We start from the raw sequence: 57,671 nt of genomic DNA on the forward strand, positions 1-57,671 counted from the left end.
GGGGGCGGTTCTGTGGGGCGGTTCTGTGGGGCGGTTCTGTGGGGCGGTTCTGTGGGGCGGTTCTGTGGGGCGGTTCTGTGGGGCGGTTCTGTGGGGCGGTTCTGTGGGGGTGGGGTGGGTCGCCGCCGGTCTTGCGGGGTGCGGGCGGGTGGTGCCCTTTCGGGGCAACAGGGGGCCGCGGGGCGGAGGCTCTTGGGGTGGGGTTCGGGATGGTGGGGTGTTTGGGCTGGTGGTGGGGGGTGTTTACGTGTTTATCGGACTAAGTTCCGACAAATCGTGTCTCTACGCGCTAGGGTCTCTGGAGATTCATCTCAGCCGTCACAGGAGTCACTCCCCTCATGCCGCACGTCGAACCGTTGCGCGAGGGCGATCCGGCGGTGGTGGGACCCTACCGCCTGGTCGGGCGGCTCGGCGCCGGCAGTCAGGGCGTGGTCTATCTGGGCCAGGCCAGGAACGGCGTGCCGGTCGCGGTCAAGGTGCTGCGCGAAGGCCGGACAGGGGACGACCGCCTCGCCGAGCGGATCGCCGCCGCCCGCCGCGTGGAACCACTCGGCGTGGCACAGGTGCTGGACGCCTCGTTCGCCGGCCGGCCGTACATCGTGAGTGAGTATGTGGACGGGCCGCCCCTGCGGCGGGCGGGACGGCACACCGGCGCCGAGCTGCAGCGGCTGGCCAACGCGACCGCGACCGCGCTGGCGGCGATCCATCAGGCGGGCGTGGTTCATCGGGACTTCAAGCCGGCCAACGTGCTGCTGGGTCCTGGCGGGCCGAGGGTGGTCGACTTCGGGCTGGCCGGTGACGACCACACGCCGAGCGCGGGCGGTGTCGTGGGGACGCCTGCCTACATGGCGCCGGAGCAGTTGTCGGGGCAGAGCGCCGGGGCCGCCGCCGATGTGTTCTCGTGGGCGGGGACGGTGGTGTTCGCCGCGACGGGCAAGCCGCCGTTCGGCGACGGCACGCTGCCCGAGGTGATCAACCGGATCCTGCACGAGGAGCCCGAGCTGGGCGACCTGCCTCAGCCGCTGCGCGCGATCGTGCAGGGCTGCCTGGCCAAGGATCCCGGGCTCCGCCCCGCCATGCGGCAGGTCGTCCTGCAACTGCTGGGTGGTGAGCAGCCGCTCCCGGCCGCGAAGGCGGGCCGCTCACCCGCCCGCCGAGGGGTACGGCGGGCGCTGATCGCCGGCGTGTCCGGGGTGATGGTGCTGGCCCTGTCCGGGGCGATCGTCTGGCTCACCTCCGACCCCCGCCGCGACGCCGGCCCCGTGGTCACGACGGTGACGCCGGCCTCCGCGTCCTCCTCAAGCCCGAAGCCGGCCAAGACCCGCGTCCGCCACCCGCGCGCGACCGGCACGCCCTCCCCCGGCACCTCCAGCCTGCCCTCCCCCAGTGCCTCCTCCACGCGGGACGCCGGCACGATCCGGGTCCTGTACGTACGCGCCCAAGGCGTCAGAACCGCCCAGACCCGCGACTGCCAGGTGGGCGACACCGTGATCAGCGGCCTCGTCGAGGGAACCCGCTGGCCGGTGCGCTTCCGCTACGCCTGGATCGTGGACGGGCAGGTGGCGCGGCGCGGCACGGCGTACATCACCGAGGCGCGCACCCGCGCCGTCGTCCCGCCGCCCGCCATCACGCTCCCCGGACGGCACACCGTGACCCTGCGCGTCACCTCGCCGGTGACGGCCCGCGAGTCGATCGCGGTCGAGGTGTGCCCGGTGGGGACGGAGTAGATGGGCACGCTCGCGCCACTCGGTCCCGACGACCCCGCCGCCGTCGGTCCCTACCGACTGGTCGGCAGGCTAGGCGAGGGCGGCCAGGGCGTCGTGTACCTGGGGCAGGCCGACAACGGCCCCCCGGTCGCGGTGAAGGTGCTGCGCGACGGGCTGGGCGGCGACGACCGCTTCGCGAAGGAGATCGCGGCCGCGCGCCGCGTGGAACCGTTCTGCATCGCCCAGGTCCTCGACGCCTCTCTCGGCGACGCTCCGGGCCCCGGCCGGCGGCACCGTCCCGGGCAGGGCGTCCCCGGCCGGGGGTACGGCAGGCCGTACATCGTGACCGAGTATGTGGAAGGCCCGTCGCTGCACGAGGCGGGGCGGCACGGCGGCGCGGACCTGCAGCGGCTCGCGGTCGCGACGGCCACCGCGCTGGCGGCGATCCACGAGGCCGGTGTGGTGCACCGCGACTTCAAGCCCGCCAACGTGCTGCTCGGGCCGGGCGGGCCGCGGGTCATCGACTTCGGCATCGCCCGCGCGATCGACGCGGCGGCCACCGCGACCAGCGGGATCGTGGGCACGCCCGCCTACATGGCCCCCGAGCAGCTGGCCGGGCACGACGTGGGGCCGGCGGCGGATGTGTTCGCGTGGGCGTCGGTGATCGTGTTCGCCGCGACCGGGACGCCGCCGTTCGGCAGCGACACACTGCCCGCGATCATCAACCGCATCCTGCACAACGAACCCCAGCTCGGCGAGCTGCCCCGGCAGTTGCGCGGCGTCGTGTACGACTGCCTCGCCAAGGACCCCGCCGCGCGCCCGCCGATGCGCGCGGTCCTGTTACGCCTGCTCGGCGGCGACCAGCGCCCCAGCCCTGAAGTCCAGGGCCCGGCGCGGGGACACGAGGGCCCGGCGTGGGAGCGTGCCCAAGCCGGCCCGCTTACCGATCCCGGCGCGCGTCGCGATCAGGCCACCGACCGGGTACGGCTCCGCAAGCCGGTCAGGGCCGCGCTCGTGGTGCCGCTGGCCGCGGCCGGGTCCGTCGTGGTGGCCGGCGGCCTGGTGTCGGGGCTGACCTGGCTCGGCGGCGGCTCGGGGCTGTGGGCGGCCGCCGCGCCGTACACCTCGACACCCAGCGCGAACGGCGGCAAGACCCCGCGCCCCGCCAAGACCACCCGCAGGCCCACCCCCAGGAAGACCCCGAAGCAGACCCCCAGGCCGAAGCCGTCGACCGAGCGCACCACCCAGAGCCCCACGCCCGAACGCACCACCCCCACCCCCGTGCGGACCACGAAGAAGCCCGCGCCGGCCGCCGCCAGGGTCCGGGTGCTCGGCATCGACCTGCACGGCGGCCCCGGCCAGGACCATACGGCGAGCTGCTACATGCCGCCGGTCGGGTTCTCGGGCTCGCTGGAGTCGAGCAGGTCGGAGGTGTGGATCAGCTACGCGTGGGTGGTCGACGGGCAGGTCAAGCACCGCAACCGCACCTGGGTGCCGAAGGGTGAGTTCACCGCTCCGGCCCTGGCGCACCAGTACATGCTCGACACCGGCGGGCACAACGTCACCCTCAAGGTCACCGCGCCGGGCAGCGCGGCCAGGTCGATGCCGTTCAGCGTCTGCTCGATGGAGGACTAGTGACACCGCCGGGCGTGGGGCCGTACCGCATCGTCAGGAAGCTCGGCGAGGGCGGGCAGGGCGTGGTGTATCTGGGCGTGGCGCCGGACGGTACCCCGGTCGCGGTCAAGGTGCTGCGCGAGGGCGGCTTCGAGCGGGAGATCGCGGCGGCGCGGCGGGTGGAGCCGTTCTGCATCGCGCAGGTGCTGGACGCGTCGGCGAGCGGCACGCCGTACATCGTGACCGAGTTCGTGGACGGGCCTTCGCTGGCGGAGGCCGGCCGCCACGGCGGCGCCGACCTCGACCGCCTGGCCGTCGCCACCGCCACCGCGCTCGCGGCCATCCATCGCGCGGGCGTGGTGCACCGCGACTTCAAGCCCGGCAACGTCCTGCTCGGCCGCGACGGCCCCCGCGTGATCGACTTCGGCATCGCCCGCGCGGGCACCTCCCTGACCGTCACCAGCAGCGTCGTCGGCACCCCCGCCTACATGGCCCCCGAGCAACTGGCCGGCGCGGGCGTCGGGCCCGCCGCCGACGTGTTCGCGTGGGCGTCGGTGATCGTGTTCGCCGCGACCGGGACACCGCCGTTCGGCAGCGACACACTGCCCGCGATCATCAACCGCATCCTGCACAACGAACCCCAGTTCGGCGACCTGCCCGAGCATCTGCGCGCGGTGGTCTACGCGTGCCTCGCCAAGGACCCGGCCGCCCGCCCGTCCATGGAGGCGGTCCTGCTCCGTCTGCTCGGCGGCCCATCCGGCAGAGGTACGGCAGGCAGCCCCGCGACCGCCCAGGCGGCCGCGAGCCGGAAACGGCGGGCCGGCGGCGGGCCCCGGCGGATCCGGGTGCCGGTGCTGGGGGCGGCGGTGGCCACCGCGCTGGTGCTGACCGCGGGGACCGCCGTCGTGTGGAAGGTCACCCTGGCCGGACAGCCCACCACGCTGGCACTCCAGCCCGGCTCGGGAGAGGTGTCGAAGAGCGGCAAGGGCAAGACCCGGAAACCAGCCGACGGCCCGGCCACCGGCAGACCGGGTGACAGCCGCGGCGGCAAGACCCGGAAGCCAGGCGACGGCCCGGCCCGCGCGAGCGCACCGGCTACCAAGACCGCCCGGCCGACGCCCACCCGCACCCCGGTACGCCCCACCGCCACCCGCACCCCGGTACGCCCGAGCCCCACCAGGGCCACCCCCACCCGAACCCCCACCAAGCGCCCCACACCCACCAAGGCCGCCCGGTTCACCGTGGCCTACGTACGCTCCCAGGGCGCGTCCAAGATCAAGGACGAGGGCACCTGCTACGTGGGCTCCATGAACTTCGGCGCCGGGATCGACTCCACCGTCCCCGGCTCCCGCTACTCCTTCCAGTGGATCGTGGACGGCGAGGTCATCGAGACCGGCTCCGGCAAGCTCCCGGACGGCAGCCGCAGCGACTACGTCTTCTCCCAACGTCGGCTCTCCCTGTCCGACGGCCCCCACACCGCCGCGTACAGGGTCGTCGGCGGCGGCTCCGCGTCCGTGTCGTTCACGATGTGCGCGACGTCGTAGATGCGGCCGCTCCGTCCCGACGACCCACGGGCCATCGGCGCCTACCGGCTGACCGGCCGCCTCGGCGAGGGCGGCCAGGGCGTGGTCTACCTGGGACAGGCGCCGGACGGCGCCAAGGTCGCGGTCAAGGTGCTGCGCGAGGGCGGGGACGGCCTGGCCAGGGAGGTGGCGGCGCTGCGGCGGGTGGAGCCGTTCTGCGTGGCGCAGGTGCTGGACGCCTCGACCGGCGGCCGGCCGTACATCGTGACCGAGTACGTGGAGGGGCCGTCCCTGGCGGAGGCCGGGCGGCACGGCGGGGCGGGACTGCAACGCCTGGCCGTGGCCACCGCCACGGCGCTCGCGGCCATCCACCGAGCGGGCGTGGTGCACCGCGACTTCAAGCCCGGCAACGTCCTGCTCGGCCGTGACGGTCCCCGCGTGATCGACTTCGGCATCGCCCGGTCCGGCGCCTCCCTGACGATGACCAGCAGCATCGTCGGCACCCCGTCCTACATGGCCCCCGAGCAGCTGGCCGGCACGGGGGTCGGCCCCGCGACCGACGTGTTCGCGTGGGCCGGCGTCATGGTGTACGCCGCCACGGGCAGGCCGCCGTTCGGCAACGACTCCCTGCCCGCGGTCATCACCAGGATCCAGCACGCCGACCCGGACCTCGGCGACCTCCCGGGCCCCCTGCGCCCGATCGTCACCCGCTGCCTGGCCAAGAACCCCGCCGACCGCCCGGCGATGCAGGAGGTCCTGCTCCAGCTCATCGGCGCGCCCTCTGAAGCGGGGCCGCGAGCGGACTCCCCGGCGCCGCGCACCTCCGGCGGGGATGGCAGGAGGCGGGCGCTGCTGGTGGCCGGGGCGGCGGCGGGAGCGGTCGTGGTGACCTCCGGGCTGGTGACGGCGCTGGTCACCGGCATCTCCTGGCCGGTCGCCCAGACACCGCTCGGGCTGCCGTCCGGGAGCACGCCTCCGCCGAGCAGTTCGGGCCTGCCCAAGCCGACGGCCAAGAAGTCAGGCAAGCCGTCCCGGACGCCGAAGCCGGCGGCGAGCCGTACCCGGGAGGCCCCGAGAGCCAAGCCCACCACAGACGAGCCCGCCACGGTCGAGCCCACGCAGAAGCCCACCACGTCCGCACCGGCCGCGCCCGGCGGGCGGGTGGGGTCGGTGAGCTTGCGGTCGGAGGGACTGCTGACCGGCGACTGCTACCGGCAGTCGAACATCGCCGCCACCGTGAGCGCCGGCAAGAAGACGCCGTTCACCTATCGGTGGATCCTCGACGGCCGCGACATGGGCAAGGCCGCGGCGACGGCGCCGACGAAGCTGGTGCTCGGGTACGCGCACATCCGGTCGGACGGGCCGCACACGGTGCGGTTCCGGGTGCTGTCCCCCAACGCCATGACGCGGACGTTCACCTTCAGCACCTGCGACGGCGCCCCCTGGCCCGAGGAGTAGTGGTCGGGCGGTAAGGGCCGCGAGTGGCCATGCCCCACCTGCGGTTTCGTCCGTAGATTGCGGTGCATGGTCACTGTGGAGAAGTTGCTGCCCTCGGATCGCGACGTCTGGGAGGAACTGTTCCGCGGCTACATCGCCTTCTACCGGCGCACCGAGCCGCAGAGCATGTACGACAGGGCATGGCAGGAGTTCCAGTCCGGCACCCGGCTGCACGCGCTCGGCGCCCGGCTCGGCGGACGGCTGGTGGGCATCACCCACTTCCTCGTCCACGGCAGCACCTCGGCTCCCGACACCGACCTCTGCTACCTGCAGGACCTCTTCACCGCCCCGGACGTACGCGGCAAGGGCGCGGGGCGGGCCCTGATCGCCGCGGTCACCGACTGGGCGCGGGCCAACGGCTGCGCCCGCGTCTACTGGCACACCCAGGAGGGCAACACCACGGCCCGCCGCCTGTACGACAAGGTCGCCGTCAACCCGGGCTTCGTCAAGTACCAGATCGACCTTCCCGGAGGCACCCGCCCTCCGGGAAGGTGAGACGGACGATCTGTCGCTATCGGGAGCCTCTGCCCCAGCCGACACCGTACGCCGCCGGAGCCTCGGACTGATCGTGCAACGGCATGGACACCACACGTCCTTCCAGTCAGAGCTGTCAGACCGGATTCAACTGCGGCTCGCATGCGTGACACTTGCGCCTCACTTGTCCAGGGGGCCATCCCGTCAGTGCCCGAGCCGCGCGGTCAGGTCCTTCAGGAGGCCGAGGGCGGCGTCGGCGATGACCGTGCCCGGCGGGAAGATCGCGCTGGCGCCCGCCGCCCGCAGTTCGGCGAAGTCGCCGGGCGGGATCACCCCGCCCACCACGATCATGGTGTCCTCCGCGTCGAGGGCGGCGAGGGCCTCGCGCAGCGCGGGCACCAGCGTGAGGTGCCCGGCGGCCAGCGAGGACACGCCGACGATGTGCACGTCGGCCTCGACGGCCTGGCGCGCCACCTCCTCCGGCGTCTGGAACAGCGGGCCGACGTCCACGTCGAAGCCCAGGTCGGCGAAGGCCGTCGCGATCACCTTCTGGCCCCGGTCGTGACCGTCCTGGCCCATCTTGGCGACCAGGATGCGCGGCCGGCGGCCCTCCGCGCGCTCGAAGTCGGCGCACGCCTCGCGCACGCGCTCGATGTTGGCGGCGGGGCCGGCCTCGTCTCGGTACACGCCGGAGATGGTACGCACCTGGCCGGCGTGCCTGCCGTACACCTTCTCCAGCGCGTCGGAGATCTCGCCGACGGTGGCCTTGGCGCGGGCGGCGTCGACGCAGAGTTTCAGGAGGTTCTCGTCGAGGCCGGCGCCGCGGGTGCCGTTCTGGGCGGCGTCCGCGGCCTTGGTGAGGGTTTCGAGGGCCTGCCGTACCTCGTCGCCGGAACGTTCGGCGCGCAGGCGGCGCAGCTTGTCGATCTGCTGGGCGCGCACGGCGCTGTTGTCGACCTTGAGCACGTCGATGGGCTCGTCGGCGGCGGGCCGGTACTTGTTGACGCCGATCACCGGCTGACGGCCGGAGTCGATGCGGGCCTGGGCGCGGGCGGCGGCCTCCTCGATGCGCAGCTTGGGCAGCCCGGCGTCGATGGCCTTGGCCATGCCCCCGGCCTCCTCGACCTCGCTGATGTGGGCCCAGGCGCGTTCGGCGAGGTCGTGGGTGAGGCGCTCGACGTAGTAGGAGCCGCCCCAGGGGTCGATCACGCGGGTGGTGCCGGACTCCTGCTGGAGCAGGAGCTGGGTGTTGCGGGCGATGCGGGCGGAGAAGTCGCCGGGCAGGGCGAGCGCCTCGTCGAGGGCGTTGGTGTGCAGCGACTGCGTGTGGCCCTGGGTGGCGGCCATGGCCTCCACGCAGGTGCGCACGACGTTGTTGTAGACGTCCTGGGCGGTCAGCGACCAGCCGGACGTCTGCGAGTGGGTCCGCAAGGACAGAGATTTCGGATTTTTCGCGTTAAATCCGGAAACGAGGCGCGACCACAACAGGCGCGCGGCCCTTAGCTTGGCGACCTCCATGAAGAAGTTCATGCCGATGCACCAGAAGAACGACAGCCGGGGCGCGAACACGTCGATGTCCAGCCCCGCGCCCACCCCCGCCCGCAGGTACTCGGCCCCGTCGGCCAGCGTGTAGGCCAGCTCCAGGTCGCAGGTGGCCCCGGCCTCCTGGATGTGATAGCCCGAAATGCTGATGGAGTTGAATTTCGGCATCTTCTCGCTCGTATAAGAGAAAATATCCGAAATAATCCGCATGGAGGGTGCCGGGGGATAAATGTAGGTGTTGCGGACCATGAACTCTTTGAGGATGTCGTTCTGGATGGTCCCGGCCAGCTGCTCGGGCGCCACGCCCTGCTCCTCGGCCGCCACGATGTAGAGCGCCAGGATCGGCAGCACCGCGCCGTTCATCGTCATCGACACCGACATACGATCCAGCGGGATGCCGTCGAACAACTGCCGCATGTCATAGATCGAGTCGATCGCCACCCCGGCCATCCCGACGTCCCCGGCCACCCGCGGATGGTCGGAGTCGTACCCCCGGTGCGTCGCCAGGTCGAAGGCCACCGAGAGCCCCTTCTGCCCGGCCGCCAGGTTGCGCCGGTAGAAGGCGTTGGAGTCTTCGGCCGTCGAGAAGCCCGCGTACTGCCGGACCGTCCACGGCTGGTTGACGTACATCGTGGGATAGGGCCCTCTGAGGTACGGCGCCGCCCCCGGATAGGTCCGGAGGAAGTCCAGCCCGTCGAGGTCGGCCGCCGTGTAGAGCGGCTTGACCCCGATGCCTTCCGGCGTCTCCCACACCTCGCCCGCCACCTCGGGCACGTCTTCCGGCGCGCCGCCCGCGAGCGGGACGGAGGTGAAGTCGGGGATGCTCATCGTGCCACCTCCAGGTCGTCGAAGGTCGTCCTGAGCACCGCCAGCGCGTCGCACCCGGCGAAGACACGGCCGTCCACGTGCTCGTACTCCCCCTTCCCCGCCAGCCAGACGCGTCTCGCGCCGGCCCGTTTCAGCGCCGCGGCGACCGCCTCGGCGTGCTCGGGGTACAGCTTGTCGCTGGAGCACAGGCACGCCACCCGCGCGCCGCTGACGGCGAAGGCGGTGGCGATCCGCTCGGCGTCCACACCGGGCCCGGCGCTCTCGGTGGCCAGCCCGCCCGCCTGGAACAGGTTGGCGGCGAACGCGGCCCGCGCGGTGTGCGCCGCGACCGGGCCGATCGTGGCCAGGAACACCGTGGGCCGCTCCGGCTGCGCGTCGGCCAGGTCCCGCAGCTCCTCGTACGGCTCGGAGTAGCGCCCGCTCCCCCTCGGCGCGCCGCCCGGCAGGGGCTTCTCCTCCAGGTCCGGGAACTCGCTCACGCCGGTGATCGGCAGGCGCCGGTGCGCGATGTCGGTCTCACGCCGGGTCCGTACCCGCGCGATGCGCGCGGCCACCAGTTCCCCGGCCCCGTCCGGCAGCCCTCCGGCCGCCTCGATCTCCTGGAACCACGCCCAGGCCGCCTCGGCCAGCTCCGCCGTACGCCGTTCCACGTACCAGGAGCCGCCCGCCGGATCGGCCACCCGGGCGGCGCCGGACTCCTCCATCAGCAGCGCGTGGGTGTTGCGGGCGATCCGCCGCCCGAACGCGTCCGGCTCCCTCACCGCGGCGTCGAACGGCCGCACGGTCACCGCGTCCGCCCCGCCCACCCCGGCGCCGAAGCAGGCCAGCGTGGTGCGCAGCATGTTCACCCACGGGTCGCGCGCGGTCATCATGGCCGCGCTGGTCACCGCGTGCTGCGCCTGCCGCGCGGGCCCGCCGCACACCTCGGCCACCCGCGCCCACACCACCCGCGCCGCCCGCAGCTTGGCGATCGTGGCGAACTGGTCGGCGCTCGCCGCGTACCGGAACTCCAGCTGCCCGAACGCCTCCTCCACGCTCAGCCCGGCGCCGGTGAGCGTCCTGAGGTGCGCGACACCGAGCGCCAGCGAGCAGCCGAGCTCCTGCGCGTCGCTTCCCCCCCTGTCGTGGTACGGCGTCGCGTCCACGACCACCGCCCGCAGCTCCGGGTACCCCTGCGCGCACCGCCTGGCCAGGGCGGCCACCACCCGCGGCGGCACCGAGGCGAGCGAGGCCCCCAGATTCCCGCGTACCGGCCCCTGACGTCCGGCGGCCAGCCCCAGCAGGACCTCGGCGGCCTGCTCGGCCAGCGGCCCGGCGTCGAGCACGACGGGCGCGAGGTCCAGGTAGACGTCCTTGAGCACGCGCGGCAGGTCGGCGACCGGGATCGTGTCCGGGCCGACGGCCAGCCACAGTGAGGTGACGCCGTTCTCCAGGTCGGCCAGGACCGCCTCGGGGTCGGCCGCGGAATGCCGCTGGCGCACGTCCCAGCCGCGCGCGCCGAGCGGCGGCCGGGGCGTGCCGGGCAGGTCGGCGGCGTCGTAGAGCGGCTGGAGCGTGAGCCCGTCGTAGGTACGGCTGGTCAGCGCCTCGAAGTCGAGGCCGGACTTGCCCAGCACGGCGAGCGCCATCGCATGCCAGTCGTCACGGGTGACGGGGGGATACCCGGCTGCCAGTTCCATGTCTCGGATATTAGGCGGAACCGCTACAGAACAATGCTCCGGGGTCGCCTAGGGAAGCGGCGCCTCCCACGCCAGCCGCCACGTGAGCTGCCCCACGATCCCGTCGTCGGCGATGCCCTGGTTGCGCTGGAACCTGCGGCACACGTCACGTGAGGCGGGCCCGTACGCGCCGTCGGCGTCGATCTCCCAGCCGCGCTTCTTCATCTGCGTCTGCCAGGTCCGCACGTCCTGCCCGGACATGACCGGCGGGTACTTCAGCAGCCGCCCGGGAAAGGGCGGCGCGGACGGCGGATCGGGGTCCGGCGGGCTCGCGCCGGGACGCGGCGCGCCCTTGCGCACCCACGCGTAGAGCGCCTCACCCGGGCAGTCGGTGGCGAAGCCGTCGCGGTGCCCCTTGATCTCCCGCCCGGCGGCGCCCTTAGCCCGCAGGTGCTCGACGGCGTCGATGATGCCGTGCAGCATCGTGTCGGGCGGCTGCACCAGCCCGGCGTTGCCGACGAGCCCTAGCACTGCGTAGTGACCGGCGTTGAGCCCGGCCCCGTTGGCGGCGGGCAGATGGTGCGGCCCCCGCCCCTCGAACACCTTCCGATGCGGACAGACGGCATACGTGTTACCGGTGAAGTAGACACTGCCGCGCCGACGAGCCAGCCAGCTCTGGTTGTCGGTTCTCGGGCACCATATCTCGCCGTCATAGAACTCCCGCCGGACCTCGAAGGTGCCGGTGGCCCGTTTCGCCGCGCTCATCGGCGCGAGGTATCCCTGCCGCCGGATGGTGACCTTCCACATGTCGGTCTTGCAACTCGAGTCCGGCGGGCGCCGGTGAAGGGACGCGCCCTTCCCGGCCAGCACCACCGCGAACATGAAGGCCTCTGCCATCGCGCGGTCCTTCTGCGCGAGCTGGCCCTCGCCCGCGTTGTCCGCGGCCAGGGAGGTCTCGATGAACAGGCCAAGCTGGGCCTTGGTGAGCGTCAGCAGGAAGTCGTGCGACGGGACACGGCCCGGTGCGGTCTCCAGCAGCCGCCGTCCGGCGTCGGCGGACAGATGGAACTCCACCAGATGCCGGTTACTCGCCTCTCGCCAGCGGGGCACCCCGTCCGTACCGCGCCCCACGCGTGGGAAGGAGTCCACCGGCGGGCCGAAGACCTCGGTCAGTGCTCCGCGGATTCTGGCGACATTGGCGGCGTTGGCCGCCGACTGGTAGATCGCCACGCCGGTGGACTTACCACCGCCGCGCAGCGACATGATGTGACCTTCGGTCCAGAACCAGGCCACCACTTCGACGAAGGCGTCCGACCACTTGGCCTCGACCGGCAGGTCGGCGCACGGGGCCGCCAAAGGGATGCGGTCCCAGTAGCCGAGCGTCTCCGAGGTCGCCCAGAGCCGTTCGTACTCGACGACGGTGCGCTTGGCCTTGCCGGTGGCCAGCCACTGACCGTCGGGCCCCTTCTGGCGCGTCGTGCCGGTGCGGCGGCGATAGCGCTCGACCGGCCAGCGGTGCTGGGGTGTGGTGAGGGAGGAGTGTGAGTAGCCCTCCATCCGGATCATCTCCCGGCGCGCGGCGGGAAAGACGCAGACTTCGAGCACGGGCTGCCACTGCGAGAGCCCCGCCTCGTGATTGAGCGTGAGCGCGAGGTCGCCCTGCCGCAGTTCTCGATAAGACTTCCACCCTTTCTGCGTGAGGATCTCCGTTTCCTCGTCGACGCAGTAGCCGATGTCGATCCAGCCGTTGCCGTCCATGTGGTGGTTCTGGATGGATTGGACAAGAGCGACGCATTTGGCGTGGTCACGCGTGAGACCGGGGTCGACACGGCCTCCTGTGTAGTGGACCTTCACGCCGCGTGTGGCGTCGAGCTGCGTGTAGTCGCCGCGCGGCGGCCGAGCATTCCATGCGCGCCGAAGAATGAGGTCGATGGCCACGGTCTGCTCCCGGGGGATCACGTTGAGGTGACAACTGAGCGTAACGCGGGAGACGCGGGCCGGTCCGGGAGTTGCCCTTATTCGTCTGGGCCGCCTGGGGTCGTCCGGAGCCCGCTAGGGCCGGATCACCCGCCTCTCCGTGACGATCGCCGTGACGAGGTCGTGGGGTGTCACGTCGAACGCCGGGTTCACCGCCTCCGTGCCCTTGGGCGCCAGCCGTACACCTCGGATGGCCGTGACCTCCTCCGGGCCTCGGTCCTCGATGGCGATCTGCTCGCCCGACGGGGTGCCCTCGTCGATGGTGGACTCGGGGGCCACGACGATGAAGGGAACTCCGGCCCGCTCGGCGCCGAGCGCCAGCGCGTACGAGCCGATCTTGTTGGCGACGTCGCCGTTGGCGGCGATGCGGTCGGCGCCGATGAGCACCGCGTCGATGCCACCCCTGGCCAGCAGGTACGGCCCGGCCGAGTCGGTCACCAGCCGGTGCGGCGCGCCCATGCGGGCCAGCTCCCAGGTGGTGAGGCGGGCGCCCTGCAGCAGGGGCCGGGTCTCCAGCGCCAGGACCTCGCCGAGCCGGCCCCGCTCGTGCAGGGTCTGGACGACTCCCAGCGCGGTGCCCCGTTCCACGGCGGCCAGGCCGCCGGTGTTGCAGACGGTCATGACCCGCAGCCGGTCGCCTTCGAGCAGGTCGGCGCCGCGCGCGCCCATGGCGTGGCAGGCGGCGATGTCCTCGTCCCTGATGCGCAGGGCGGCCTTCAGCGCCTTCTCCGGCGGGAGCGCGGCGACCTGGTCGACGGCCCAGGCCAGGTTGACGGCGGTGGGGCGAGCGGCGCGCAGCCGGGCGATCTGGGCGGCGTCGCCCGCCGCCAGGACGACGCCGAGGGCGCCGGCCACGCCGAGCGCGGGCGCGCCGCGCACCGACAGCCGCCGGATGGCCCCGATCAGGGTGTCGACGTCGGTGATCCGCAGGGTGATGAGCTCGTCGGGCAGCTTCGTCTGGTCGACGAGCTCGATGGCGCCGTCCACCCAGTCAATGGTCCTCACAGGGTCATTGTGGGGCCTCAGCGCTCCGACAGGACGATGACCGAGTCATGCGGGCCGAACGACACGCGCCGGGACCGGTCCGGGTTGAGGACGATCCCGTAGTGCGGGGGATTGTTGCGCGCGTACGCCGTCCGGTAGCCGATGGCGGTCTCCCCGCGCCGGCGAGCCGCCTCGACCACGGTGGAGAAGCCGACCTCGACCCCGGTCCTGACGTAGGCGGAGGCGGGGCGCGGGTAGATCTCCGAGCCGTGGGAGTCGAAGAGGTAGCCGAAGACGTCGGCCAGGTGCTGGTTCTCGGCGAGCTGGGCCAGCAGCAGGCCGATGACGGTGTCGCTGATGACGATGTCGTCGGCCTCGGTGACCTCGGCCAGCGAGCGGTTGCTCTCGTCGTGCATCTCGCTGACGATCGAGTAGTGCTCGCCCAGCTTGGTCTGCATGTCGCGCAGCTGCAGCAGCGTCATGAGCGTGCGGGTGTCGGCGTGGTCCGGTTTGAAGCGGTCGTCGGACAGCACGATGACGTGCTGGAACAGGCCGAGGCCGAGCGCTTCGAGGGCGAAGCGGTCGGTCGTGTCGCAGTCCTTGAGGTTCACGGTGAGGTTGCGCAGGCCGGTGAGGTCGGCCCCGGCCTTCGGGTGGTCGGCGGCGACCTCCAGCACGGAGCCGGGGGCGACGTAGCCGTCGAGGTAGCGCACGATCTGCTCGGCGCGGCCGTTCCAGTTGAGCAGCAGGGTGCGCTCCGCGGCGTGCTTGGCACGTTCCGAGACGGCCACGGCGGTCTCGTCGATCTTCGGGGCGCCGGCGGCCGGCCAGATCGAGGAATCGTCGTGGGCGATGACGATGACCTCGTCCTTGGGACCGATCTCGGTGTCCATGGGCGGGTTCAGCGCGACGCCGGCGCTCGTGCGCAGGCCGATGACGGTGGCGGAGTGGTAGCCGTGCAGCGCCTCGCCGTACGTCTTGCCCTCCAGCAGTTCGGCGGGGCGCAGGTAGATCTCGCCGCCGTCGAAGTTGAGCAGGTCCATGCAGACGACCGACATGCCCGACTGGCGTGAGGACTGGACGATGAGCCGGGAGGCGGTGTCGTCGGAGTCGACCAGGTGCACGAGCGGGCCGCCGGCCAGGCGGGCGGCGGCCATGTTGCGGCCGGAGGTGAGCGCGGCCACGACCGGCGGATGGATGCCGGAGCGCTTGGCGAGCGCGAGGAGGATCTTGATGACGTGCGCGTCGGGGTCCTCGCCCTCCGGGGAGAGAACGACGACCGAGCGGGCGGCGGCCAGGTTCATGAGGCTGAGGTCGCGGGGCTCGGTGGGGCGTCCCGTGCGGCAGACGATGCGGGTTCTGCCGAGGTCGCCGGCGCGCTCGCGGATCTCCTCCTCCATGGCGAGCTTGTCGCCTTCGGCGAGGACCGCGATGACCGAGCCGCGCTGGCTGGCGTGCGCCTTGGCCAGTTCGCCCACGATCGTGAACACCTGGTCCGACCAGCCCAGCACCACGGTGTGCCCGGACTCGGCGATGCGGGAGCGGCCCCGGCGCAGCCGGTCGACGCGCTGCTTGAGCCCGTTGGACAGCAGGCCGACGAGCATGCTGACGATGAAGATGCCGCCGAGCGAGCCGGCGAACATCACCGTCATGTACCAGACGCTGCCCTTGTCGCTGGCGACCTTGCTGGGGGTCAGGGCGTGCATGAGCGAGATCCAGAGCACGTGGCCCGGTCCGCCGACGCCTTCCGGCTCCTCGGGCGCCAGCCAGAGCGTGAGCCCGGTGACCACGAGGATGAGCGCGACCGAGACGACGGCGAGCCAGCCGATCAGCGACGGGGTGCCTTTGGACATGGTGTTGTCGAACCAGTACCGAGCACGCTCGCGGAACGTCACCCTGGACACCCCGATACCTCCACATAGAGGGAAATTTTGACCAACGACACAAGGTACCGGGCGAACTGCCGAAACGCATGCCGACCGGTAACGTATCGGCCATGGTGACCCCCCTGACACCAGGCGATCCGGAGGCTTTGGGCGATTACGTCCTCGACGCCCGACTCGGCGAGGGTGGCCAGGGGATCGTGTACCTCGCCCGCACCCGCTCCGGCGCCCAGGTCGCCGTGAAACTCCTCAGCGCCGGGGACCCGGTCACCCGCGCCCGCCTGGCCCGCGAACTCCAGGCGATGGAGGGCATCGCCTCCTTCTGCACCGCCCGGGTGCTCGACGTCTCGGTGTCGGGCTCGCGGCCGTACGTGGTGAGCGAGTTCGTGGACGGGCCCTCCCTCGCCGACCGCGTGCGCTCGCTCGGCCCGCTGCGCGACGGCGACCTCGAGCGCCTGGTCGTCGGTACGGCCACCGCCCTGACCGCCATCCACGCGGCCGGCATCGTGCACCGCGACTTCAAGCCCGCCAACGTGCTGCTGGGGCCGGACGGGCCGCGGGTGGTCGACTTCGGCATCGCCCGCGCCGAGGGGGCGGCCACGATGACCTCCGGCCTGATCGGGACCCCCGCGTACCTGTCGCCCGAGCAGATCCACGGCACGCCCGCCTCGCCCGCCTCCGACGTGTTCGCCTGGGGGGCGACGATGGTGTTCGCGGCGACCGGGATCAGCCCGTTCGGCGCGGAGACGGTGCCCGCGGCGATGCAGCGCGTCCTGTTCGCCGAGCCCGACCTGTCCCTTCTTCCCGAACGGCTGCGCGGCCCGGTCGCCGCCGCCCTCTCCAAGGACCCGGCGGGCCGCCCGAGGGCCAGGGACCTGATGGTCGCCCTGGTGGATCCGAAGGCCGCCCCGGCCTTTCCCCTTCACCACGCCCCCGCTCCGGGCGGTCCTGGTTCGGGGGGCCGGGGGTCTGATGTTTCCGGCGTGCCGTACACGGGAGCCGTTTCCGGAACGCGGGGCGCGGCCCACCTGACGGGCCCGCAGTCACCGGCGCTGACCACGCAGAGCTCGCCCCGCGACCGCGGGCGCGGCGTGCTCGTGGGCGGGATCGCCGCCGTGGTCGCGCTGGCCGCGGGCGGTGCCGCCGTCTTCCTGCTGAACCAGGGCCCGGACGGCCTGTGGTCGGCTCGTTCCAGCACTCCCCCGCCGTCCTCCACGGCCGCGGTCTCGTCGCCGGCCACCCCGCGGCCGTCGGAGGAGGAGCCCGCGAGCGAGCCGCCCATCCCGGTCAAGTCCGGAAATATCAAGATTCCCAAGGCTTTCGCGGGCTCCTGGGCCGGTCACACCCAGTCGACCAACTTCCTGGACACCGACGGCTCCATCAACACGGTCACGCTCAAGGCCGGCGCGGCCACGGCGTCCTGGACCGAGAAGGACTCGCAGTCCGAATGCGCCGCGACCATCCCGCTGACCAAGGTCGAGGGCAGCGCGCTGACCTTCACCCTGGGGCCCTCCGCGGGCGGGTGCATTCCCGGCACGATCTGGCTCACGCTCAAGGGCGACGTCCTGGCCTACAAGTGGCGCGACGTGCCGGGCAACGACATGGTCACCCAGACCGGCGACCTACGGCGGCGCTGATCACACCAGGCGCCCCTCGCGGGCGACGACCCGGCCGGACTTGACGACCAGGGACCGGGCCGGGCGTACGCAGACCGCCTCGGCCGGGGTGCGGGCGTTCACCGCCACGAAGTCGCCCGGGTCCCCCACCGCGAACCCGGCGCGCCGGCCGGTGACGCGGGCGCCGCCCAGGGTGGCGGCCTCCAGGGCGATCTCGATCTCCTCGTCGCGGACGAACCGGCTGCGCTGGGCCAGGAACAGTGCCCGCTCCAGCATGTCGCCGTTGCCGTAGGGGCTCCACAGGTCGCGTACCCCGTCATTGCCCGCGCCGACCGCGACCCCCGCCTCGCGCAGGGCCGTGAGGGGCAGCGGCGGCGCGCTCGCGGGCGCGACTGTGGCGAGCGAGACGCCCGCCTCGGCCAGCCGGGCGATCACGCGGGCCTGGACGTCGGCGGGCACCTCGCCCAGCGCGTAGCCGTGGGAGATGGTGACCTTGCCGCGCATGCCGAGCGCCAGGGTGCGCTCGATGATCAGGTCGTGCTGCCACACGCCCAGCGGGCCGCCGTCGTGCAGGTGGATGTCGACTCCGGCGCCGTGCTTCTCGGCCAGGCCGAAGATCACGTCGAGGTGCTCGACGGGGGCGTTCTCCAGCCCCGCGGGGTCGATGCCGCCGACGAGCCCGACCCCGGCGGCGAGTGCCTGGTCCATGAGGTCGGCGGTGCCGGGGGCGGTGAGCAGGCCGGCCTGCGGGAACGCGACCAGGTCCACGGTGATGCGGCCTTCGAGGCGGGCCACGGCCTCGCGTACCGCCTCGACCCCGGCCAGGCCCATGGCGGTGTCGACGTCCACGTGCGAACGGGCGTGGGTGGTGCCGGAGACGACCATCTGCTGCAGGAGCGCGGTGATGTAGTCGGCGCTGGGCAGGCCGAGCGCGGGGCGGGCCTCGACGCCGTTGCGGATCTTGCCCATGAGGCCGGGACCGGCGTCGTGCGGAACCCAGGGGCCGCCCCACATGGTCTTGTCGACGTGCGCGTGCGCGTCCACGAACCCGGGCAGCAGCAGCCGGCCGCCGAGCCCCTCCACGGGCACGCCGCCGGCGGCCAGGTCCGTGCCGACGGCGGCGACGGCGCCGTCGCGAATGAGCAGGTCGGTGAGCGCGTCGGAGCCCCAGATCCGGGCATCGCGCAGGAGCAGGTCGGTCATCCCCCGAAGATAGTGGTATACCGTTATTTCACGCAAAATCCTTCGACACCGGATGGCGCTGACCTGGATCATTGAGCCCATGTCATCCGGCCTGCCCATGAACCTGTGGCTCGACGACGCCGATTCGGCCATCGACGTCATCGACGCTCTCGCCCTGTCCCCGTTCGCCACCGGCACCCAGCCGTGGTCACGGCAGGCCGAGCTGGAGCGCGTACGCCCCGACGCCGCCCTGCAGCCCGCCACCGGCAAGGTGGTGCGCACCGCGAAGGTCGAGGAGGGCACCGAGTCACGCCTGGTCACCGGTGAAGGCTGGACGCTGCGCGTCGTACGCCATCGCAACCGCACCGCCACCGTCTCCGTCACCGCCGTCAGCGAGGACCTGGCCCGCTCGGTGCTGCGGGAGTGCACCGACGGCGCCGAGGAGCCCGAGCCGACCGACGACCACAGCCGCATGGGCTTCTGGTGGCGCGGCCCGCACGGCGGCCACCGCTCCGAGAAGCCCATCACCACGCAGGCCTGGTCGGAGATCTCCGGCAACTACTCCGGCGCCGCCCGTACCTCCATAGACGCCCTGATGGCCGTCACCCCCGCGGAGGTGACGGGCCGCCTGGTCCTGCTCCACGGCCCGCCCGGCACCGGCAAGACGACGCTCCTGCGCACCCTCGCCGGCCAGTGGCGCGATTGGTGCCAGGTCGACTGCGTCCTGGACCCGGAGCACCTGTTCGCCGAGCCCGGCTACCTCATGGAGGTCGCCGTCGGCTACGACCAGGAAGACGACGAGGGCAGCTCCCGCTGGCGCCTGCTGGTGCTGGAGGACTGCGACGAGCTCATCCGCTCCGGCGCCAAGGAGATGACGGGCCAGGGCCTGTCCCGCCTGCTCAACCTGACCGACGGTCTCCTGGGACAGGGCCGCGACGTGCTGGTCGCGATCACCACGAACGAGGACCTCGCGCGCTTGCACCCCGCGGTGGTACGGCCCGGCCGCTGCCTGGCCCAGATCGAGGTCGGCGCCCTGTCACACGCGGAGGCGACCTCATGGCTGGGCACCCAGGACGGCATAGGCCCGGAAGGCGCCACCCTGGCCGAACTGTACGCCAAGCGCAACGGCACCGCCCTGGCCCCCGCCGCCACCGCCGAACCCACCGGCCTGTACCTCTGAGAGCGCAGGGTCGCGGCCGCCCCGGACCTCGCCCGTTGCCCGAGCGGCCGGATCCCATCCCAGCGCTCCGCTGGTTGCGCTGCCCAGATCAGCGCTCGTCGTCGATCGAGCGACATCAAGTGCCGCTTGGTTGGCGGTGCGGTGGGATGTCAGGGCGAGCCGGTACGGTCACCGGCCCCTTGTTCCGCATCCGCCGGCCGGCTCCGGCCATCCGGGCCGATCTCAGGCGGACGGCGCAACCTGGGGCGTCTCGGGAGAGCGAAAGGCGGCCCACGCGTCAGAGACCATGGTTTCCAGGTCCCCCCGCTCCGCCTTCCAGGCCAGCTCGCGCTGGATCTTCTCCGAAGAGGCCACAAGGACCGCGGGGTCGCCCGGACGCCGGTTGCCAACGAGCGCGGGAATGGGGTGACCTGTCACCTCCCGCGCGACGTTCAGCACCTTCATGACGGAGGACCCGGCGCCGTTGCCCAGGTTGTAGATCTTGTGCGTGGCCGGCGAGCAGTTCTCCAGCGCCAGCAGGTGCGCCCTGGCCAGATCGGCGACGTGGATGTAGTCGCGCACGCAGGTACCGTCTGGCGTGGGGAAGTCGGCGCCGAAGACGCGGACCGACTCGGACTCACCGGCCGCGACCTTCAGGATGTTCGGGATGAGATGGGTCTCCGGAGCGTGCCGCTCACCGTACACACGGCCGTCCCGGGCCGTGTAGGCGCCGGCCACGTTGAAGTAGCGCAGGCTGACCGCGCCCAGACCGTGGAGTTCCGCATGGGCGCCGAGCAAGTGGTCGACGGCGAGTTTGGACGCGCCGTAGGGATTGATCGGCCGGGTCGGGTGGTCTTCCTGGATGGGCAGGCGTTCCGCCTCGCCGTACGTGGCCGCGGTCGAGGAGAACACGATCTTGCGGACCCCCCGGACACGCATGGCCTCAAGAAGTTTGGCAGTGCCCACGAAGTTGTGTGCCCAGTATCGTCCCGGCTGCCGGACCGACTCCCCCACCAGGGACTTCGCCGCGAAGTGCAGGACGGCGTCCATGCCGTCGAGCGGCGGATGCTCAATCGAACCGCGGATGAACCTGGCACCGTATGGCACGGCGTCTTCGTGGCCCGTGGACAGATCATCGAAGACCGTCACCTCGTTTCCCCCTTCCAGCAACTGTGCCGCGACCACGCTGCCGATGTAGCCCGCGCCTCCCGTGACCAGGACCCTCATGGTGTCTCTCTCTCGATCAGTGACCGACGCTCTGATAGTGGCGGACCTGGCGCCCCCAGAAGAGACACGCCAGGGCGAACAGAACCACGCCTAGCAAAGGGCTGGCGTAGGCGATGACGGGCTCCACATTCAGCGTCGCGGTCTTGTCCAGGACGACGCTGGCAGGAATGTAGGCAACGAAGGCGGCAGGTAGGACGAACGTCAGTACCCATTGCACAGGCGCCCCGAAGATCTGCATCGGGTACGAGCCGAATCGGCTGAACACGTCGTCGATGAAGATCCGCAGCGTGAACGTGTGGAACATGCGCAGCGTCAGCGACGCCAGCGCGAGGAAGAAGGACGCCTCGACCAGCGCACCGCCGACGATGGAGGCCAGGCAGAACACGATCAGACCCGGTCCCCAGGAAACGCCGGCTTGCTGACCAGCGATGATCAGCAAAGTCAGCCCCACCAGGAGGTCACCCACCTGCCCCAGCCCGATGTCCTTGGCCAGCAACTGAACCAAGGGGTTGAGTGGCCGGAGCAGAAATCGATCGAACTCCCCGTCCCTGACGATCCACTCGATCCCGATCAGGCCACTCAGCGGAATCAGCCAGAGTGCGTGGGCGGTGAGACGCAGGCCATAGAGGAAGGCGATCTCCGCGAGACTCCAGGAGCCGAGCGTAGGAAAGGAGGTCATCACCACCCAGATGAAGGCGAAGCCACTGCCCTGGTAGACAGCGCCGGCGATGATGCCGATCAGGGTGTTGAACCGATATTGGACGGCGCTGCGCATCGAAGCCCTGAGCAGCAGCAGGTACAGGCCAACGGTCCGCCAGGGCTCAGCCGCCATTGATCACTACCCGCCGGTGCGCACGCGTCCAGACCAGCCAGAGCACTCCGGCCAGCAGCACGATCCAGACGGCCTCCACCACGAGCGCCTGCGAGACCTCAGTGACGCTGCCGACATAGATGGCAGCGGGCACATAGCCCATGAACTTGAACGGCAACAGGTCCGCCAGGTCTCCCAGAGCACCCGGAAAGAAGCTCAGCGGCACCATGGTTCCCGCGAAGAACTGGCTCATGAGCCGGTAGAGCAAGAAGAGTCCGTTCGTCTCCAGGGTCCAGAAACCGACGAGGCAGATCAGCAGCGCCATCATCACCCCGATGACGTAGCCCAGGACCAGCGTTCCCAGGTACGCAGGGAGATTGACCGGCTGGGAAATGGACCCGATCAACAGCATCAGCGGCACGACCGGTACAAGCAGGAGCAGCATGCCGAACGTGTTGCCCACCTGCAGGACGGCCATGTGCACCAGGTACGCGGTGGGGCGGGCCAGGTCGAAGAAGACGACGCCCTGGCGGATGCGGCGGTGAATGATCTGGCCGATGGTCATGTTCATGGCGAAGGCCTGAAGGTTGGCGAGAGTGAGATAGACGAGAAGCTCCTGCAACGTCAGCCCGCCGGCCTGCTGCCGCGCGCCGTAGAGTCCGGTCCAGATCATGCGCAGGAGGAGGACCTGGGCGACCAGCACGATGGAGGTCATGAAGGCATCGCTTCGGTAGGTGAACGCCAGTCGAAGGCCGACCCGGGCCACCCCGGAGAGCTGGCGGATCAATAGATCTCCTTGATCACGTCTTCGAGAGTGGGCTCCTCGATGGTGAGGTCGCTAATGGCGTGTTCGGCGGAGATCCGAGCGACGAGTTCAGGGAGCGAACCGCCGATCGCCAGCACATACCGGCCGTTCACGTCCCGGCGCACTCCATGAAGTTCTCCCGGACCTCCAACCAGTTGGACGACCAGCCGACGAGGCGGTGCGTACATCCGCACCAACTTGTCGAGCCCGCCGTCGTAGAGCACCTTGCCGCAGTTGATGAGAATGATCCGCCGGCAAAGGGCGGCGACGTCGGAGAGGTCGTGCGTCGTCAGAATCACTGTCGTACGGCCAGTCTCGTTGATCTCTTTGATGAATCCGCGTATCGCCTCCTTGGCGAACACGTCCAGACCGACAGTGGGCTCATCCAGGTACAACAGTGGCGGCTCGTAGAGCATCGCGGCTGTGAGGTCACCACGCATCCGCTGGCCCAGGCTGAGCTGCCGCACCGGTGTGTCGAGAAAGTCGTCCAGCGCCAGCAGGTCACGCATGCGCCGCATGGCACGCTCGAACCGCGAAGAGGGCACGTCGTAGAGTGCGCCCACCGCGCGCAGCGAATCGATCAGTGGGAGATCCCACCACAGCTGGGTACGCTGCCCGAAAACCACACCGATCGAGCGCGCGTTGGCCTTTCTCTCCTTCCACGGCACGCGCCCTGCCACCTGCACCGTGCCGCCGGTGGGCACGAGAATCCCGGTCAGCATTTTGATCGTGGTGGACTTCCCGGCGCCGTTCGGGCCGATGTAGCCGACGACTTCGCCCTCGCCGACCTCGAAGCTGACGCCGTCCACGGCGACCTTCTCCACGTACTGCCGGGTAGTCAAGGCGCGCAGGGATCCGAAGGGCCCGGAAAAGGCCCGGGGCCGGCGGAAGACCTTTCTCAGGTCGACAACTTTGATCATGTCGGCCTCCGATACACACCGGTGGGGTCAAGGGAGCGGAGAAGTGAAAGTTCCTCGACGGTGACCGGTGGCTCGACCAGGAGATCCGTGGCCAGAGTGGTGTTCCAGCCGGTCCTGTCTTTCACGAACTCCGCGGGGCGGATGCCGTCGACGCAGGTCGTCAGCTCGAAGCGGCCGCTCGTCTCGGATCGGGCGAAGCATCCGTACTCAGAGACAACACTGTTGACGTTCTCGCCCGGGGCGGTCACGAAGGACACACCGCGCGGGTAGCGTCGTTGGGACGCCGGCACTACGGCTACGACGTCCACATGCGACGCTATGTCGTTGGCCCCACCGGACCCGATCAGGAAGCCACCGTCCGCCGCCCTGCTGGAATTGAGCCTGCCGAGTTCGTCGACCTGCCCGGCGGACAACACCCCGAGCGTGCGACCGGCGCCGCCCGCGATCAGTCCGCCTAGGACCTCGTGCGTCCCGGCGAGCTGACGGCATTCCCGGACGTGATGCTGGGAGAAGAGATGGACGTCACCGCTGGTCGGCAGAAAGTCAATGAGCCCGAGCTCAGCGACCACCTGAATCTCGGCTCCCTGCGAACGCAGGAGGCGGGCGGCGAGCCAGGCCGAAAGGTGGGCAGCGCCGATGCCGGCCAGGAGCACGCCGTAGTCTCGCGTTCGCGACCTCCGGACCACGGCCCTGGCCGCAAGGATGACGTGAAGTTCTCTGCGTGAGATGGGTTCGGCACGATCGGCGTCCGGCGTGCCGGGCAGGTGCGAGGACGGAAGCTGGAGCGAGTCCAGCCGTCGGCTTCCCAGCTGGTCGAGATACTCCGTGTGGGAGGCGGTGGCCCACGTGGCCAGCCAGTCCTTCGCATCACTTGAAGCCCTGCATGCGCGCCCGGTTTCCTCCTGGAACGCGTAGTCGTCCAGGTAGCCTTTCACCCCGGCCGATGGCAGTGCCGATAGGCCCTGCGGATGCGCGCCATAGGGCGTGTGGCAGATGCCGAGGACCCGGGAGGCGGGAATCGAACAGGCGACTCCGTCTTTGGGCGGTGTCGCCACCACTGCCTCCACGGTGGCGATGACACCTTGGCGAGCCGCCATGGCGCCCCACCACCCCTCCCCCACTGGACCGGCGAGATAGAGGTTGCCCTTCGTGTCAGCGCAATGGGCGTGCATCATCGTGACGTCGGGCCGCAGAGCCGGTATGACTCCGGTGTCGGTGATTGAGGCGTTGGTAGGCAGGTCGGACCCGCGCAGCGAAGTCGTGCTTGTGTACGGCGCGCCGGTGGCACCCGCGATCAGCCTCTGCAACAACGACAGGATGCTCCATTCCTCAGCCAGGAATGGGTCACCAACCTGTATTCTCCGATAAAGCGGGTTTGGGCGGGGCGAGGGCACGGTGTCCCCCGCAAAGCAGATGATCGCCCGCTCCACGAGTCCCGCGATCGTGAGCGCGTGCAGCGAAGCGTGCAGGGCGTTCGAGCTGACGACGAACCGTGCCCTGTCTCGGAACACCTTGGAGAACACGAGAGCCAGCACATTGGGCCGTGACATCGTCGAGGCGAAGTGCACATGCGCACCTGGCTCGACCAGCCTCTCGCACATCTCATCGATGCGCGCGAAGAACTTACCGTCAGGTGTCATGATCGACGGCTCCGAGCACGATCGCGGAATTCTGGCTGCCGACGGCAAACGCCATGGACATGGCGACGGCCAGCGGCGCCCGCCGTGCGCCTTCGGTTACGTGATCACCGGCGCACTCCGGATCGGGTTTGACGCAGTTGATCGTAGGAACAAGACACTGGTACTTCAACATGAGCGCGACCGCGGCACAGTTGAGGATTCCCGCGGCACCCAGCAAATGACCGTAGACAGGTTTGATCGACCCCAACGGCGGACGCCGCGACTGCTCGCCGAAGACGATCCGTGCCGCGCGTCCCTCCGCCAGGTCGTTGTATCTGGTGGCCGTGCCGTGACCGCAGACATAGTCCACGTGGCCGGGCGAGCAACCCGCATGGCGCAGGGCTCGCATCATGGTCTCCGCCGCACCCTGGCCGGTGATGTCCATGCGCATCCCATGCTGCCCCTCACTCATGGCTGCGCCGCCCATCAGCCGCGCATAGACATTCGCCTGCCTGCGACGGGCATGGTCGGAACGTTCGAGCACGAGGACCACGGCACCCTCCCCCAGCACGAAGCCATCGCGATTACTGTCGTACGGCTTGACCGCTTCGACGGGAGACGCCTTCTCCCGGGACAGAACCCGCAGCCGCTGAGACCCATAAATCTGCATGACCTCCTTGACCAGGGGAAATTCATGGCCGACGACATACATCACGTCGGCTTCGCCTGATCTGATGGCATTCATCGCCAGGGAGATGACCTGATGGCCGCCCACACAGGCGTTGCTGATCGTGCTCACGAGCCCGGCGGCGCCGATTCTTATGGCGCCGAGACTGGCCGGGCAGCCCGCGAGCGAGGCGAAGATCGAGTCGCTAACGGGAATCCCTTCGGCGAAGCCCGTCACCGTCTGATCCCTCGACCACCACATCGCGGGCCCCCGGGAGCTTGAGGCGAGCACGCCCACCCGAGCGGGATCAAGCGGTGTTGCGTCAAGGCCCGCGTCTCGTCTCGCATGGTCCAGCGCGGCGAGTACCAGCATGATCTCCCTGCTGTACCACTTGGCATGTGCGGGAGAAAGGTCAGGTAAGTAGTCGCGATAGTCAAAGTGTTCGATGTAAGCGCCGACATGCACGTCGATCTCGGGCAGTGGATGCACCAGCGGGCGCACCTGGGACCGCCCGCCGACGAGATGCGCCCAGAGGTCATGCGTGGAGTCGGCGCCTGGCAGCATGACCCCGATCCCCGATACGAGAACGGCTGGACCGTCGCTTCCCATCTCCGGCTCTCCTTCCTGGGAAAGGACTCATTCGCGTACGAGTGCTAGCTCGCCCAGGTCCGCGAAACTCTCCTGAGCGTCCGCCAGCGTCGACTCCGACGCTCTGGGCCACAAACCGCCTCGCGCCAGCCGGGCCAGGGCCTCCCGCCGGACCTGCGGGCTCGCCAGCGCTGGATCTGCGAGCCGGCCCATGAGATACGCGGTGATCCAATAGGCCCACGAAAGCTCCTCATCGAGGAGCAGAGGATGCGATGGGGCGGGAAGACGGCTCAGGTCTTCTCCGAAGAGAAGGCGAAGCCCGGCCGCGGGCAGGCCTTGTTCCGCGAGCCACTGCCCGTGGTGAACCCGCGCGTACATGTCCGGACGCGCTTGCCGTACCAAGCAATACGCCACGCCTTTGTGCAGGTGGGGGATAGTCTCTGGCAAGCGCCCGATCGCAGCGTCCGACCGCGCGGTCGACGGCGGGTCGGACAGGAAACAGGCCGAGCGGCGCGATCCCTGCGAACCGTTCCCCACGAGGCTCTGCCGGCCCGCGTGCTCCACCAGATTGGGCACGGAAAGAGCGGTCGGAACGCCAGCGACCGTGAAAAAGCGGCACAGGGCGGCATCGTCGGGCAGGTCCAGGTCATGAATCTGGGTCTCGCAGTAGCCGGCGAACTCCCGAGCGACCGTCACGGGCATGACGAGCCCCACCGATGGCGTCCACCCTTCGTCCAGCGCCGGCATGATGGCTGCGCCGGTGACCGCCCCGAGCGTGACAAGTGATCCGTTCCAGCTGTTCCACGTGGTGTTCAGCGCCAGAGCACCGTGATCCCAGGCGCGTAGGGCCCGATGCAGCCGCCGCTCGAAGTCCTCGCAGAGCAGGGCGTCGTCCTGGACCACGAGATGATGCGTGGCCGAGGGGTCGGCAGCGCTCCAGGCCTTCACGGCTGTCCGCAGAGAACCGCTCGGGCCGTGCGGCTGGGGATCTTGGACGAGCTGGAACTCGGGCCGGGGAACGGCTCGCGCGATGGCGATCGCGGCGTCGAGCCGCTTGGGATGAGTCATGACCGCCGCGCTCAGGCGGTAGGGGCCGCGCGTCACCTGGGAGATCCAGGTTTCGGGCGTGCCGTGCGCACCCACGTGGGCTGCGTGGCTACCACGCGAAGGTCCTCGTCGGACAGCTCGTCCGCGGCGACGAAGCGACCGTCCCCCTCTAGCAACCGGCTTATGGTGGAGAGTGCGGCGGTTGACGACCGTGACCAGGCATGACACACGACCACGCATGGACCATCGGTTTGGCGAACCCCCGAGACGACAGCTCCGGCCACGTCGTCGGGCGAGGCCGCGGCATCCCAGTCGCGCGGATCGATGTTCCAATGGACGTTTCGATATCCGTGGCGAGCCAGCTCCGCGAGAATGCGCGGATCATCCGCGCCCAGGCCGTACGGCAATCTGAACCATGGCAGAGGATCGCATCCTGTGACACGGGTGACCGTCTCGCGGCCACGAATCAAATCCTTCGCGATCCCGCTGTCGGAAAGATAGACGTAAGGAGCGTGCCACTGGGAGTGCAAGCCGACGACGTGACCGTCGTGCGCGACCGCCTTGGCGAGTGCGGGGTAGGCCCGCGCCCAGGCTCCCTGGATAAAGAACGTCGCCTTGAGGCTCAGTTTATGCAGGTCACGCAGAATGGAAGCGACGGCTGCCGGGTCTCCGTCCGGCTGGTCGGGATGCTCGACATCAAAAGTCAGGACTATTCGCTTCACGAGGGCTCCCGTGCGCTGGACGTCAACTACTCGGCGGCATCGCGGACGCGCTTCCTCTCGGCGCGGGCCGCTGCGATCTCCGGCTCCGCGAACAGACCCGATCTGGTCCGGAATGCTTCTTGCCCACCCCGGCCGAACACGTCGAGGATGAACTGCTCACGATGCTGGCAAAGCGCGACCAGGTCCTCGTGCGCCGCGAAACCACGGTGATGATCTGGGACGTCCAGCGTCATCTTCTGACGTGGCGTCCAGTGAACCAGAACTAATACCCCGCCAGGCTTGAGACTGCGCACTGTGCGCTCGACGAACTCGTTGTACAGAGCCACTTCCAGGTAGTAGAGCATCTCGGCCACAAGAATGAGGTCGAATTGCCCATCCGGCCACTGCTGCGGCAGAAGCAGACGTTGGAAATCCACACTACCGAGCTCTTCCGTCGTGGCGTGAACCCGGTATCGCTCCTGTGATCTGGCCAGCCCCGGTGCAGAGAAATCGGCGGCTAGGACGCGGTCGCACCTCCTGGCCAACTCGATCGTGTGGAAGCCGGGCGCGCAACCGGCCTCGAACGCCGTCTCATATCGACGGTCTGGCAGACAGGCAAAAGTTACTTTCCGTTTCCGCTCCTCGTACCACCGCTGCTCGAAAAGGAAAGGATCGGACTCCGCCGAGTAACGCTGATCGAAGTACTCCATGTCGGTTGTCATAAGACGCGATCCTTCTGCTGCAGGCCGCTCAGGAAAAGCGGGCCGAAATGCCTTGGTACACATTCCACTGCGCAGATGTAAACGGTTGCCCGGCCGTCCTGTTGCCCTCCGCGCCCTTTCCTCTGCTAGAACGGCGACCGTGATTCGCATAGTGACCTGGGATGACGCAATCTATGCTGATGCGATCTTGTGACATAGAGCCGACGCAACCGGTGCCCCGATCATGATCATGACTGTGTGAAGGACACAAGATCGGGAGCGGCTGCCGGCCTCAGCGAAGAAGCGCCCGGCGTCTCACCGGGACCCCCAGGTCCCGCCACCCGCCGGCCTCGAGCCGCGGGCACGCGCAGACCCAGCACGTCCCCGGCCATCGCCGCGATCAAGCACCTGTTCGACGCCGCCGACGCGCCCAGCCCGTCGCGAGGACACCGCCCGCCGGACAGCCTGGCATCGCCGCCACTGGTACATGCCCGGTGGTCCCCACCGGTGGGCCCGCCTGGGCCACCACGTACACCGGCTCGGCTGACAAATGGCGGCTTCCGTACTAGGCGCGCCGGCCGCGCGGCGAGTATCGGCGCCCGGACGGAATCCCGTGCGGTGTGCGTCTTCCGGTACGGCGGCGCGTAAGGCTTCAAGTGATTGCGGAGGCGGCCGCCATGTGGTGCGGGTGCGCATCCAGCCGGTGGCAGCTGAATGGCGGAGGGACAACTTCATCGGGGACGAGGGTCGGAGCATCGGCGAGTGCCGCCTGCGGGGCATCAGGCCCCAACGGAGAGCACTGGGCGGATGAGTGGCTCCAGGACTTACAGGTAAGATCATCTAGACTTTCGGCCCGACCGTTGACAATCGCCATACCGGTTAGCAACCGTGGTGGGAAGTTTTCTTAACAAAGACGCACGACGGGTACCGCCGTGCAGATCGGGGATTGCGAGTGCCACACGGTTCGACTGCTACTTTGAGACACTCTTCCGCGCGAAGAAAACGCCCGCTTAAACCTGAGGCGCTCACCCGGGCGACCTCGCTCTCGCTTCCTTCACGGCTGCCCATCGACGCATGGATGGAGATCGGCCAGCAGCTCTCGAGAATCTCCGACTCCTCTTCCTGGTGGCTCGGCGATTGGCTGGTGTACGGCCAGCAAAAGTATCCAGAGCGATATAAGGCAGCTATCGAAGAGACATCGCTAGATTATCAGACGCTACGCAACTATGCATGGATCGCCAGGAAATTCCCCGTGTCTCGCCGGCGAGACACGCTGAGCATGCAACATCATGTCGAGGTAGCCGCCCTTTCCGCCAACGAGCAGGACCAATGGCTCAGCCGGGCAGAGGAGATGGGCTGGTCACGCAACGAACTGCGCCGGCAGATGAAAGGTGGCCGGCAGGCACACTGCAACGGTAATTCCATACGACTCGGCAACGCCATTGAAATTCGCGTGACCGAGGAGAGGAAGCAGCTCTGGGAACTGGCCGCCGAAAAGGCCGACTGCGATCTGTCCGATTGGATCATCCAGACTGTGGACGCGGCAGCGACCGTAGCGGACTCCGCCGAAGCAAGTGTGCTGTAGACAGGCGAGCGTGACCGAAAGGACGGTTCGATGTCCCCCTTTCCAGAGCGCGCGGAAAAGGTTTCCACAATCGTGGCGACCGCGTGCGACTTCGGCTACGGGCCCGCGGCGAAGCTGGATTCGATCGCACAATACCTCTCCGGATTTCGGCTGGTCGTCCACGGCACCAGGCTTGGTCAGCACATTTGCGAGTTCGCGTACGACGCGGCTTATGACACCGATACTCCCCTGGAGGACGTCATCCAGAAGGAGCGGCCGTCAGCTGTGCTTTCTGTGCTCGATCCACAGTCGGCGGTGATCGCGGAGAAGTGCGGAGTGCCCGTGGTCTACGTCGACAGCCTTCCGTTCCTGTGGTCCCCCTCGGATGCGGTGCCCTTCCTTGCGACCGCCTACTGCGCGCAGATGTGTCCCAGCATCCCTCACACGGCCTGGCCTGTGCTGCGCAGGATCGAGCACCTGCACTGGGTCGAGGGGATCGTGCCCGAACCGGTCGAGCCCGCGAGCGGCCAAAGGGGTGTGGCGCTCATTTCGGTCGGTGGCGTCGAGTCGCCGGTGACCAGCGCCGCGGAGTCGTTCTACGCGAATCTCGTCCTTCAACCCGCCATCGAGGCCCTGGACGCCGCCGGGTACGAGCGGGTGGTCGTGGCCGGGAACCATGACGCGCTGATGAACGCGGACGTCGATACGCGTGACATGACCATCACCGTCGATCGCCGCCAGCTTCGCCATCGGGAGTTCGTGGGCATAGCGCGCTATGCCCGAATTGTGCTCACCTCGCCCGGGCTCACCACCATCACCGAATGCGTCTCGATGGGTGTCCCGATATGCCTGCTGCCCCCGCAGAACCTCAGCCAGATCTTCAACGCCAGGCACGCTCTTGAGGTGACGAAGGACTTGCCTCATGTCGGTTGGCCGCCTGCCGTCTTCGACGTCCGCGAGGTGGAACGCCTTCGCCTGCTCGGTGAGGAAGCCGCGGTCAAGTACATCGTGGACAGTCTCGCGGCGGCGGGAACCGATACCAGGAGAACGTCTGACGTACGGGCCGCTCTACGGCGGAACCTGGAGCATGCGCTCCTCGGCACCCGGCACAGCGAGCAACCGTCCCGCGTCCCCGCGGCTGGCGCGTCTCAGATCGCGGAAATCCTCAGATCCGTGGTCTCACGGTGATGGACCAGAAGCTGTCCGCCCATTTACATGCCCTCGAGGACGCCGAACGTGAACCACTGAGATGGGAGTCCGGTGTCGGATCTCGGCTGTGCCTTGCGGACGGCTCCCCTCCCCGCTTCGACGCACGCCGCATGCAGCGGCGACTGGAAAGCTACTGGTCGGGATTGGGACACGCCCGGCAACAGCAGATAGAGCGGCTCACCGCGGGGCTGCCGCCGATGTCGCCGGAATGCCGTATGGCGGTGCTGGTCCCGGCCCGCCATGAGGAACGCAATATCGGGCATACGCTCGAACTGCTGCTGAACCAGGTGGACGGCGCCGGCGAACTGCTCAGCTGCCTGGAAGTCATCATCCTGAACAACACGCCATCGCACCAGGATTTCGACGATACGAGGGACGTCGTCGCGAAGGTGAGCGCGTCGCATCGTGCGGATGGACGCGTGCACATCCTCGACCTGTGTCTGCCCAGAGGGCTGGGCAACCCGGTCGCGTTGGCCGCCCAAACTCTCGCCGATGTGGCGGTACACCGTGTGCTGAGCCGGGGCCCCGCGCTCCTGCCCTTCGTTCTGGCCTGCATTGACGCTGACCTGGTCTGGATCGACCCGCGACACCTTTGGCATCACCTGGTGTGGCTGGAACGCCATCCCCATCTCGATGCCGCGTGCCCGCGCAACGCTTACACGCCTTGGATCCTCGCGCACAACGACCTCACGCTCTTCTCGGAGTTGTCGTGGCAGCTCGTCGAATTCCACTTCGCGCTGGCGCCCCTGCGCCCCGAGCTGAACGCCCGTTATGACTTCTCATGGAATCGGGTGCGCACCGCGGGCAGCAACACGATGATCACCCTGGAGTCCTACGCCATGATCACCGGATACAGCCATGTCTTCGGACATGATCTCAGCCTGGGTGAGCGGCTGTCCGTGCTGCGCGGCTCGTGGCGGGGTGATCGCTTCGTGCCCCAGACGTGGACGGTGGGCCGGACGGCGCTGCGCGTGCACACCTCCCCCCGGCGATGGCTGATCATGGCGGGCACAGGTATCGGGCCGTACGACGCCCAGGGGGAGGGCTTTTACTCCCCAGAGGCGTTGGCGGCCATCCGGACCCAGGATCCGGATGCGCTACTGCGGCTGGCCGAATCCACGAGCCGGATCAACCGCGACAATCTGCACCGGTTCGAGGCCGTACTCAACGAGCGCCTGAGATTGATGCTCAAGGTGCGGAAAGATCCCGCGTCGGCGCGGAAGCAGTTCGAGACCACCATGTCGTGGCTCGGATTGGAGCCGCACTCCGACTATGTGGTCGGGGAAGGCCAGGTGAAGCTGGCGGGCATCACCCGGCTCGCACGCGTACTCGGCACTGTGCGAGCACGCACCCTTTCTGACCCCCGGATGCCTTGTCTCGGCCCCCACGCGCCGGGAAGAAACAGTGAGAGAACATGGCGCAGCGCGCGGAGTTCCGCTTCTACGAACACCTAGGGCTGTCCGGTGATGCGTCGCTGGGCCCTGATACCCGTTTCGTCGCTGACCTCGGAGCGGACACGGCCGATGTCGTAGGACTACTCATCGGACTGGAGCACGAGTTCGGCCTCATCATGGACGAGTCGCTATTGAGGAATGCGGATACGTCGCGTGGGTGCTGGGCCGTACTCGCACATCTGGAACCGGCGGCACAGTACTGAGAACCGCGATACCCAGCGCAAACCTTGTGGCAATCCGCAGACCGCACATAACGTGTTATTCCCATGGAATAACCAAGTGGAGGCCATGCGCGTGGTTGGGACTTTGGAGCCATGACCGTACACCAACGTGTCGTCATCTCGGGTGGTGCTGGATTTGTCGGCTCCCATCTGTGCGAGCGCTTCGTCGACAATGGAGCGCAGGTGGTGTGCTTGGACAATTACACAACCGGCCGGCTGGAAAACGTGGCGCATCTGCTGGAAGCAGAGAACTTCGAGGCTGTTGCCTGTGACGTGACCGAGCCCGTCCGGGTCAACGGCCCTGTCGACCTGGTGATGCATTTGGCCTCTCCTGCTTCGCCGAAGGACTACTTGCTCTTCCCCGTCGAAACACTTCAGGTAGGCAGTACGGGCACGCGTAACATGCTCGACCTGGCACACGAAAAGCGGGCAAGATTTGTCTTCGCCTCGTCGTCGGAAGTCTATGGCGATCCTTTCGTTCACCCTCAGAGGGAGGACTACTGGGGAAACGTAAATCCGGTGGGCCCGCGCAGCGTCTACGACGAAGCCAAACGTTTCAGCGAGGCGCTGGCCACCGCTTACCGCAACACAAAGGGAACCGACACCGGCATTGTCCGAATATTCAACACCTATGGTCCCCGGATGCGCCCCGATGACGGCCGGGCCATACCTACGTTCATCTGCCAAGCCCTGCGTGGGGAACCCCTGACAGTTACGGGCGACGGTACGCAGACCCGATCAGTCTGCTATGTAGACGACCTCGTCGAAGGACTTCTTGCCTTGGCCATGTCGGCTCATCCCGGGCCGATCAACCTGGGAAACCCCGAAGAGCTGAAGGTTCTGGACATCGCACACCGCATCGCCGGCCACGTCGGCATGACACCGGTGGTGCGTTTCATCGACAGGCCGATCGACGACCCGCACGTTAGAAGACCGGACACGACGCTGGCCAGAGCAGTTCTCGGCTGGAACCCGGTGACGAGCTTCGAGGTGGGCCTCAAACGCACGATCGAGTGGTTCAGCAAGCAACTGGAGTTCAAATGATGATCAGTGCTTATGGATCATGGACCTCTCCCATCACTCCCATGATGGTCGCCCAGGGGGGAAGGACGTTCAGCGCGGTCGGAGTGCACGCGGGCGAACCAATGTGGCTGGAACGCAGACCCGACGAAGACGGACGGAGGGTGCTGTGTCGACTCGACGACGCGGGTGAGGTTCGCGACCTGACGCCCACGCCCTTCAACGTACGGTCTCTCGTCCACGAGTTCGGGGGCGGGGCGTTCGCGACACGGGGCGAGAATCTGTACTTCGTCCATTTCGACGACCAGCGGATCTACCGCATGGTGAGCAACGGAAAGCCGGAACCGATCACACCGGAGTCGACGACGGAATCCTCGGTTCGGCACGGGGACCTGCACGTGGCTCCCGGCGGACGGGCCCTCGTCTGTGTCCGTGAGCGCCGGGAGGCCGGGTGTGTCCACAACGAGATCGTGCTGCTGCCGACAGACGGTAGCGCGGAGCCTCAGGTCATCGCCTCGGGGCGGGATCTGTATGCCGCGCCGAAGATCTCTCCGGATGGCCGGCAGATCGCCTGGCTGGAATGGGACAACCCCAGAATGCCGTGGGACGGGACCGAACTGATGGTCGGACGTCTGAGCCCCGACGGCACGGTCGGCGACGTCGAACTGGTCGCCGGCGGTGAGGACGAGTCGGTCTTCCAGCCGTCCTGGAGCCCGGCCGGCCTCCTTCACTTCGTCAGCGACCGGACCAACTGGTGGAACCTGTATCGCGTCTCTGGCGGGACGCAGGTGCCGCTCGCCTCCGTGGAAGCGGAGTTCGGCTATCCCATGTGGGCCATGGGCCTGAGCACCTACACCTTCCTAGAAGACGGCAGGATCATGTGCCTCTTCGGAAAAGGGCCCTTTCTCTCTCTGGGGGTCATCGAGAACGACGCCCTCCGGCAGATCGATCTGCCGCACCGCGCGTTCCGTGCCTACATTTGCGCTGCCGGGGACCGCTGCGTGGTCATCGGCGGCGGCCCGACAATGGCGGACGAGATCGTCACCGTCTCCGACGAGAAGATCACAAGTCTGCGCACGTCTGGCTCGGCGGCCGTACCGAAGTCGGCGCTGTCCGAGCCGGTGGCGGTTTCGGTGAGGGGGCGAAGAGGTCAGGAGTGCCACGGCCTCTACTATCCGCCGAAGAACGACGCGCATCACGGACCGGCCGACAAGGCGCCGCCGTTGCTCGTCAACTGCCATGCCGGCCCCACCTTGCATGTGAACGGCATGATGCAGCTGGAGCTTCAGTTTTTCACCAGCCGCGGATTCGCCGTTCTGGACATGGACTACAGCGGCTCCACCGGATATGGCCGTGAATACCGCCAACGGCTGATCGGTCACTACGGGATCATTGACGTCGAGGACTGTGCGGACCTCGCCCTGGAGTTGGCGGATCGAGGTCTGGCCGACAGGGATCGCTTGGCGATCCGCGGGTGGAGCGCGGGTGGATTCCTCGCCCTCTCCGCGCTTGTGCATCATGACGTGTTCGGGGCCGCCGTCAGCTATTACGGGCAGTCCGACGCCACCAGGATCGGCACCCTGGCCACGAAATTCGAGCGGGGCTACGCGATCGCGATGCTGGGCTCACGGCCGGAAGATGTCGAAGAACGCCGCAAGCGTTCCCCCGTGCACTTGGCGCAGCAGATCAAGAAACCGGTCCTGTTCCTTCAGGGACTGGCCGACAAGGCGGTTCCGCCGGTTCTGGCCGAGCGACTCTCCGCCACGCTGTCGGCGAACGATGTCCCCCACAAACTGGTCACCTTCGAAAACGAAGGTCACGGATTCCGGCAGCCGGAGACCATCGTCAGAGCCTTTTCCGAGGAGTTCGCCTTCTACGGCCGGGTGTTTGATTTTCTGCCGGGTGAAGCGTCATGAAGGACTCACCACCTGCCGCACGGCCGCCGCAGTTGATATATTTCAAACTTTTCGACAACTGCAATCTGCGCTGCAATATGTGCGACTGCTGGGAGTTGCCGAAGAACGACAGGCCCTCTGCCCATTATCTCTCGCTCCTTGGTGAGATTCTCAGCGCGCCACCGGAGTACATCCGCTTCACCGGCGGCGAACCGTTGATGTACCGCAGGCTGCCCGAGCTGATCAGCATCGTCGCCGAGCACGGCACCCGACCCTCGGTGATCAGCAACGGCCTTCTGGTGGCGCGCAGGCTCGACTCCCTGATCGCAGCCGGACTGGCGGAGATCGTCCTCTCACTCGATGGTGTGGGCGGAGTTCACGAGGACATCCGTGGCGTGCGCAACAGCTTCGAACGGATCAAGCCGGGTATCGACGCCATCGCCCGGTCGGACCTCGTATGGGGCGTCAATACTGTGGTGCAGAGCCTGAACATCGAACATCTCGCTGCGATGGCATCAATGTTCGCTGAGCTCAGCGCGCCACCCACCTGGTGGCATCTGATCCCGGTGCGCGGCCACGACCTTCTGGCGCCGTCCCCTGCGCAGAAGGCGGCCTTCGACGAAGCGTTGGACTCCCTGACAGCACGCTGCCGCTCTCTTGGCACTCGGCTGGTAGCCGCCAAGCAGGAGCACCATGCGAGTCCCTGTCAGGTCCCCGAGTTCACCGTTTACGTCGACGGGGTCAGCGGCGAGGTCTACGGCTGCAACATGCTCGCGTACACCGATCGTTCCTGGGGAAGCCTCCTCGAACGACGATGGCCGGACGTCTTCGGCTCCTCGCGCGCCGCCGGCGTCAAGGCGCTATGCGGGACAGGCCGGCACGGTGCGTGTGCCGGCTGCGACGACGCCTCGCGCGAAATGAACCTGTTCCTTCGCAACAGGATTGAGGCGTTGAGATGACCGGCACAACCACAGAACTCGCCGTGCGCAGAGTGATCGACCTCATCTCCGAATACCCCCGCAGGAACCTTCCCGACGGCATCCGGCCGAACGACGACCTCTACGGCGACGCCGGGGTCGACCCCCTTGAACTGTTCGAGTGCTGGAGCCTTCTGGTGTGCGAGTTCGGCGCTCGCCCCGACGAAGCGGCCTACGCGTCATCCCGCACAGCCAAGCAGTGGGCCGAGCAGTTGACCCGGGCCACCCCGAGCATGGGGCTGCTTCCTTGACATCCGGCGGGATCCGTGTCCTCCATGTCGGATGCGGCCGACGCGCGAAGGCTCACCTTAAGGCGCAACTCAGTTCGGGGCAGTACCTGCTCGCCGGGCTCTGCGACGTCAACGGGGTCAGAGCGCGCGAGCTCGCAGCGTCGATGCGCCTGGCGGACACTCACGCCTTCGAGGATCCGGTGGAAGCGTGCACCGCGCTCCAGCCGGAGCTCGTGGTACTGGCCATACCGCCGCAGAGCAGGCCTGAGCTGGTGCGCGCGCTCGTCTCGGCGGGATGCCCGGCCGTACTCGTGGAGAAGCCGATCGCGCTCACGCCGAGCGACCTGGCGGACCTTCAGGAGATCGGGCGGTCCACTCCCGTCTTCGTCAACACGCAGTACCGATGGATGCCGCACTGGCGCAAGCTGCTGAGGTACGTAGGCGCAGGGTGGCTCGGCGAGCTGGCGGAGGTACGGCTCAGCACCAGGTTCGCACCGTTCGAGCAGGGGGAACACGTCATCTCCCTCGGCCTTGAGATCGCCTCGCTCGCGGGCGTCCCGGCACCTCGATGGGTGCTGGCGGCAGCATGCGGTATTGAACGGCACGGCCCGCGGGAGACTCCGGCCGAGCTGATCGCCGTCGCAGGCCTCGGCGCGGCCAGGATGCATCTGGTCCACGGCGCGGTGGCGCCGCTGGTCCGCGGAGACGAGGACGCACCGTGGAACGCCCTCGTCGTGCATGCCCGTGGCACGGAGGGCTGGCTCGACGTGACCGTGAACAAGGGTTACACCCTTGTCAGCGGCGTGCGCCGGCTCGAGGGAGCCACGGAATGGTATCGCGACGACGAGTCGGCGCAACGAAGCCTTTACATCGACCTGGCCGGCTGGCTGCGTGGCCCCCGCACTGAGAGCTTCCCGACGGCGGTGGAAAGTGCGTCCGCGGCGAGCGGCTTCCTCTTCGCCGCCGAACGATCGGCGCGGACGCGCCAGCGCGTATCACTCCTCACGGACAGCGGGCCAACGACTCAGTAGGGAAACGACTCAGTAGGGAAAGGACAGCCGATGACCGCAACTGCCCCAGGCGGCCATGTCTTCTTGGCGGCGCCGTTCGCGAGCTGGATGGATCCAGAGGTGGGCGCGCTCCAACCAGAGAGGCAACTTCTGCTGGAGCGCCTCATCAAGGTGGTCGAACAACACGGCAAGAAGGTCTACAACGCGCACCGCCGCGAGGCGTGGGGCAGCGAATGGATGCCGCCGGAAACGTGCGTCCCGCTCGACTTCGAAGGGGTGAGCACGGCCGCCCTGCTTGTGGCGATACCCGGCGTGCCGATCTCCGGTGGGGTGCACATCGAACTCGGCTGGGCTTCGGCGCTCAAGGTGCCCGTGCTGCTCCTCATCGAAGAGGGCACCGATTGCAGCAGTCTCGTCGTCGGCTTGGACTCTGTCACGCGGTGCACGACCGTCCGGTGGTCCACGGCCGACCACTGCGTCCATCTGTTCGCGTCCGTCCTTGGCGAGCTCCTGTCGAATGAGAAAGGCGAAAAGTGAGTCGTCCCGACGAACGGCTGGCATATTTCGGCGGCAAGCCCCACCGGCCAGCCAAGGTGCGGCCGACCTTCACAGCCGACGCGTTGACCAGGCAACGCGTCGAGCACCTGGTCACCGACTCCATGCTGGCCGAATGGTACGGCGGACAGGAAACGAGTACTTTCGAGGCCGAATTCGCCGCCTATCACGGAGTCCCCGTGGCGGTGGCGGTCAATTCCGGCACCTCTGCTCTGCACGCGGCCTTGGTCGCAGCCGGCGTTTCCGACGGCGATGAGGTCGTGGCGCCCACTGTGTGCTACTTCAGCGCCATCTCGGCGATCCTGCAGGAACGGGCGATCCCCGTGCTGTACGACTCCGAGCCGCGCTCCATCCTCCCATCCGCCCAGCGGATCCTGGATCTGGTCACCGAGCACACCCGTGCTGTCATGGTGGTACACCTTTACGGCGTCCCCATGGATGTTGCGGACCTACGTGCCCAGCTGTCATCGCGCGGCATCGCCCTGATCGAAGACTGCAGTCAGGCCCACGGCGCGGTGGTCAACGGGCACCTGGTGGGCACCATGGGAGACTTCGGCTGCTACAGCCTGGCCTCGCCGCGTCACCATATCTCGGTCGGCGAAGGGGGCGTGGTCATGGCCCGGGACCCCGCGGCCGAACGCATCCTGCGCCAGCTCGTCAACCGGGGGAAGAACAACGACTGGGGTGGTCCCGTCCGACAAGGATTCTCCTACGCGCTCCCCGAGTTTTCGGCCATCGCCGGCAGGCAGGGCCTGGCCGATCTGGGGCGGGAGCTCGATGCGCGGAAGGCCGCGGCCACCATCTTCGACGAGGTCCTTCACGACAGCGGTCTGGTCCTGTTCGACGCCGTTGAACCGTTCGGCGATAGGGACCGTCCCGGCTTCTACCGCAAGCTGGTCCGGCTGCCACCTGCCTTCGCACCTCTGCGGGACTGGTTCGTCGCGGCGATCGAGAAGGAGAACGTGAGCGCCAAGCCGCCGCACCCGCTCGCACACCAGATTCCCTGGATCGTCCAGCGGACGGCTCAGGTCGCGGAGCGAGCGGGCCGGCCAGCCGCCGGACAGCCGGCTTGCCCAAATGCCGAGGCCGAGCACGCTGTGCTGCTCGACCTCGAAACGGGTCCGGGTGTCGGTGTGGACGACGCCCGGCTCGCGGCCGAGGCGGTGAAGAAGGTGTGGGAGTTCATCGTGGACAACCCCGAGCCGGCGAAGGGCGCGGCCGAGGAGTACGGAGCCTACCGTCCATGATCGGACGATCCTGAGGAGTGATCTTGGACAGCGGCATTCTGGCAAAGGTCCGGAGCGCCACGCGGCTGCTGACCCGTCGCAAGACCTATGAGGTGCTGGCGCTGCGCTTCCAGCACCGCAAGATGTCCTACCAGTCGTTTTATGCGGCCCTCATGGACCGCCGGGGCAGCGCCAACCCGGCCCTCGCGGTGGGGGGACTATGGAACGAGGTCGGCCCGCTGCAATTGGAGTTCCTCAGAGCGCAGGGGCTAGGCGTTACCGACAGCCTGCTGGACTACGGCTGCGGGAGCCTTCGCGGCGGGCGTCACATCATCGGGTACCTGAATCCCGGGAGCTACGTGGGCGTCGACATATCGTTGGTTCTCCTGGACGCCGCCCGCCAGTTGGTCAGGAGTGAGGGGCTGGCGGGCAAGGAGCCCACGCTGGAGTTTCTGGACCCGGTCGACCCACGGCTGCCCGAGCGATCCTTCGACGTCATCCTGGCGCACAGCGTGGTGGTACACATGCCCGCCGCCGATGTCGCAGCGCTGATCGGCCGGGCAGTGTCCAGGCTCAAGCCCGGAGGGCGCTTCTACGTGACCTGTTTCCTGGGCGCGGAGTGGCGCAACTTCGTCGGCACCAACTTCCGCCATCCGCTGTCCCTGTTCAGCGGTATCGCACAGCAACAAGGCCTGGAGCTCCGGTTGTACGAGCAGGCCGAATATCCCCACCCACGAGGCCAGCGGATGCTGCGCTACACCAAGGCGGGTTCGTCTGATGATTGAGGCACGGTTCAGATTCGGCGTCCAGGTAGGCCGCGCGTGGAACGCCGCCGAGTGGTCCGACACGGTAAAGAAGGCAGAGGACCTTGGCTACTCTTCGCTGCTGATGCCCGACCACGCCGACCGGCAGTGGGGTGTGTTCACCGCGCTCGGCGCCGCTTCGGCCATCACCCGGGAGTTGAAGCTCGGGACTCTCATGCTCAACTGCTGTCTACGCAACCCCGTAACTGTCTCCAAGGAACTCGCCACCTTGGACCTCATGAGCGACGGCCGCGTGGAATGCGGGCTGGGCGCGGGATGGATGTTCAAGGACTTCGAGCGCACTGGGGTGATGCTGGAAACCGGCGCCGTCCGGATCCGCCGACTTGCCGAGTACGTGCACATCCTGCGGTCGCTGTGGTCGGCAGGGGACGAGCCGGTCACCTTCTCCGGGGAGTTCTACCACTTCAAGGGCGCCAAGCCGGAGCCCCGTCCGAGGACCGCCCAGCCGCTGCTGATGATGGGCGGCGGCGGACGGCAAATGCTCAGCCTGGCGGCGGACATGGCCGACATCATCGGCGTGAGCGCCACAATGTTCTCCGGGGCGGTCGGCCCGGAGACCGGACCGTCGTCCTCGTTCGAGAGGTTTCTCGACCGCCGGCGGCTTCTGGTCGACCGCCTGACCATGCAAGGGCTGGCGCGTAAGCAGATCCAGTGCCAGACGTTCCTCGCCACGGTGACCAAGGAAAGGAACGAGGTATTGGACTCGGTCGCCGCACCGATGCTGGGCCTGAGCCCGAGCGAGGCCGGACGGTCCCCCCTGGTCCTGGTCGGCGAGGTCGAGGACATCTGCGATCAGATCCGCAGGCATGGCGCGGAGCTCGGAATCTCGTACTGGGTGGTGCACAGCGGCGCCCTTGAGACGTTCGCCCCCGTGGTGCGGCAACTCAGTGGCGAACCCCTTGAACCGCTCGTAGAAATGGGTGGGTGACGCAGCGTGCGGATACTGGTGACCAATGACGACGGCGTCGACTCGGAGAGCGTCGCGCCCCTCCTATCCGGCTTGAAGTCCCTGGACGCGGAGGTGGTGGTGGCCGTCCCTGACGGCGACGTCAGCGGATGTGGCGCCTGGTTGGGCGCTCCCCCTGCCTCTTCCCCCGTACGGATCCGCAACCTCGACGACGAACCGTCCATCTGGGCAGTCGCCGGTACACCGGGCTACATCGTGTCCGCAGCATGTCTTGGCGCCTTTGGCGCCCCGCCTGATCTAGTCGTTTCCGGCGTGAACTTCGGAGCCAACACCGGGCGGCACATACTTTACTCGGGTACGGTAGGGGCGGCTCTGGTCGCGGCGCAGTTTGGCATCCCCGCCGTCGCGGTCAGCCAGATCCGCGGAGCCCTGTGGCGGGTGTACAGCGGAGTCCGGGTGGCGATCGAGGCGGCGGCCCTGCTCGGCGAAGAACGAAGACCCCAAGTCCTCAACGTAAACGTCCCCAATCTGGAGCTCGGCGACATCAACGGGGTCCGTCCTGCCGCACTGGCCCCGTTCAGGGTGATGTCGATCAATCACGGCGACGGCACCATCCAGCGCGACCACCCGGCCACACCACCCCCGGAGTCGGACGAAGCACAGCTCGAGGATCGCTATGTCACGGTGACCCGCCTGGCCGGGTATCGGGCGGTGGGCGACTGCTCGACCCTGAGCAAGGAGTTGTCCGCTCGTCTGAGCCTGAGGGCCACCTGATGCTGGCCGTACTCCGTATCGGCCCACGAAGGGTCGAGGTGAGAACCCTTCCCGCCACAAAGGCCGTAAGAGGGCAGGTCAGCATCAAAACCGCGTACGCCGGGATCTGCGGAACCGATGTCCGGCACTACCTGGACCCTCGGGCACGGCGGCAACGCCGGGCTTCGGGGCACGAGCTTGTCGGCGAGATTGTCTGTCTGGGCAAGGGAGTTCGTGGCTTGTCCGTCGGCCAGAGGGTGACCGCGCGCGCCTACGCCCATTGTGGCGGTTGCGCGAGCTGCCTCTCCGGCCGCATCAACCTTTGCCAGCATCGCAGGTGGATGGCGGAGAACGGCCATGGGGGTTTCGCGGGCACAGCCACCGTCATGGCGTCGGCCGTCATGGCGATACCACCAGGGCTCGGGCACTGCGCAGCCCTCGCAGAGCCGGTCGCCGTCGCACATCGCGCGGTGCTGACGGCATACGGCGACCGTACCCCCGAGAACGCGGGACCCCCGCTCCAGGGACGGCTGGCCGTGATCGGCGGAGGGACGCTGGGCCAGTTGTCGCTGCGCGTGGGGCGGTTGCTGGGCGTGTCGGCCCTGCTCATGCTGGCACGTTATCCCCACCAAGAGGCAGCCGCCGCGCTCGCCGGCGCGCAGACGGTCACCGCCGGGGACGCGCCAGAGAACTGGGCGGACGGTGTCGTGGTCGCCGCAGAAGGAGCGCATGCCATCGACACCGCCGTCCGCCTCGTACGGCCGGGCGGCGTGGTGGCGTTACTCGGCGAACACGAAGAATCGGTGCCGGTGAACACCCGCCTGCTCATCACGAAAGAGGCCGCGCTCAAGGGCAGTAACACCTACGCGTGCGACCGGCGGGATGACATGGCGGCGTCTGTGGCGATGCTGGCGAGCGGTCGCCTGCGGGCTGAAGAGGTCGTCTCCCACATTCTTCCTGTCCGGGAGGCAGCCAAGGCCTTCGCACTGGCCGCGGACAAGTCTTCCGGCTCCATCAAGGTGCTGTTGCGCCACCACGGGATCTAAGAGGTCACATGCCCAAGTCGCTGGAAGAGCACTACGCGTTCCTGCAGGAACGAGGAGCGGAGTTCGACCCATACGTACACGTGGCAGGACCGGGCTCCCCGCTGCTGGATCGGCAGGGCCGGCGCCCGCGGCGCGACGCAGAACGGGAGTTGCGCAGGCTGCGCGATTACTGGGAGACAGTTCCGCGACCGCATCGCGACGAGGTCGAATCGATGGCGGCACTCTGCCCTGCCATGAGCGAGGACTGCAGGATCGCCGTCTTCATCCCCTCCCGGTACGAGGCCCAGTCGATCGGCGAGACAGTCAGGCTCTTGACCGAGCAGACGGACTCCGGCTTCGCCCCGCTACGCCCGGAGGCCTATGAGATTCTGATTCTCAACAATGTCTTCGAGGGCGAAGAATTCGACAGTACGGCAAGCCTGGTGCGCGACCACTGCGTTCGTCATGGCCTCACGAATGTCCACGTCATCGACATCCGCTTCCCGAAAGGCGCACCATGCCCGCTCACGCTGGCGTGCCGGTACCTCGTGGACCTGATCGTCTTCCGCGCCCTTTCCCGACGACGTTACCGCTGGCCGCTCTATATGGCGGCCGAGGACGCGGATCTCGTCTGGACGGACCCTCGGCAACTGTGGACCCAGTTGGAGACCCTTGATCGCCGACCTGAGCTCGACGCGGTCCGCGGTGGAACAGATCGCTGTCCCTGGATCTACACGTCCAATGATCTGGTGACGGTCATGCGACGTAGCTGGAACATCACGGAAAGCTATTTCCGGCTGCCCCAGCTGCGTGCGGAGTTCAACCCCGACTTCGACTTCCGCTGGAACCGAGTGGCGACCAACGGGTGGAACACCGCATTCACCGCCGAAGCGTATGCGATGATCCGCGGCTACACACCGGACCGCTGGCTCGGCAACGACGCCGACATAGGGGAGAAGGTCTCCATCATCAGAGGCACCGTAACCGGCAACGGCGTCGCGGCCCAGACTCACACCGTGGAGCTGACCCGCCAGCGCGCCGAGGGCTCGCCACGCCGGTGGCTACTGCAGGCCAACGACGGTATCTCGCCCTACGACCGCGCAGGCAACTACCGGAACTTCTACTCCAACGAGACCCTGCAGAACCTCGTCGAAAAAGATCTTCCCGCACTGCTCAGTGGCGCCCAGTTCACCGCCCGTATCTCGGCGGATAACGTCCATCGATTCGAAGCCGAACTCACCGATCGCTGGCGCACCATCGCGGAGGTGCGAAAGAACCAGGAAGCCGCCCGGAGACAGGCGGTGATCACCTTCGGTTTGCTCGGGCTCGGCGAACAGGACTGGGACCTCGACGGCGAGCAGGTGCGGATCCTGAACATCACCGGCCTGCGCGAGGCGCTGGATAACGTCCGGGCCGCGTGGGCAGGCCAGGGCCCCCGGCGGCGGCGCCCGTCACACCAAGCGGCGGCTCCGGTGTGGTTCAGCTATGTCTGAGCCGGTTCTGATGCTTGAGGGTACGTGGAGCGAGTTCGCGACGGCCTGGGGCATCGATGCCCGCACGGCTGAGATGACACGCCTGCCGGGTGGCCTGATCAACGACAACTATCTGCTCGAAGAAGGCACGCAGCGTCTCGTCGTCCGGCACTATCGTCGCACGACGGATCATGCGGACCTGGTCTACGAACTGAGTGCGGTCGAGTATCTGAGCAGCAAGGGCTTTCCCACGCCTCCGTTGATCCGTTCCCACGCCAAGGACCTCTTCCGGTTCGTCGCCGGACGCCCAGTGGCCGTCTTCGGCTACCTGCCCGGAAAGCGGCCAGAATCCCGGCCGGGCGGCTTCGGCTCGTTCGACCTGAATCTAGGATGCCAGATCGCCGCCCAGCTGGCCCGGTTGCATCGGCTCACGTGGAATGTGGCATTGCCCGGAAAGAGACGGCAACGCGGTGATCCGCTGCGTCGTGTGACGGAGTTCCTCACGAGGGCGCGGGAGTGGGAGGACGTCGCGACGATCGCCGGCATGTCCGGGTTCCTGGGAGACCTGGACACCGTGCGGTCCGAACTCGCGAGCGCGATCCGATCGGCGGCTGACCTTCCGACAGGACTGGTGCACGCGGACATCAACGAAACAAACGTCCTGGTCGACGACAAGGGCCGGCTGACGGCGCTCCTCGACTTCGACGATTGCCTGGAATCGCACAGAATCTATGACCTGTGCTCGCTCATCACCTCATGGGGGCTCGACGAGCACCGACTGCTCGATACTCGGCGGGCAGGCAGGCTCGTGGCCACCTACCACCGGCATCGGCCGCTGACGTACACGGAAAGATCGCTGCTACCGTACTTCCTCATGTGCTACCTCGGCGCGTCCGGCAGTGAGTACGTCACCGGCCTCCGCCGTAGGAACGCCTTCCACCAGGGCGTCACCGACAGCTTCTCAGTCACCACTTTCCGCGCTCTGCGTGACGACAACCGATGGCATGACGTACTGCGAACGTACGTTGACGGAAAGGAATAGCATGCTTCCCGTTCTGGTCGTGACCGGACCTCCCGGCGTCGGAAAGAGTGCCGTCACTGAGGAGATCTACGACCAGCTGGCGGCTCGCGATATTCCCCACGCGGCCGTGGACCTGGACGCGCTCTGCCTGTCTTACCCCTTTCCCGCAGGCGACTCCTTTAACGATGAGGTCGCTTTGACCAACCTGCGCGACGTCTGGCGGAACTATGAGAGCAACGGCGCGCAGCGGCTGGTGCTGAACCGCGTCGTGGAGACCCGCGACTACCTGGACCGGATCCGCGAGGCGCTGCCCGACCCCGAGTTTGTGGTCTGCCGGCTCGCCGCCAGCCGGGACACACTTCACCGGCGGTTGCGTCAGCGCGAGACCGGATCGTCACTGGACTCGCTGCTCAAGCGGGCCGAGTACCTGAGTACCTGGTTCGACGACAGTGATGTCGCCGATCATGTCTTCCCCACGGACGGTGTGAAACTTCCCGAGCTCGCCTGCGCGATCCTCACCCGCATCGGATGGATCGATGCCAGTGGGGCGCTCACACAAGGCTGATCGCTTCCGGGGGAAGTGCGATTCGGTCAGCCGCGAGCGAATCCAGGATCGTGGCGACGCGCCGGGCGCCGACGACAGGAATCACGGTCGGCCCCTTGGCGAGAAGCCAGGCCAACGCCACCTGATGCGCCGAGACGCCATGGCGCCTGGCGGTTTCGCGGAGCACGGGCTTCAGGTCGCTCAACTGTCCGGCCGCGGCCTGCCCACCGAGCGGCGCCCATGCCAGAAAGGGAATGCCGTGCTCGGTGCAGTAGTCGAGTTCGGGCTGGTGCACGCGATTGAAAACCGAAAACTCGTTCTGCACGCACCCGAGTGGAAAGGGCGCCAGCAGGGTGCGCGCCCTTTCGATCTGAGCAACAGTGACGTTGCTGATGCCTGCCCTTTTGATCAACCCCTCCTCGAGGAGTTCTCGTAGGCATCCGACCGATTCGCTGAACGGCACGTCTGGATCAGGCCGATGAAGCTGATACAAGTCGATCTGCTCAACGCCAAGGCGCGTCAGGGACGCCGTACAGGCCTCGCGGACGTGTCCGGCGCGTCCGTCCGGACGACGTGCTCCATTCGTCCCGCGAACGATACCGCCTTTGGCGGCCAGGACCACCTCACCACGAAAGCCACGCACTGCCTTCGCCGCCAGGATTTCTGAGTATCCCGGCGGGGCACCGGCAATGCCGTACACATCGGCTGTGTCCAGCAGTCGCGCGCCTCCCTCCAACGCCGCACGAATCACACCGACCGCCTTCGCCAGAGAGGGGCGCCCCTCTATGGACAGCCCCAGCAATCCCAATCCAATATCTCTTCGCACAAGTCCCCCCGTATGCCTCTGCGAAAACTTTCCGCATTATGCGCGTCCATTCCCTCGCCAGAAAAGGGCCGGCACATGCAACTGAGCGTCTGCGACAGCATTTTTCCCCAGGCTCTCGGCCTGAACAGTTTGCTTGACCTGCTCGCCCGGTCCGGCTTCACCGGAGTGGAACTCCTGGGAGATCCCGGGAGCTACCCGGCACGGCACACCCTGCGTTCGATGATCACCGATCGCGGACTGACCGTGACCGCGCTCAGCGCGGCCGCCCGGCTAAGGACGGGCAGGGACCTCAGCGCTGCCGATCCCAAGGTCCGCCGGGCGACACGGGACCACCTGCTGCGTTGCGTCGATTTCGCGGCGGATCTCGGCTGTGGGGTGGTGGGGGTGGCCGTCACCGCGGTCGGACGTCACTGGCACGAGGAGTCGCCCGCGGCAGAATGGGGTCATGCCGTGGAGGAGATCAAAGCGGTGGCCGAACATGCGAAGTCGGCGGGCACGAAGCTGGGCATCGAGCTCCTGAATCGCTACACCTGCGCGCTGGTGCGCACCGTCGATGACGGTCTTCGGCTTCTCAGCGACGTGGATTCGTCGGCGGCCGGGCTCGTGGTGGACACCTTCCACGCCATGATGGAGGAGTCTGACGTCGCGATGGCGGTACGGTCCGGCGGCGTTCACGTGGTCAATGTGCAAGTCGCGGACAGCAACCGGCAGGCTCCCGGCAGCGGCTCCCTGAACCTGCCCGCGCTCATCGGCACCCTGCGGGAAATCGGCTACGACGGCCCATTGGCGTTGGAGGCGTTCCCACCCGGGCTGGCGCCTTTCACCCCGGTGCCGGACAGCGCGCTGCCCACCATGGCCGCCTACGCCCAGGCGTATGTGCCCCTTATGAACCGTCATCTCCGATGACGGGCCGCTCATATTCTGTCTCGCCGGCGAGACAGCTCAACTGGCTCTCTTGACGGACCCAAAATCTCACAGTACGGTCACAAACCAATCGAAAATTCCACTCAGTAAGAAATACATTCGGCAACCGCCCTCATATCTGCGCCCGCTTGACTATGACTTCTTCGGGAAGGCTATGCGCGCGATGACTGATAGCGCCATCTACCGCGCCGAGCTGGATGAGCACGGCTGGACGGTCATACCTGGTGTCGTCGATTCCGACACGGTCGCGACTACATGTCGCGCAGCCATGAAACACCGGCCCAGCACCACAAAGAATGGCAGCCAATGGGATGGGTTCGCCTCATTCCCTTTTGACGACGACGAGCTCACGCGCCTGGTACTCGATGCACGTATCCTGCGCTGCGTTCGCGCCCTGCTCGGCAGCGATACGCCGCGCCTGACCCGATCAAGCCTCTGGGTCAAGGTTGGCGGGCATGCCGACTACGACCAGCCACTGCACGCCGACTACCCGGAGCACACCCTGGTGGTCCCGCGGCAGAATGGCGCCTACCGCGAAGTAAAGGGCTACCTCTATCTGACCGACGTGCGCGCCGACACCGGAGCTACCCGGCTGATAAGCCTCACCAAGACGGAAGCGCTATCGCGTGAACGCCAATGGTTCGACAGTCCTGAGTTCGCGGCGTTGAGCGAGCAAGAGGTCCCAGCGGCAGGGAGCGCGGGCTCGGTACTTTTCATGACGCCCGACGTCGTGCACCGTGGCGCGAACATCACCGTCGCAGGCGCGGTGCGGGTGACAGTGTCCTTCACGTACGCGGCGAGTTCCTGGCCGTGGATCGGTAGCACCCCATGGGCGCGCGAGCTGCATCGGCGGCAGAAGTCGGAGCTCATCCCGGCCTTGTCCCTGACAGCACGTAGCGCCCTCGGATTTCCGGCGCCGGAGGACCCCTATTGGACGGCAGGCACCATCGCAGCCGTCGCAAGACGGTATCCGGACCTGGACATGCGGCCCTATCGGGAGAGCATGGAACGCCGCTGCCTCAAGGCCACCCCGTGAGCAACCGTCCAGACATCACTGAGGCGCTGGCCCGCAGAGTCGCCGACTACGTTCGGCGCGATCTGCCGCTGTCCATCCATGACGGCGGTGGCGTCCTGGGCGAAGTCGAACGGCGGATGGAGGCGCTGACCGGCTGCGGCTACGCGCTCACCACGGTCAATGGAACCTCGGCTTTGCACGCGGCCTACGTGGGGCTGGACCTGCCCCCCGGCTCAGAGGTGATCGCACCGGTGCTTACCTTCCATGCCTCGATCTCACCGATCATGCAGTGCCGGCTCAGTCCTGTGCTCGTCGATGTCGATCCTGTCACTGGAAACATCTGCCCTCAGGCGGTCGCGCGGGCCCTTACCGACCGCACATCGTGCATCGTGGTCACCCACATGCACGGCATCCCCGCAGACATGACTGCCATCTGCGCGATCGCCCGCGAGGCTGGCGTGCATGTCGTCGAGGACTGCTCACTGGCCTACGGAGCACGGATCGGCGAGCGGGTCGTGGGGGCGATCGGCAGTGTGGCCGCGTTCAGCATGCAGTCTGAGAAGGTGGTCAGCGCGGGCGAGGGAGGCTGCCTTGTCACCAACTCGCGAAGCGTGTACGAACGTGCATTGCTGTTGGGGAACTCGCGTCACCGACCCACGACCGAAGTGACCGAGGAGTCATTGCGGCAGTTCGCCTCCACTGGATTCGGTCTCAAGCACCGTATGCACCCTCTGGCTGCGGTCCTCGCACTGCACGACCTGGAGACGCTCGATGACCGGTTGATCCGGGACGCGCGGACCGGCCGTCTGCTGGCGACAGCCCTGGACGCCGTGCCTGGCGTGACGTTCGGCCTCGCCTCTGACGCCACGATCGGTGGTGCGTCCAGAGTCGTCGTCCATCTGGGCGACGAGAGTCGGCGCACCCGGCTCCTCGAACAGGTCGCCGGAGACGACCGGATTTGGCGGCACACCTGCGGTCGTCTTGACCAGTTGCCGACTTTCGCCGCCATTCCGCCCCTCGCCACCACCCGGGAAACGTGGTCTCCACGCCTCGCAGGCCCGTTCGACGGCGCGGAACAGCACAACGCCGGGGCCGTCGCGCTCGCCCTCCCGGACCCCCTGTCGGACGTCGACGTCCACGTGAACGGTCTGGTGGAGACGTTACGCGTTGCTTGTCCGTAGTCGAAGACCGCCATTCACCCGAACGTGGATCGATCTCGTCAACTAGGAATCATCCTGCGGAAGACCTCCCTCACATCCACGAGGGGGCCGTCAGAGGTGTGGCCGACGGGTCATCGTGTCAGGTGTTCCGAGAGAGCCTTGCGTGAAGTCTTTCGCATGCGCGATTGACACCAGTACTGCGAGCCGGTAATTCTCTCGGCACCGTGCGTGACAGGTGGACGCCATAGCAACGGCGAGATCGGCCGAGGTGTCATCGAGCCCGGGCCACAACGGCGCTCATGGCTGTCGGGCTCGTGCGATCCCATGAACCTGGCTCTCTGGGCACATGACCTCGTAGCCCGGCGCGGACGGATGAACACTGTGGTCGAACAGAGGCCGGTAGCGGGCGTTGATCGCCCTCCAGCACGACGCCGGGCATCAGGCCGAGCACCGTCCCGCCCGCCCGGCAAGCCGACGGCGATGGCCGCCACCAGGAGGAATTTGTCCACTCGATGGCCGTCCTTGGTCTTTTCCCCTTTCGGTCAGGGATAGATGCCAAGATGTCGCGCCCCTTGCAGGTGAGGGGCCCGGCGTCATCATCCGGTAGCGGCGGGAACGGCTGGGTTCATGTCATCGGGGACATCTCGGGTACCGCGCAACGACCTGCCGCGGGTGATCCTCAAAGGTGTCGCCCAGGTCGTCTTCCAGCCGAATCCCTGGGTGGGGCTGGTGTTCCTGGTCGCGTTGTTCGCGGGCGGCTGGCGGTTCGGGGTGTTCGGGCTGCTGGGCGCGGTGACCGCCACGCTCACCGCCCATCTGCTGGGAGCCTCGTGGGATGAACGGGTGGCGCCCGGCCTGGAGGGGTTCAGCGGGACGCTGATCGGGGTGGGGCTGGCCCTCTACTTCGACGTGAGCTGGATGACCGTCCTGCTCGTGATCTTCGGTGCGGCCGCGGGCAGCGTTCTCACCTCGGCGCTCGACGTGCTGCTGAAGCCGTACAGGCTGTCTGGCTTGACCGCGCCCTTCTGTGTGGTCACGACGGTGATGGTGGTCGGAGGGGCCTCGTTCAGCAGGGTCTGGGCCCGGCAGGTCAGTACGGCGGCGCCGTCGGCGGCCGCTCCGGGCACCGGCATGAGCTGGGATCACCTGTGGCGGGGCACGTTCAGCGGGATCGGCCAGGTCTTCCTTCAGGGCCAGTGGTACGTGGGCCTCATCTTCCTGGCCGGGCTGGTGGTCGCCGGGTGGCGGGTGGGGCTGGTGGCGCTGGTGTCCAGTGCCGTCGGGCTGCTCACGGGGTGGGCGCTGGGTGCTCAGGCGGCCGATCTGGGGGCCGGGCTCTACGGCTACAACTCCGTGCTGACGGGGGTCGCGCTGTTCGGCACGTTCGTCGTGGCCACGCCCGTGAGCGCCGGTTACGCCCTGATCGGCGTGGTGGGCGCGGCCGGGCTCACGGCCGGGGTCGGCAACCTGTTCGCGGTGGCTGGAGGCCACACCCTGACGTGGCCGTTCGTGCTGGTGACGTGGACGTTCCTGGCGGCTGTGCCGATGTTCTCCAGGATCGCGCGCACGTGACGCGTGACCCGTTCAGAAAGGAACTCTCATGAATCTCACCCCCAGGGAAATGGAGAAGCTGCTGCTCTTCACCGCGGCGCAGCTGGCGCGGCAGCGCAAGGATCGCGGGCTGAAGCTCAACTATCCGGAGACGGTCGCGCTGATCAGCTGCGCGGTCGTCGAGGCGGCGCGGGACGGCAGGTCGGTCGCCGAGTGCATGGAGCTCGGCAAGAAGGTCATCGGCCCGGACGACGTGCTGCCGGGGGTGCGAGGGATGCTCTCGCTCCTGCAGGTGGAGGCGGTTTTCGACGACGGCACGAAGCTGGTGTCCTGTCACGATCCGGTCGGCGCGCAATGACGGTGCCGGGCTACGAGATCCTGCTGGCGGTGGGGGCCGAGAGCCGGGGCGGTCTCTGCCTGCCACCGCTGCTCGGCCCGGACGGGCCGCGGGTCTGCGCCGTGGATCGCGAGCTGCGCTCCGCGATCTCCCGGCGCCCGGCCGTGGTCGTGCCGATGACGCTGGGCCGCGATCCGGACCTTTCCGCCGTGGCGGCTCAGGCGTTGCGCTGGGCGGCGCGCGGGCGGGCGGACGGGGAACTGCTCCTGGCCCGGCCGCTGGCCGGCACCGGTCACCTGGTCGGCTGGCTGCGAGCCGCGCTCGTCCACGCCAAGCTCACGGCCGCGTCCGCCGTCCTGCTGGTGGCGCCCGCGATCGGGCCCGAGCCCGACGCCGAGCTGTTCAAGATCGCCCGGCTCGTCCGGCAGTTCACCCCGGTCCGCTGGGTCGAGGTGGCGCTGAGCGGCGGCGATCCCGACGTGGACGAGGGCGTGGAGCGCTGCCGGCTGCTGGGCGCGGAGGAGGTCGTCCTGGTGCCCGCCTCGTTCGTCCCGGCGCCTGCCCGGCCCGGGACGCGGACGGCCGGGCCCCTGCTCGGGCGCGCCTCCCTCCTGACGCTCATCCACCGGCGCGCCGCGGAGGCCGGGCATCGCTGGAGCGGGCATCGCGACGACGGCCTGGCCGAACCGATGCCGCACACCCACATTCACGAGGAGACACACACGCATGTCGGATGACCCATACATCTACGGCAAGGGCGACATCGAGCTGAACGCCGGCCAGGCCCGGGTGACGCTCACCGTGCGCAACACCGGAGACCGCGCCGTCCAGATCGGCTCGCACTTCCACTTCTTCGAGGTGAACCGGGCCCTGAGCTTCGATCGCGAGCAGGCGTTCGGCACCCGCCTGGACATCCCGGCGGGGACGGCGGTCCGCTTCGAGGCGGGCGACACCAAACGCGTCACCCTCGTCGAGTACGGCGGCGGCCGGCGCATCGTCGGATTCGGCGGACTGCTCAACGGCGGCGTCCGCAGCCGCGACGCGCACCAGGAGGCGCTCAGGCGCATGCGCGAGCGCGGCTACCTCGAAGAGCCGGAACCGGCGCCGGCCAAGACCGGCAAGAAGCCCGCCAGGACCAGGAAGAAGGGCTGAGCCGCATGACCAGCATGAGCCGCCGGCAGTACGCGTCCATGTACGGCCCGACCGTGGGCGACCGGATCCGGCTCGGCGACACCAATCTCGTCGTCGAGGTGGAGAAGGACTACACCGAGGGCCATTACGGCGATGAGTCCCAGTACGGCGGGGGCAAGACCGCCAGGGACGGCATGGCCGCCGATCCGGCCACCGGCGGAGCCGTCGCCCTCGACCTGGTGATCACCAACGCGGTGATCATCGACCCCGTCCTGGGGGTCGTCAAGGGCGACATCGGCGTCAAGGACGGGAAGATCGTCGGGGTGGGCAAGTCCGGCAACCCGCACACCCAGAACGGCGTCGACCGGCGCCTGGTCATCAGCGCCAACACCGAGGTGATCTCCGGCGAGAACCTCATCGCCACCGCGGGCGGGATCGACACCCACGTACACCTCATCGCACCCCAGCAGGTCGAGAACGCGCTCAGCAACGGAGTCACCACCCTGGTCGCCGGCGGCACGGGCCCGGCGGACGGCAGCCGCGGCTGCACCACCACCCCCGGCGGCTGGAACATCGGCCGCATGCTGCAGGCCTTCGAGAACATCCCGATCAACATCGGCGTGCTCGGCAAGGGCAACAGCAGCCTGCCCGGCGTGCTGGAGGAGCAGATCCGGGCGGGGGCCTGCGGGCTGAAGGTCCACGAGGACTGGGGAGCCACGCCCGCGGTGATCGACTGCGCGCTCTCGGTCGCCGATCACCTCGACATCCAGATCACCGTGCACACCGACACGCTCAACGAGGCCGGGTTCGTCGAGGACACGATCAGCGCCATCAACGGGCGCGCGATCCACACCTACCACTCCGAGGGCGCGGGCGGCGGCCACGCCCCCGACATCCTCCGGGTGACCGGGGAGCCGAACGTCTGCCCGGCCTCGACCAACCCGACGCTGCCGTACACGGTCAACTCGATCGACGAGCTGCTCGACATGACGATGGTCTGCCACCACCTCAGCTACGACGTTCCGGAGGACGTGGCGTTCGCCGAGAGCCGCGTGCGCGCCGAGACCATCTCCGCCGAAACCGTCCTGCACGACCTGGGCATCATCAGCATCATCGGCTCCGACTCCCAGGCCATGGGCCGCATCGGGGAGTCGTTCACCCGCGCCTTCCAGGTCGCCCACCACTGCAAGGACAAGCGCGGCCCGCTGCCCGAGGATTCCGCGCGCAACGACAACTTCCGGGTCCTGCGCTACGTCGCCAAGCTCACGATCAACCCGGCGCGCGTCTCGGGCATGGCCGACACCATCGGCTCGCTGGAGGACGGCAAGCTCGCCGACATCGTCCTGTGGCCGGTGTCCACGTTCGCGGCCAAGCCCACGATGGTCATCAAGGGCGGCCTGATCAGCTGGGCCCAGATGGGCGACGCCAACGCCTCGCTGCCGACGCCGCAGCCCATCTACTACCGGCCGATGTACGCCGCGTACGGCAGCGCGCTGGCGGCGACGTGCGTCACCTTCATGTCGGGCGCGGCCATCGACGACGGCGTGCCCGACCGTCTCGGCCTGCGCCGCATGGTCCGTCCGGTACGGCAGTGCCGGACCGTCGACAAGCGGCACATGGTGCGCAATGCGACGCTGGGCGACATTCGCGTCGACCCGGAGACCTACAAGGTGACCTTCAACGGCGAGCCCGTGCACATCGAACCGGCCAAGAAGCTGCCGCTGAACCGGCTGTTCTTCCTGTGAGCGAGGACCTCGGCGCGCTGCTGGCCCAGCTCCAGCTGTCCGACTCCGGCTTCCCGAGCGGGATGTACACGCTGTCGCACGGGCTTGAGGGCTACACCCAGCTCGGGCCGGTGGGCCCGGACGGCCTGCGGGAGCTGCTGGCCGACCTGCTCCACAACATGGTGGGACCGGGGGACGCCGCCGCGCTCGTCCTGGCCCACCGCGCGGTCCTGGCCGGCGACTGGGAACGGGTGGCCGAGGTCGACCGCAGGCTGCACGCGACCAAGCTCGTCCAGGAGCAGCGCACGGCGTCGGTGCGCACCGGACGCCAGGTTCTGGACACGGCCGCGTTCGCCTTCCCGATCCCCGAGGCCGCGCGCCTGGCGGAGCTGGTGACCGGCAGGGCCACGCCGGGCAACCACGCCGTGGTCGTGGGCGCCCTGTACGCGGGTCTCGGTGTCGGCGAGGCGCGGGCCGTGGCCGCCGACCTGTACGCGTTCGCCGCGAGCTACGTGACGGCGGCGGTCCGCCTGGGATGCACCGACTTCCGCCGTGCGCAGGCGTTGCTGCGTGCCGTACGGCCGGATCTGGAGCTTGTCGCGCGGGCGGCGCTCGGCGTCGAGGACCCGCGGGACCTGCACAGCTCGGTTCCGCTCGCCGACACCGTCGCGGCGGGGCACCAGCGGGCGCCGGCCCGGCTGTTCATCACCTGACCGACCACGAGAGAAGGCGGAGAGCATGGAACTGGAGAAGGTCTTCAAGGTGGGGATCGGCGGCCCGGTCGGTTCGGGGAAGACCGCGCTGATCGAGGCCCTCGTCCCGATGCTGCGGGACAGGGGGCACAGCGTCGGGGTGATCACCAACGACATCTACACCCAGGAGGACGCCGAGCACGTACGGCGCACGCTGGCGGGGATCCTCGATCCCGGGCGGATCGTGGGTGTGGAGACGGGCGCCTGCCCGCACACGGCGGTCCGCGACGACCCGACGATGAACCTGGCGGCGGGCGCCGACCTGCTGGACCGGTTTCCCGACATCGATCTGCTGTTCTTCGAAAGCGGCGGCGACAACCTGACCCTCACTTTCAGCCCGGTGCTCGCCGACATGTTCATCTTCGTGCTGGACACGGCCGAGGGCGAGAAGATGCCGCGCAAACGCGGTCCCGGCACGACGACCTCCGACCTCCTGGTCATCAACAAGATCGACATCGCGCAGTATGTGCGCACCGACCTGGGGATCATGGAGCGGGACGCCAGGATGGTGCGCGGCGACGGCCCGGTCACGCTGACCGACTGCCTGACCGGCACGGGGGTCGGTGAGGTCGCCGACCTCATCCAGAGCAGGGCGGGGGCCGCGTGTACCGCTCCGGCGTGACGACGCTCGGCGGCGGGGCCGTACCCGATCGGCTGGCCCCCGAGCGCTACCAGCCGGACTGGATCCCCCGGCCGGTGCGGCGCCACTCCGGGGCGCTCGACACCCTGCCCGTCGGCAGTCCCGGCAAGGTCGGCGTGCTGGATCTGGCGTTCCGGCGCGTGGGTGAGCGGACCGAGCTGACCGGGCATTTCCAGAAGGCTCCGCTGCACATCACCCGGCCGCACTACTACGATCCGGCGGTGCCGGGCATGCCGTACGTGATGCTCATGATGTCGGGCGGCGGCGTGCTTCAGGGGGACCGCTACCGCGTGGACGTCTCCTGTGAGGCCGGGGCGTCGGTGCATCTCACCACGCAGGGCGCCACCCGGCTGTACCGGATGGAGCACGACTACGCCACGCAACTGGTCGAGCTGAACGCCGGTCCCGGCGGCTACCTCGAGTACCTGCCCGATCCCGCCATCGCCTTCGCCGGCAGCCGCTACTACCAGCGGACCGCGGTCACCGCGGCGGCCGACGCGACCGTGGTGCTGGGCGAGACGATGCTGGCGGGCAGGCTCGCCAGGGGCGAACGGCACGCGTACACCGCGTACTGCACCGACGTGGAGGTGTGCGAGCCCGGCGGCGGGCTCCTGTTCGCCGACCCGATGCGCCTGGTCCCCGGGGACGGCCCGGTGGACGGCCCGGCGGTCATGGCGGGTTTCGGCGTCATGTCCACCCTGTACGTCGTCACGACCGCTCGTCCGGCGCAGGAGGTCGCCGACACGATGCACGAGGCGCTGGCCGGCTCCGGCCTGCGCGCCGGGACGGGCGTGCTGCCCGGGGACCGGGGAGCCTGGGCTCGTCTCCTCGGCGACCGCTCCCCCGAGGTCCTGTCCGCCTTCCACGAGGTCTGGGACGCCGTGCGCCGCCTGCTGCTGGGCGTGCCGGCGCCCATGGCCCGCAAACAGTGACCGTTCAGCCCATGCGGAGTTCGCTGTCGAGGCCCTCGGCCTG

Annotated in this window: 51 protein-coding genes and 1 pseudogene (1 of these 52 cut by a window edge); 35 read left to right on the top strand and 17 right to left on the bottom strand. The window is 68.3% G+C overall.

What is annotated here, in order from left to right:
• Positions 1-338 precede the first annotated feature (338 nt).
• From ACIBI5_RS42905 to ACIBI5_RS42925, 5 genes are all read left to right on the top strand, one after another.
• Positions 339-1,727, top strand: coding sequence for a serine/threonine-protein kinase (locus tag ACIBI5_RS42905; RefSeq protein WP_397255825.1), 1,389 nt, complete (start codon positions 339-341; stop codon positions 1,725-1,727).
• Complete coding sequence (locus ACIBI5_RS42910) at positions 1,728-3,341, top strand: serine/threonine protein kinase (RefSeq protein ID WP_397255827.1); 1,614 nt, start codon at positions 1,728-1,730, stop codon at positions 3,339-3,341. It abuts the gene before it with no gap.
• Positions 3,341-4,864, top strand: coding sequence for a serine/threonine protein kinase (locus tag ACIBI5_RS42915; RefSeq protein ID WP_397255829.1), 1,524 nt, complete (start codon positions 3,341-3,343; stop codon positions 4,862-4,864). Before ACIBI5_RS42910 ends, ACIBI5_RS42915 begins: the two co-directional genes overlap by 1 nt.
• On the top strand, positions 4,865-6,301 hold the full coding sequence (locus ACIBI5_RS42920; RefSeq protein WP_397255831.1) for a protein kinase: 1,437 nt from the start codon (positions 4,865-4,867) through the stop codon (positions 6,299-6,301).
• A 66-nt stretch (positions 6,302-6,367) separates the two neighbouring features.
• A complete protein-coding gene (locus ACIBI5_RS42925; RefSeq protein ID WP_397255833.1) occupies positions 6,368-6,835 on the top strand; it encodes a GNAT family N-acetyltransferase in 468 nt (155 codons plus the stop codon).
• Between the two features lie 183 nt (positions 6,836-7,018).
• On the opposite strand, the gene scpA is transcribed toward ACIBI5_RS42925, so the two are convergent.
• From scpA to ACIBI5_RS42950, 5 genes are all read right to left on the bottom strand, one after another.
• The gene (gene scpA / locus ACIBI5_RS42930; RefSeq protein WP_397255835.1) at positions 7,019-9,184 is read right to left on the bottom strand and encodes a methylmalonyl-CoA mutase; all 2,166 of its coding nucleotides are present in this window, start codon (positions 9,182-9,184) and stop codon (positions 7,019-7,021) included.
• Positions 9,181-10,863, bottom strand: a complete 1,683-nt coding sequence (locus ACIBI5_RS42935; protein WP_397255837.1) for a methylmalonyl-CoA mutase family protein — start codon at positions 10,861-10,863, stop codon at positions 9,181-9,183. Before ACIBI5_RS42935 ends, scpA begins: the two co-directional genes overlap by 4 nt.
• 48 nt (positions 10,864-10,911) lie before the next feature.
• Complete coding sequence (locus ACIBI5_RS42940; RefSeq protein WP_397255838.1) at positions 10,912-12,780, bottom strand: peptidoglycan-binding protein; 1,869 nt, start codon at positions 12,778-12,780, stop codon at positions 10,912-10,914.
• A gap of 114 nt (positions 12,781-12,894) precedes the next feature.
• Positions 12,895-13,824 carry an S-methyl-5-thioribose-1-phosphate isomerase gene (mtnA, locus tag ACIBI5_RS42945; protein WP_397255840.1) on the bottom strand — a complete coding sequence of 310 codons (930 nt, stop codon included), beginning with the start codon at positions 13,822-13,824 and terminating at the stop codon, positions 12,895-12,897.
• Between the two features lie 17 nt (positions 13,825-13,841).
• The gene (locus ACIBI5_RS42950; RefSeq protein WP_397255842.1) at positions 13,842-15,707 is read right to left on the bottom strand and encodes a potassium transporter TrkA; all 1,866 of its coding nucleotides are present in this window, start codon (positions 15,705-15,707) and stop codon (positions 13,842-13,844) included.
• A gap of 92 nt (positions 15,708-15,799) precedes the next feature.
• Between ACIBI5_RS42950 and ACIBI5_RS42955 the strand changes: the two genes are divergently transcribed.
• A complete protein-coding gene (locus ACIBI5_RS42955) occupies positions 15,800-17,323 on the top strand; it encodes a serine/threonine-protein kinase (protein WP_397255844.1) in 1,524 nt (507 codons plus the stop codon).
• Here the strand turns inward: ACIBI5_RS42955 and ACIBI5_RS42960 are convergent, their stop codons facing one another.
• Positions 17,324-18,505, bottom strand: coding sequence for an amidohydrolase (locus ACIBI5_RS42960; protein ID WP_397255846.1), 1,182 nt, complete (start codon positions 18,503-18,505; stop codon positions 17,324-17,326).
• A gap of 79 nt (positions 18,506-18,584) precedes the next feature.
• Between ACIBI5_RS42960 and ACIBI5_RS42965 the strand changes: the two genes are divergently transcribed.
• Positions 18,585-19,664 carry a DUF5925 domain-containing protein gene (locus ACIBI5_RS42965; protein ID WP_397255848.1) on the top strand — a complete coding sequence of 360 codons (1,080 nt, stop codon included), beginning with the start codon at positions 18,585-18,587 and terminating at the stop codon, positions 19,662-19,664.
• 222 nt (positions 19,665-19,886) lie between these two features.
• Here the strand turns inward: ACIBI5_RS42965 and galE are convergent, their stop codons facing one another.
• Genes galE through ACIBI5_RS43010 form a run of 9 tightly spaced genes read right to left on the bottom strand, consistent with a single transcriptional unit; the run spans position 19,887 to position 28,750 of the window.
• Positions 19,887-20,870, bottom strand: a complete 984-nt coding sequence (gene galE / locus ACIBI5_RS42970; RefSeq protein ID WP_397255850.1) for a UDP-glucose 4-epimerase GalE — start codon at positions 20,868-20,870, stop codon at positions 19,887-19,889.
• Positions 20,871-20,886: 16 nt separating this feature from the next.
• The gene (locus tag ACIBI5_RS42975) at positions 20,887-21,702 is read right to left on the bottom strand and encodes an ABC transporter permease (RefSeq protein ID WP_397255852.1); all 816 of its coding nucleotides are present in this window, start codon (positions 21,700-21,702) and stop codon (positions 20,887-20,889) included.
• Positions 21,692-22,468: an ABC transporter permease gene (locus ACIBI5_RS42980; protein WP_397255854.1), complete on the bottom strand. Its 777-nt coding sequence runs from the start codon at positions 22,466-22,468 to the stop codon at positions 21,692-21,694. The genes ACIBI5_RS42975 and ACIBI5_RS42980 overlap by 11 nt, the downstream gene beginning before the upstream one ends.
• On the bottom strand, positions 22,465-23,406 hold the full coding sequence (locus ACIBI5_RS42985; RefSeq protein ID WP_397255856.1) for an ATP-binding cassette domain-containing protein: 942 nt from the start codon (positions 23,404-23,406) through the stop codon (positions 22,465-22,467). Before ACIBI5_RS42985 ends, ACIBI5_RS42980 begins: the two co-directional genes overlap by 4 nt.
• On the bottom strand, positions 23,403-25,046 hold the full coding sequence (locus tag ACIBI5_RS42990; RefSeq protein ID WP_397255858.1) for a CoA-transferase: 1,644 nt from the start codon (positions 25,044-25,046) through the stop codon (positions 23,403-23,405). The genes ACIBI5_RS42985 and ACIBI5_RS42990 overlap by 4 nt, the downstream gene beginning before the upstream one ends.
• A complete protein-coding gene (locus ACIBI5_RS42995) occupies positions 25,036-26,301 on the bottom strand; it encodes a beta-ketoacyl-[acyl-carrier-protein] synthase family protein (RefSeq protein WP_397255860.1) in 1,266 nt (421 codons plus the stop codon). Before ACIBI5_RS42995 ends, ACIBI5_RS42990 begins: the two co-directional genes overlap by 11 nt.
• A 27-nt stretch (positions 26,302-26,328) precedes the next feature.
• Entirely contained in the window at positions 26,329-27,423 is a 1,095-nt protein-coding gene (locus ACIBI5_RS43000; protein ID WP_397255862.1) for a hypothetical protein, read from the bottom strand.
• The gene (locus tag ACIBI5_RS43005) at positions 27,381-28,049 is read right to left on the bottom strand and encodes a polysaccharide deacetylase family protein (protein ID WP_397255864.1); all 669 of its coding nucleotides are present in this window, start codon (positions 28,047-28,049) and stop codon (positions 27,381-27,383) included. Before ACIBI5_RS43005 ends, ACIBI5_RS43000 begins: the two co-directional genes overlap by 43 nt.
• Before the next feature lie 26 nt (positions 28,050-28,075).
• A complete protein-coding gene (locus ACIBI5_RS43010; protein WP_397255866.1) occupies positions 28,076-28,750 on the bottom strand; it encodes a class I SAM-dependent DNA methyltransferase in 675 nt (224 codons plus the stop codon).
• A 955-nt stretch (positions 28,751-29,705) separates the two neighbouring features.
• Between ACIBI5_RS43010 and ACIBI5_RS43015 the strand changes: the two genes are divergently transcribed.
• The 17 genes from ACIBI5_RS43015 to ACIBI5_RS43095 all read left to right on the top strand — a co-directional run bounded on the left by ACIBI5_RS43015 (position 29,706) and on the right by ACIBI5_RS43095 (position 46,657).
• Entirely contained in the window at positions 29,706-30,314 is a 609-nt protein-coding gene (locus ACIBI5_RS43015; RefSeq protein WP_397255868.1) for an LmbU family transcriptional regulator, read from the top strand.
• A gap of 30 nt (positions 30,315-30,344) precedes the next feature.
• Positions 30,345-31,481 (top strand): hypothetical protein, encoded by a 1,137-nt coding sequence (locus ACIBI5_RS43020; protein ID WP_397255870.1) that lies wholly within the window; start codon positions 30,345-30,347, stop codon positions 31,479-31,481.
• Positions 31,481-32,956 (top strand): glycosyltransferase family A protein, encoded by a 1,476-nt coding sequence (locus ACIBI5_RS43025; protein ID WP_397255872.1) that lies wholly within the window; start codon positions 31,481-31,483, stop codon positions 32,954-32,956. The genes ACIBI5_RS43020 and ACIBI5_RS43025 overlap by 1 nt, the downstream gene beginning before the upstream one ends.
• A 314-nt stretch (positions 32,957-33,270) precedes the next feature.
• A complete protein-coding gene (locus tag ACIBI5_RS43030; RefSeq protein ID WP_397255874.1) occupies positions 33,271-34,221 on the top strand; it encodes an NAD-dependent epimerase/dehydratase family protein in 951 nt (316 codons plus the stop codon).
• Between the two features lie 41 nt (positions 34,222-34,262).
• Positions 34,263-36,113, top strand: coding sequence for a S9 family peptidase (locus tag ACIBI5_RS43035; RefSeq protein WP_397255876.1), 1,851 nt, complete (start codon positions 34,263-34,265; stop codon positions 36,111-36,113).
• The gene (locus ACIBI5_RS43040; RefSeq protein ID WP_397255878.1) at positions 36,110-37,051 is read left to right on the top strand and encodes a radical SAM protein; all 942 of its coding nucleotides are present in this window, start codon (positions 36,110-36,112) and stop codon (positions 37,049-37,051) included. Before ACIBI5_RS43035 ends, ACIBI5_RS43040 begins: the two co-directional genes overlap by 4 nt.
• Entirely contained in the window at positions 37,048-37,320 is a 273-nt protein-coding gene (locus ACIBI5_RS43045) for a hypothetical protein (protein WP_397255881.1), read from the top strand. Before ACIBI5_RS43040 ends, ACIBI5_RS43045 begins: the two co-directional genes overlap by 4 nt.
• The gene (locus ACIBI5_RS43050) at positions 37,269-38,330 is read left to right on the top strand and encodes a Gfo/Idh/MocA family protein (RefSeq protein WP_397255883.1); all 1,062 of its coding nucleotides are present in this window, start codon (positions 37,269-37,271) and stop codon (positions 38,328-38,330) included. The genes ACIBI5_RS43045 and ACIBI5_RS43050 overlap by 52 nt, the downstream gene beginning before the upstream one ends.
• 30 nt (positions 38,331-38,360) lie before the next feature.
• Positions 38,361-38,846, top strand: a complete 486-nt coding sequence (locus tag ACIBI5_RS43055; protein ID WP_397255885.1) for a hypothetical protein — start codon at positions 38,361-38,363, stop codon at positions 38,844-38,846.
• Positions 38,843-40,111, top strand: coding sequence for a DegT/DnrJ/EryC1/StrS family aminotransferase (locus ACIBI5_RS43060; protein ID WP_397255887.1), 1,269 nt, complete (start codon positions 38,843-38,845; stop codon positions 40,109-40,111). Before ACIBI5_RS43055 ends, ACIBI5_RS43060 begins: the two co-directional genes overlap by 4 nt.
• A gap of 23 nt (positions 40,112-40,134) precedes the next feature.
• Positions 40,135-40,875 carry a class I SAM-dependent methyltransferase gene (locus ACIBI5_RS43065; protein ID WP_397255889.1) on the top strand — a complete coding sequence of 247 codons (741 nt, stop codon included), beginning with the start codon at positions 40,135-40,137 and terminating at the stop codon, positions 40,873-40,875.
• Positions 40,868-41,842 (top strand): TIGR03621 family F420-dependent LLM class oxidoreductase, encoded by a 975-nt coding sequence (locus tag ACIBI5_RS43070; protein WP_397255891.1) that lies wholly within the window; start codon positions 40,868-40,870, stop codon positions 41,840-41,842. Before ACIBI5_RS43065 ends, ACIBI5_RS43070 begins: the two co-directional genes overlap by 8 nt.
• Before the next feature lie 6 nt (positions 41,843-41,848).
• A complete protein-coding gene (gene surE, locus ACIBI5_RS43075; protein WP_397255893.1) occupies positions 41,849-42,595 on the top strand; it encodes a 5'/3'-nucleotidase SurE in 747 nt (248 codons plus the stop codon).
• Positions 42,595-43,620 carry a zinc-binding dehydrogenase gene (locus ACIBI5_RS43080; protein ID WP_397255895.1) on the top strand — a complete coding sequence of 342 codons (1,026 nt, stop codon included), beginning with the start codon at positions 42,595-42,597 and terminating at the stop codon, positions 43,618-43,620. Before surE ends, ACIBI5_RS43080 begins: the two co-directional genes overlap by 1 nt.
• 8 nt (positions 43,621-43,628) lie before the next feature.
• Positions 43,629-45,092, top strand: a complete 1,464-nt coding sequence (locus ACIBI5_RS43085) for a hypothetical protein (protein ID WP_397255897.1) — start codon at positions 43,629-43,631, stop codon at positions 45,090-45,092.
• A complete protein-coding gene (locus ACIBI5_RS43090; protein ID WP_397255899.1) occupies positions 45,085-46,113 on the top strand; it encodes a phosphotransferase in 1,029 nt (342 codons plus the stop codon). The genes ACIBI5_RS43085 and ACIBI5_RS43090 overlap by 8 nt, the downstream gene beginning before the upstream one ends.
• 1 nt (position 46,114) lies before the next feature.
• A complete protein-coding gene (locus tag ACIBI5_RS43095; protein ID WP_397255901.1) occupies positions 46,115-46,657 on the top strand; it encodes a hypothetical protein in 543 nt (180 codons plus the stop codon).
• Here ACIBI5_RS43095 and ACIBI5_RS43100 read toward each other — a convergent pair.
• A complete protein-coding gene (locus ACIBI5_RS43100; protein WP_397255903.1) occupies positions 46,644-47,438 on the bottom strand; it encodes an aldo/keto reductase in 795 nt (264 codons plus the stop codon). The genes ACIBI5_RS43095 and ACIBI5_RS43100 overlap by 14 nt on opposite strands.
• Before the next feature lie 99 nt (positions 47,439-47,537).
• Between ACIBI5_RS43100 and ACIBI5_RS43105 the strand changes: the two genes are divergently transcribed.
• The 11 genes and pseudogenes from ACIBI5_RS43105 (at position 47,538) to ACIBI5_RS43155 (ending at position 57,628) form a co-directional block, all read left to right on the top strand.
• Positions 47,538-48,368, top strand: coding sequence for a sugar phosphate isomerase/epimerase family protein (locus ACIBI5_RS43105; RefSeq protein WP_397255905.1), 831 nt, complete (start codon positions 47,538-47,540; stop codon positions 48,366-48,368).
• A 172-nt stretch (positions 48,369-48,540) separates the two neighbouring features.
• Positions 48,541-49,422, top strand: coding sequence for a phytanoyl-CoA dioxygenase family protein (locus ACIBI5_RS43110; protein ID WP_397255907.1), 882 nt, complete (start codon positions 48,541-48,543; stop codon positions 49,420-49,422).
• The gene (locus ACIBI5_RS43115; protein ID WP_397255909.1) at positions 49,419-50,582 is read left to right on the top strand and encodes a DegT/DnrJ/EryC1/StrS family aminotransferase; all 1,164 of its coding nucleotides are present in this window, start codon (positions 49,419-49,421) and stop codon (positions 50,580-50,582) included. The genes ACIBI5_RS43110 and ACIBI5_RS43115 overlap by 4 nt, the downstream gene beginning before the upstream one ends.
• A 651-nt stretch (positions 50,583-51,233) precedes the next feature.
• Positions 51,234-52,133 carry an urea transporter gene (locus ACIBI5_RS43120; RefSeq protein WP_397255911.1) on the top strand — a complete coding sequence of 300 codons (900 nt, stop codon included), beginning with the start codon at positions 51,234-51,236 and terminating at the stop codon, positions 52,131-52,133.
• Between the two features lie 28 nt (positions 52,134-52,161).
• On the top strand, positions 52,162-52,470 hold the full coding sequence (locus ACIBI5_RS43125; RefSeq protein ID WP_379617326.1) for an urease subunit gamma: 309 nt from the start codon (positions 52,162-52,164) through the stop codon (positions 52,468-52,470).
• Positions 52,467-53,186: a sirohydrochlorin chelatase gene (locus tag ACIBI5_RS43130; protein ID WP_397255913.1), complete on the top strand. Its 720-nt coding sequence runs from the start codon at positions 52,467-52,469 to the stop codon at positions 53,184-53,186. The genes ACIBI5_RS43125 and ACIBI5_RS43130 overlap by 4 nt, the downstream gene beginning before the upstream one ends.
• Positions 53,176-53,472 (top strand): annotated as a pseudogene (ureB, locus tag ACIBI5_RS43135) (urease subunit beta); the annotation flags it as partial. The gene ACIBI5_RS43130 and the pseudogene ureB, both read left to right, overlap by 11 nt.
• A gap of 134 nt (positions 53,473-53,606) precedes the next feature.
• Positions 53,607-55,325, top strand: a complete 1,719-nt coding sequence (gene ureC, locus ACIBI5_RS43140) for an urease subunit alpha (RefSeq protein WP_397255914.1) — start codon at positions 53,607-53,609, stop codon at positions 55,323-55,325.
• Positions 55,322-56,017 carry an urease accessory protein UreF gene (locus tag ACIBI5_RS43145; protein WP_397255916.1) on the top strand — a complete coding sequence of 232 codons (696 nt, stop codon included), beginning with the start codon at positions 55,322-55,324 and terminating at the stop codon, positions 56,015-56,017. Before ureC ends, ACIBI5_RS43145 begins: the two co-directional genes overlap by 4 nt.
• 25 nt (positions 56,018-56,042) lie before the next feature.
• Positions 56,043-56,678: an urease accessory protein UreG gene (gene ureG, locus ACIBI5_RS43150; RefSeq protein ID WP_397255918.1), complete on the top strand. Its 636-nt coding sequence runs from the start codon at positions 56,043-56,045 to the stop codon at positions 56,676-56,678.
• On the top strand, positions 56,675-57,628 hold the full coding sequence (locus ACIBI5_RS43155) for an urease accessory protein UreD (protein ID WP_397255920.1): 954 nt from the start codon (positions 56,675-56,677) through the stop codon (positions 57,626-57,628). The genes ureG and ACIBI5_RS43155 overlap by 4 nt, the downstream gene beginning before the upstream one ends.
• Before the next feature lie 4 nt (positions 57,629-57,632).
• Here ACIBI5_RS43155 and ACIBI5_RS43160 read toward each other — a convergent pair whose 3' ends face one another.
• On the bottom strand, positions 57,633-57,671 hold the 3' end of the coding sequence (locus tag ACIBI5_RS43160; RefSeq protein ID WP_397255922.1) for an ammonium transporter. The gene runs 1,176 nt beyond the window's last position; 39 of the gene's 1,215 nt are visible here — the last part of the coding sequence; its start codon lies beyond the right edge, outside the window; its stop codon occupies positions 57,633-57,635.

This window comes from Nonomuraea sp. NPDC050540 (assembly GCF_044457485.1).
Taxonomy (GTDB): domain Bacteria; phylum Actinomycetota; class Actinomycetes; order Streptosporangiales; family Streptosporangiaceae; genus Nonomuraea.

Coding starts and splice junctions, on each gene's coding strand:
- ACIBI5_RS42905 (WP_397255825.1), top strand. CDS start 339: ATGCCGCACGTCGAACCGTTGCGCGAGGGCGATCCGGCGGTGGTGGGA.
- ACIBI5_RS42910 (WP_397255827.1), top strand. CDS start 1,728: ATGGGCACGCTCGCGCCACTCGGTCCCGACGACCCCGCCGCCGTCGGT.
- ACIBI5_RS42920 (WP_397255831.1), top strand. CDS start 4,865: ATGCGGCCGCTCCGTCCCGACGACCCACGGGCCATCGGCGCCTACCGG.
- ACIBI5_RS42925 (WP_397255833.1), top strand. CDS start 6,368: ATGGTCACTGTGGAGAAGTTGCTGCCCTCGGATCGCGACGTCTGGGAG.
- scpA (WP_397255835.1), bottom strand. CDS start 9,184: ATGAGCATCCCCGACTTCACCTCCGTCCCGCTCGCGGGCGGCGCGCCG.
- ACIBI5_RS42935 (WP_397255837.1), bottom strand. CDS start 10,863: ATGGAACTGGCAGCCGGGTATCCCCCCGTCACCCGTGACGACTGGCAT.
- ACIBI5_RS42955 (WP_397255844.1), top strand. CDS start 15,800: ATGGTGACCCCCCTGACACCAGGCGATCCGGAGGCTTTGGGCGATTAC.
- ACIBI5_RS42960 (WP_397255846.1), bottom strand. CDS start 18,505: ATGACCGACCTGCTCCTGCGCGATGCCCGGATCTGGGGCTCCGACGCG.
- ACIBI5_RS42965 (WP_397255848.1), top strand. CDS start 18,585: ATGTCATCCGGCCTGCCCATGAACCTGTGGCTCGACGACGCCGATTCG.
- galE (WP_397255850.1), bottom strand. CDS start 20,870: ATGAGGGTCCTGGTCACGGGAGGCGCGGGCTACATCGGCAGCGTGGTC.
- ACIBI5_RS42975 (WP_397255852.1), bottom strand. CDS start 21,702: ATGGCGGCTGAGCCCTGGCGGACCGTTGGCCTGTACCTGCTGCTGCTC.
- ACIBI5_RS42985 (WP_397255856.1), bottom strand. CDS start 23,406: ATGATCAAAGTTGTCGACCTGAGAAAGGTCTTCCGCCGGCCCCGGGCC.
- ACIBI5_RS42990 (WP_397255858.1), bottom strand. CDS start 25,046: ATGACACCTGACGGTAAGTTCTTCGCGCGCATCGATGAGATGTGCGAG.
- ACIBI5_RS42995 (WP_397255860.1), bottom strand. CDS start 26,301: ATGGGAAGCGACGGTCCAGCCGTTCTCGTATCGGGGATCGGGGTCATG.
- ACIBI5_RS43010 (WP_397255866.1), bottom strand. CDS start 28,750: ATGACAACCGACATGGAGTACTTCGATCAGCGTTACTCGGCGGAGTCC.
- ACIBI5_RS43020 (WP_397255870.1), top strand. CDS start 30,345: ATGTCCCCCTTTCCAGAGCGCGCGGAAAAGGTTTCCACAATCGTGGCG.
- ACIBI5_RS43025 (WP_397255872.1), top strand. CDS start 31,481: ATGGACCAGAAGCTGTCCGCCCATTTACATGCCCTCGAGGACGCCGAA.
- ACIBI5_RS43030 (WP_397255874.1), top strand. CDS start 33,271: ATGACCGTACACCAACGTGTCGTCATCTCGGGTGGTGCTGGATTTGTC.
- ACIBI5_RS43035 (WP_397255876.1), top strand. CDS start 34,263: ATGATGGTCGCCCAGGGGGGAAGGACGTTCAGCGCGGTCGGAGTGCAC.
- ACIBI5_RS43040 (WP_397255878.1), top strand. CDS start 36,110: ATGAAGGACTCACCACCTGCCGCACGGCCGCCGCAGTTGATATATTTC.
- ACIBI5_RS43045 (WP_397255881.1), top strand. CDS start 37,048: ATGACCGGCACAACCACAGAACTCGCCGTGCGCAGAGTGATCGACCTC.
- ACIBI5_RS43055 (WP_397255885.1), top strand. CDS start 38,361: ATGACCGCAACTGCCCCAGGCGGCCATGTCTTCTTGGCGGCGCCGTTC.
- ACIBI5_RS43070 (WP_397255891.1), top strand. CDS start 40,868: ATGATTGAGGCACGGTTCAGATTCGGCGTCCAGGTAGGCCGCGCGTGG.
- ACIBI5_RS43080 (WP_397255895.1), top strand. CDS start 42,595: ATGCTGGCCGTACTCCGTATCGGCCCACGAAGGGTCGAGGTGAGAACC.
- ACIBI5_RS43085 (WP_397255897.1), top strand. CDS start 43,629: ATGCCCAAGTCGCTGGAAGAGCACTACGCGTTCCTGCAGGAACGAGGA.
- ACIBI5_RS43090 (WP_397255899.1), top strand. CDS start 45,085: ATGTCTGAGCCGGTTCTGATGCTTGAGGGTACGTGGAGCGAGTTCGCG.
- ACIBI5_RS43095 (WP_397255901.1), top strand. CDS start 46,115: ATGCTTCCCGTTCTGGTCGTGACCGGACCTCCCGGCGTCGGAAAGAGT.
- ACIBI5_RS43105 (WP_397255905.1), top strand. CDS start 47,538: ATGCAACTGAGCGTCTGCGACAGCATTTTTCCCCAGGCTCTCGGCCTG.
- ACIBI5_RS43110 (WP_397255907.1), top strand. CDS start 48,541: ATGCGCGCGATGACTGATAGCGCCATCTACCGCGCCGAGCTGGATGAG.
- ACIBI5_RS43125 (WP_379617326.1), top strand. CDS start 52,162: ATGAATCTCACCCCCAGGGAAATGGAGAAGCTGCTGCTCTTCACCGCG.
- ACIBI5_RS43130 (WP_397255913.1), top strand. CDS start 52,467: ATGACGGTGCCGGGCTACGAGATCCTGCTGGCGGTGGGGGCCGAGAGC.
- ureC (WP_397255914.1), top strand. CDS start 53,607: ATGACCAGCATGAGCCGCCGGCAGTACGCGTCCATGTACGGCCCGACC.
- ureG (WP_397255918.1), top strand. CDS start 56,043: ATGGAACTGGAGAAGGTCTTCAAGGTGGGGATCGGCGGCCCGGTCGGT.